Annotated in this window: 44 protein-coding genes and 2 pseudogenes; 18 read left to right on the top strand and 28 right to left on the bottom strand. The window is 65.3% G+C overall.

Annotation, left to right across the window (positions count from 1 at the left end; genetic code table 11):
- Both J1M43_RS00135 and J1M43_RS00140 read right to left on the bottom strand, forming a co-directional pair.
- Positions 1 to 221: pseudogene (locus J1M43_RS00135) on the bottom strand (heavy metal translocating P-type ATPase); the annotation flags it as partial.
- Positions 218 to 625, bottom strand: coding sequence for a metalloregulator ArsR/SmtB family transcription factor (locus J1M43_RS00140; protein WP_052166793.1), 408 nt, complete (start codon positions 623 to 625; stop codon positions 218 to 220). The pseudogene J1M43_RS00135 and the gene J1M43_RS00140, both read right to left, overlap by 4 nt.
- A gap of 47 nt (positions 626 to 672) precedes the next feature.
- Between J1M43_RS00140 and J1M43_RS00145 the strand changes: the two genes are divergently transcribed.
- Positions 673 to 873: a hypothetical protein gene (locus tag J1M43_RS00145; protein ID WP_033105418.1), complete on the top strand. Its 201-nt coding sequence runs from the start codon at positions 673 to 675 to the stop codon at positions 871 to 873.
- A gap of 244 nt (positions 874 to 1117) precedes the next feature.
- Here J1M43_RS00145 and J1M43_RS00150 read toward each other — a convergent pair whose 3' ends face one another.
- From J1M43_RS00150 to J1M43_RS17040, 3 genes are all read right to left on the bottom strand, one after another.
- A complete protein-coding gene (locus J1M43_RS00150; RefSeq protein WP_033105419.1) occupies positions 1118 to 1972 on the bottom strand; it encodes a F510_1955 family glycosylhydrolase in 855 nt (284 codons plus the stop codon).
- 147 nt (positions 1973 to 2119) lie between these two features.
- On the bottom strand, positions 2120 to 2722 hold the full coding sequence (locus tag J1M43_RS00155) for a DUF305 domain-containing protein (protein WP_206475287.1): 603 nt from the start codon (positions 2720 to 2722) through the stop codon (positions 2120 to 2122).
- Between the two features lie 98 nt (positions 2723 to 2820).
- Positions 2821 to 3531: a DUF6153 family protein gene (locus J1M43_RS17040; protein WP_307823183.1), complete on the bottom strand. Its 711-nt coding sequence runs from the start codon at positions 3529 to 3531 to the stop codon at positions 2821 to 2823.
- Between the two features lie 120 nt (positions 3532 to 3651).
- Between J1M43_RS17040 and J1M43_RS00165 the strand changes: the two genes are divergently transcribed.
- Both J1M43_RS00165 and J1M43_RS00170 read left to right on the top strand, forming a co-directional pair.
- Positions 3652 to 3864: a heavy-metal-associated domain-containing protein gene (locus J1M43_RS00165; protein ID WP_206475291.1), complete on the top strand. Its 213-nt coding sequence runs from the start codon at positions 3652 to 3654 to the stop codon at positions 3862 to 3864.
- A 20-nt stretch (positions 3865 to 3884) separates the two neighbouring features.
- Entirely contained in the window at positions 3885 to 6062 is a 2178-nt protein-coding gene (locus tag J1M43_RS00170; protein ID WP_033105423.1) for a heavy metal translocating P-type ATPase, read from the top strand.
- Here the strand turns inward: J1M43_RS00170 and J1M43_RS16910 are convergent.
- The 3 genes from J1M43_RS16910 to J1M43_RS00180 all read right to left on the bottom strand — a co-directional run bounded on the left by J1M43_RS16910 (position 6056) and on the right by J1M43_RS00180 (position 8683).
- Positions 6056 to 6184 (bottom strand): hypothetical protein, encoded by a 129-nt coding sequence (locus tag J1M43_RS16910; RefSeq protein ID WP_268746244.1) that lies wholly within the window; start codon positions 6182 to 6184, stop codon positions 6056 to 6058. The two genes, J1M43_RS00170 and J1M43_RS16910, sit on opposite strands and share 7 nt — an antisense overlap.
- A gap of 117 nt (positions 6185 to 6301) precedes the next feature.
- The gene (locus J1M43_RS00175) at positions 6302 to 8026 is read right to left on the bottom strand and encodes an AarF/ABC1/UbiB kinase family protein (protein WP_033105424.1); all 1725 of its coding nucleotides are present in this window, start codon (positions 8024 to 8026) and stop codon (positions 6302 to 6304) included.
- Between the two features lie 57 nt (positions 8027 to 8083).
- Positions 8084 to 8683 (bottom strand): PadR family transcriptional regulator, encoded by a 600-nt coding sequence (locus J1M43_RS00180; protein ID WP_206475293.1) that lies wholly within the window; start codon positions 8681 to 8683, stop codon positions 8084 to 8086.
- Positions 8684 to 8873: 190 nt separating this feature from the next.
- Here J1M43_RS00180 and J1M43_RS00185 point away from each other — a divergent pair, with 190 nt between their 5' ends.
- On the top strand, positions 8874 to 9380 hold the full coding sequence (locus J1M43_RS00185; RefSeq protein WP_206475294.1) for a single-stranded DNA-binding protein: 507 nt from the start codon (positions 8874 to 8876) through the stop codon (positions 9378 to 9380).
- Positions 9381 to 9404: 24 nt separating this feature from the next.
- On the opposite strand, the gene J1M43_RS00190 is transcribed toward J1M43_RS00185, so the two are convergent.
- Positions 9405 to 9746 carry a HepT-like ribonuclease domain-containing protein gene (locus J1M43_RS00190; protein WP_206475296.1) on the bottom strand — a complete coding sequence of 114 codons (342 nt, stop codon included), beginning with the start codon at positions 9744 to 9746 and terminating at the stop codon, positions 9405 to 9407.
- On the bottom strand, positions 9743 to 10198 hold the full coding sequence (locus J1M43_RS00195; protein ID WP_206475297.1) for a type II toxin-antitoxin system Phd/YefM family antitoxin: 456 nt from the start codon (positions 10196 to 10198) through the stop codon (positions 9743 to 9745). The genes J1M43_RS00190 and J1M43_RS00195 overlap by 4 nt, the downstream gene beginning before the upstream one ends.
- Before the next feature lie 65 nt (positions 10199 to 10263).
- On the opposite strand from J1M43_RS00195, the pseudogene J1M43_RS00200 reads away from it, so the two are divergent.
- Positions 10264 to 10559, top strand: a pseudogene (locus J1M43_RS00200) (DUF503 domain-containing protein).
- 150 nt (positions 10560 to 10709) lie between these two features.
- Here J1M43_RS00200 and J1M43_RS00205 read toward each other — a convergent pair.
- The 4 genes from J1M43_RS00205 to J1M43_RS00220 all read right to left on the bottom strand — a co-directional run bounded on the left by J1M43_RS00205 (position 10710) and on the right by J1M43_RS00220 (position 14631).
- Positions 10710 to 12152 (bottom strand): DHA2 family efflux MFS transporter permease subunit, encoded by a 1443-nt coding sequence (locus J1M43_RS00205; protein ID WP_241245156.1) that lies wholly within the window; start codon positions 12150 to 12152, stop codon positions 10710 to 10712.
- Positions 12153 to 12239: 87 nt separating this feature from the next.
- On the bottom strand, positions 12240 to 12806 hold the full coding sequence (locus tag J1M43_RS00210; RefSeq protein ID WP_033105431.1) for a TetR/AcrR family transcriptional regulator: 567 nt from the start codon (positions 12804 to 12806) through the stop codon (positions 12240 to 12242).
- A gap of 107 nt (positions 12807 to 12913) precedes the next feature.
- Complete coding sequence (locus tag J1M43_RS00215) at positions 12914 to 13099, bottom strand: DapH/DapD/GlmU-related protein (protein ID WP_372460252.1); 186 nt, start codon at positions 13097 to 13099, stop codon at positions 12914 to 12916.
- A 188-nt stretch (positions 13100 to 13287) separates the two neighbouring features.
- Positions 13288 to 14631 carry an HNH endonuclease signature motif containing protein gene (locus J1M43_RS00220; RefSeq protein WP_206475299.1) on the bottom strand — a complete coding sequence of 448 codons (1344 nt, stop codon included), beginning with the start codon at positions 14629 to 14631 and terminating at the stop codon, positions 13288 to 13290.
- 229 nt (positions 14632 to 14860) lie between these two features.
- On the opposite strand from J1M43_RS00220, the gene J1M43_RS00225 reads away from it, so the two are divergent.
- Positions 14861 to 16324, top strand: a complete 1464-nt coding sequence (locus tag J1M43_RS00225) for a hypothetical protein (RefSeq protein WP_206475300.1) — start codon at positions 14861 to 14863, stop codon at positions 16322 to 16324.
- A 56-nt stretch (positions 16325 to 16380) separates the two neighbouring features.
- Here the strand turns inward: J1M43_RS00225 and J1M43_RS00230 are convergent, their stop codons facing one another.
- Positions 16381 to 17586 (bottom strand): MFS transporter, encoded by a 1206-nt coding sequence (locus tag J1M43_RS00230; protein WP_206475301.1) that lies wholly within the window; start codon positions 17584 to 17586, stop codon positions 16381 to 16383.
- 30 nt (positions 17587 to 17616) lie between these two features.
- Complete coding sequence (locus J1M43_RS00235; protein ID WP_206475302.1) at positions 17617 to 17922, bottom strand: helix-turn-helix transcriptional regulator; 306 nt, start codon at positions 17920 to 17922, stop codon at positions 17617 to 17619.
- A 123-nt stretch (positions 17923 to 18045) separates the two neighbouring features.
- Here J1M43_RS00235 and J1M43_RS00240 point away from each other — a divergent pair, with 123 nt between their 5' ends.
- Positions 18046 to 19278 (top strand): MFS transporter, encoded by a 1233-nt coding sequence (locus J1M43_RS00240; RefSeq protein WP_206475303.1) that lies wholly within the window; start codon positions 18046 to 18048, stop codon positions 19276 to 19278.
- A gap of 19 nt (positions 19279 to 19297) precedes the next feature.
- Here J1M43_RS00240 and J1M43_RS17045 read toward each other — a convergent pair whose 3' ends face one another.
- From J1M43_RS17045 to J1M43_RS00290, 10 genes are all read right to left on the bottom strand, one after another.
- Positions 19298 to 20446, bottom strand: coding sequence for a Wadjet anti-phage system protein JetD domain-containing protein (locus J1M43_RS17045; protein WP_206475304.1), 1149 nt, complete (start codon positions 20444 to 20446; stop codon positions 19298 to 19300).
- Complete coding sequence (locus tag J1M43_RS00250) at positions 20443 to 23814, bottom strand: ATP-binding protein (RefSeq protein ID WP_206475305.1); 3372 nt, start codon at positions 23812 to 23814, stop codon at positions 20443 to 20445. The genes J1M43_RS17045 and J1M43_RS00250 overlap by 4 nt, the downstream gene beginning before the upstream one ends.
- The gene (locus J1M43_RS00255; RefSeq protein ID WP_206475307.1) at positions 23811 to 24401 is read right to left on the bottom strand and encodes a DUF4194 domain-containing protein; all 591 of its coding nucleotides are present in this window, start codon (positions 24399 to 24401) and stop codon (positions 23811 to 23813) included. The genes J1M43_RS00250 and J1M43_RS00255 overlap by 4 nt, the downstream gene beginning before the upstream one ends.
- 19 nt (positions 24402 to 24420) lie before the next feature.
- Positions 24421 to 25848 carry a DUF3375 domain-containing protein gene (locus J1M43_RS00260; RefSeq protein WP_206475309.1) on the bottom strand — a complete coding sequence of 476 codons (1428 nt, stop codon included), beginning with the start codon at positions 25846 to 25848 and terminating at the stop codon, positions 24421 to 24423.
- A gap of 190 nt (positions 25849 to 26038) precedes the next feature.
- Positions 26039 to 27295: an ATP-binding protein gene (locus J1M43_RS00265; RefSeq protein ID WP_206475310.1), complete on the bottom strand. Its 1257-nt coding sequence runs from the start codon at positions 27293 to 27295 to the stop codon at positions 26039 to 26041.
- A gap of 123 nt (positions 27296 to 27418) precedes the next feature.
- The gene (locus J1M43_RS00270; protein ID WP_206475312.1) at positions 27419 to 28474 is read right to left on the bottom strand and encodes a PfkB family carbohydrate kinase; all 1056 of its coding nucleotides are present in this window, start codon (positions 28472 to 28474) and stop codon (positions 27419 to 27421) included.
- Between the two features lie 258 nt (positions 28475 to 28732).
- Positions 28733 to 29602: a 3-methyl-2-oxobutanoate hydroxymethyltransferase gene (panB, locus tag J1M43_RS00275; RefSeq protein WP_206475314.1), complete on the bottom strand. Its 870-nt coding sequence runs from the start codon at positions 29600 to 29602 to the stop codon at positions 28733 to 28735.
- Positions 29599 to 30042 (bottom strand): aspartate 1-decarboxylase, encoded by a 444-nt coding sequence (panD, locus tag J1M43_RS00280; RefSeq protein WP_206475316.1) that lies wholly within the window; start codon positions 30040 to 30042, stop codon positions 29599 to 29601. Before panD ends, panB begins: the two co-directional genes overlap by 4 nt.
- Positions 30042 to 30884 (bottom strand): pantoate--beta-alanine ligase, encoded by an 843-nt coding sequence (gene panC, locus J1M43_RS00285; RefSeq protein WP_206475318.1) that lies wholly within the window; start codon positions 30882 to 30884, stop codon positions 30042 to 30044. Before panC ends, panD begins: the two co-directional genes overlap by 1 nt.
- The gene (locus tag J1M43_RS00290; RefSeq protein WP_206475319.1) at positions 30881 to 31630 is read right to left on the bottom strand and encodes a Rossmann-like and DUF2520 domain-containing protein; all 750 of its coding nucleotides are present in this window, start codon (positions 31628 to 31630) and stop codon (positions 30881 to 30883) included. The genes panC and J1M43_RS00290 overlap by 4 nt, the downstream gene beginning before the upstream one ends.
- 696 nt (positions 31631 to 32326) lie before the next feature.
- On the opposite strand from J1M43_RS00290, the gene J1M43_RS00295 reads away from it, so the two are divergent.
- From J1M43_RS00295 to J1M43_RS00320, 6 genes are all read left to right on the top strand, one after another.
- A complete protein-coding gene (locus J1M43_RS00295) occupies positions 32327 to 33154 on the top strand; it encodes a Fic family protein (RefSeq protein ID WP_241245158.1) in 828 nt (275 codons plus the stop codon).
- Positions 33155 to 33326: 172 nt separating this feature from the next.
- Positions 33327 to 34403, top strand: coding sequence for an extracellular solute-binding protein (locus tag J1M43_RS00300; protein ID WP_241245159.1), 1077 nt, complete (start codon positions 33327 to 33329; stop codon positions 34401 to 34403).
- A 37-nt stretch (positions 34404 to 34440) separates the two neighbouring features.
- Entirely contained in the window at positions 34441 to 35484 is a 1044-nt protein-coding gene (locus J1M43_RS00305; RefSeq protein WP_206475321.1) for an ABC transporter ATP-binding protein, read from the top strand.
- Between the two features lies 1 nt (position 35485).
- On the top strand, positions 35486 to 37360 hold the full coding sequence (locus J1M43_RS00310) for an iron ABC transporter permease (RefSeq protein ID WP_307823184.1): 1875 nt from the start codon (positions 35486 to 35488) through the stop codon (positions 37358 to 37360).
- Positions 37357 to 38394: a LacI family DNA-binding transcriptional regulator gene (locus J1M43_RS00315; protein WP_206475322.1), complete on the top strand. Its 1038-nt coding sequence runs from the start codon at positions 37357 to 37359 to the stop codon at positions 38392 to 38394. Before J1M43_RS00310 ends, J1M43_RS00315 begins: the two co-directional genes overlap by 4 nt.
- 72 nt (positions 38395 to 38466) lie before the next feature.
- Positions 38467 to 39321, top strand: coding sequence for a metallophosphoesterase (locus J1M43_RS00320; protein WP_307823185.1), 855 nt, complete (start codon positions 38467 to 38469; stop codon positions 39319 to 39321).
- Between the two features lie 83 nt (positions 39322 to 39404).
- On the opposite strand, the gene J1M43_RS00325 is transcribed toward J1M43_RS00320, so the two are convergent.
- Complete coding sequence (locus J1M43_RS00325) at positions 39405 to 40145, bottom strand: PIN domain-containing protein (protein WP_206475324.1); 741 nt, start codon at positions 40143 to 40145, stop codon at positions 39405 to 39407.
- Positions 40142 to 40669: a helix-turn-helix domain-containing protein gene (locus J1M43_RS00330; RefSeq protein WP_206475325.1), complete on the bottom strand. Its 528-nt coding sequence runs from the start codon at positions 40667 to 40669 to the stop codon at positions 40142 to 40144. The genes J1M43_RS00325 and J1M43_RS00330 overlap by 4 nt, the downstream gene beginning before the upstream one ends.
- A 295-nt stretch (positions 40670 to 40964) precedes the next feature.
- Here J1M43_RS00330 and J1M43_RS00335 point away from each other — a divergent pair, with 295 nt between their 5' ends.
- The 5 genes from J1M43_RS00335 to J1M43_RS00355 all read left to right on the top strand — a co-directional run bounded on the left by J1M43_RS00335 (position 40965) and on the right by J1M43_RS00355 (position 49047).
- On the top strand, positions 40965 to 41813 hold the full coding sequence (locus J1M43_RS00335) for a hypothetical protein (RefSeq protein WP_241245160.1): 849 nt from the start codon (positions 40965 to 40967) through the stop codon (positions 41811 to 41813).
- A 201-nt stretch (positions 41814 to 42014) separates the two neighbouring features.
- The gene (locus tag J1M43_RS00340; RefSeq protein ID WP_241245263.1) at positions 42015 to 43433 is read left to right on the top strand and encodes an ATP-binding protein; all 1419 of its coding nucleotides are present in this window, start codon (positions 42015 to 42017) and stop codon (positions 43431 to 43433) included.
- Positions 43417 to 46149, top strand: coding sequence for a Z1 domain-containing protein (locus J1M43_RS00345; protein WP_206475327.1), 2733 nt, complete (start codon positions 43417 to 43419; stop codon positions 46147 to 46149). Before J1M43_RS00340 ends, J1M43_RS00345 begins: the two co-directional genes overlap by 17 nt.
- A complete protein-coding gene (locus J1M43_RS00350) occupies positions 46146 to 47090 on the top strand; it encodes a PD-(D/E)XK motif protein (protein ID WP_206475328.1) in 945 nt (314 codons plus the stop codon). The genes J1M43_RS00345 and J1M43_RS00350 overlap by 4 nt, the downstream gene beginning before the upstream one ends.
- A 10-nt stretch (positions 47091 to 47100) precedes the next feature.
- Entirely contained in the window at positions 47101 to 49047 is a 1947-nt protein-coding gene (locus J1M43_RS00355; protein ID WP_206475330.1) for an AIPR family protein, read from the top strand.
- Positions 49048 to 49129: the final 82 nt, after the last annotated feature.

Raw genomic sequence — 49129 nt, forward strand, 5'->3', positions numbered from 1 at the left:
GTGTATAAGAGACAGCCCGCAACATATCCGAGAAGGTACAGTGTCCACCACACCGGCTCCGGGGCGCCGGCCATCTGCAGAGGCCACGCGATCAGGAACAGCAGCAGAGCGAGTGCCGCCCAGCGCACTTCGGGCAAACGTGTCCCGGTGACGAAGATCGATGGCGGCTTCGGCAGTGCCCGGCCCCCAGGGCGCAGTCCCGGGTCTGTGAGGATGCTCATACGTCGGCACTCTGAAGGCGCGCCTCCGCAGTCGCCGTTTCTACCGCGGCCGGCTCCGCGTGGTGGTGGCGTGGGGTGCCGCCCAGGGAGTGCTCGGCCTGGAAGATCGCATCCCGCACCAACTGCGACGCGTGCTCATTCTCCAGCCGGTAGAACACCCGGGTCCCGTTCTGGCGGGTTGAGACGATACGAGCCAGCCGGAGCTTGGCAAGATGCTGCGACACTGACGGCGGGGCCTTGTCCACGATCTCCGCCAGCTCGTTCACGGAGAGCTCACCGGCCTCGCGCAACGCCAGAATGAGGCGCACGCGGGTCGCATCGGCGAGCATCCCGAAGATCTCAACCGCCAGTTCGACGAAGTCGCTCTCAGGCATCCGACCGCAAACCCTATTATCTGCATTCATGCGTAGATAATAGCATTTTCGTTGGATCGAACGGGTACCGTCGAAGGATGACCATCAAGACGTACGTTGCGGTATTGCACGATGGACCCACATCCACCGATGAAGGGCAGCCTGTTCTGTGCCCGTTTCAGCCGGACGGCCTGCCCAAGCCCGTCATCGATCACGATGGTGTGATCTACCGCCTGAACGACACACAGAATGCACCAGGAATGTTCGATTACCAGAAGGCACCTGCGCAGCGACACTAGCGATCCTCGGCCCGCGTGAGCGCCCACGGTCAGCTGAGCGCCGTCACCGGCACACATTGTTGGGGCGCAGCCGAGCAGGTGCGTGTGGAGCTGGCTCCTGTCCATGAACGAGCACGTCTCGCCGATCGCCAAGAGATGATGAGCGGGATCAACCTGAGAGGTGGTAGCGGACGCGATGAAGAACGTCATGTCGCGGAACGGGTTTGCGAGGTCTGTCCATGCGCGATGCCCTTGATCGGTGTCGTCAGTCCGCCGGGCGGGCTGGGGCGAGGATGGTGGATTCATCGCGGGTGACTTCGACGATTCCGCGGTCGTCGACGAGAACGAAGCGCTCCGAATCGATGGCGCTGAAGGCCTGCGCGACGCCCTCCAGCGGTTCCATCCGCTGCCAGTCACCATCAGCGCCGTAGGACCAGAGAACACCGTCGGTACCGACGCCGGCGAGTGTGCCGTCCGGGCTCGCGTCGATTGTGTAGAGCACGGGTGCGCCTTCGACCGGGTCGAAAGTCCCGCCGTTGTCGGTGCTGATCAGCAGGCCCTCCTCGGTTGCCGCGTACAGCCCGTCGGTAGTGGCCGCGAGGTCGGCGGCGGTGAACGATGCTTTGGATGTCCATGTGCGTCCTTCGTCGGCGCTGGCGAGAAGTTCGACTTCGGTGGAAGCGAATCCGTAGAGCATGCCGTCAGGGGCTGCGGTGAGGACATGGAAGTCGGCGCTGCCATTGAATGCGACAGGTGACCATGTCGCACCGAAGTCGTCACTGCGAATGATGCCGAGGTTCGGTGCGCCAAGCTCCTCCGCGGTCGTCGTCCCGGGATGACCTGAGGCGAAGAGCGTGTCGCCAGAGAGCGTGAATCCCATCGCGTCGAAGTCGTGGTCGCCGATCGGTCCGGTCATCTCGCCGGTCTCCGTGAGGGTGAAGATGCCACCGTGCGTGGCGATGAACAGGTCCTCGCCACGGGGGTCGGCTGCGATGCCGTGGATATGTTCGATACTCGGCGGTACCGCGTTGGTGGTGTCGGTCTGGGGTGTGCATCCTGTCACCGTGAGGGTGAGAGCAGCAATGGAAATAGCGGTCAGGGCAAGAGCGCGGCGGTTCATGGGGCTCCGGTGAGAGGTGAGCGAATGCGAGTGGTACGCCAGCGAGAATGCGGCGTCGGGTGTGTGCGGCGGCACGCACAGCGGTCACGGCACATGCCGTGGTGTGAAAGTCGGGTGGGCCGGTTCGGGTCCGGCCCACCCGGGCGATCAGATCTGGGTGAGGAGATCCTTCATCGTGGCGATCTCCGCGGTCTGATCGTCGATGACCTGCTGCGCAAGTTCGAGCACGTCCGGGTTCTGGGCGTCTTTGAGCGCGGTCTCAGCCATGTCGACGGCACCCTCGTGGTGCATGATCATCTGCTCCAGGAACAAGCGGCTAGCTGTCGCGCCGTCCGCCTCTTCGAGTGCAGCCATGTCCTCCTCGGACATCATACCGTCCATCGAGCCGCCCATCGAGCCGTGATCCATGCCGCCTGAAGCGTCAGGGTCGTACTCGACGCCCCAGTCCTCCAGCCAGCCGAGCATCCGGTCGATCTCGGGGCCTTGGGCGTCCTTGATCTGCTGAGCCAGTTCCGCCACCTGCGGGTCGAGGTCGTCTTTGGCGAGCACGATGTCCGACATCTCGACGGCCTGCTCGTGGTGCGGGATCATCATCGTGACGAACATCTCATCCGCCTCGGTCGCCGTCGAGTCCGGCGCTTCCGAGGAGGTTGTGGCCCCATCTACGGGCGCGGAGGCGTCGGTGCAGCCGGTGAGGACGAGGGTCAGGCTGAGCACGCTCGTGCCCAGCGCAAGGGGAAGCTTCTTCATGATTGTTCCTTCGAATGAGTCGTATGAGGGGTCTGTCACGCAGCGTCCAGAATGAGGCTGCGAGACTGCATGTCGGCACGATGCCGGCATTCGACTGCTCAGGTGCGACTGATCGAGAGGAACGTCAGGGAGGGTGCCCTGCTCAACGTGTCCTCGACCTCGGGGCGGAGCCGGGACATCAAAACCATCAGTGGAGGGCTGAGCCGCTGCGCGAACAGCGGACGCAGCAACAGGAGAAGGCCGGCAAAAAGCGCGAGGATGCACGCGGAGAGCATGTTCGAGCGACCGCCCGTCGATCCGGTCATGCACGCGTCATCGCACACTGTGGGCTCCGCTGAGGTAGCGGAAGCAGCGACAGCGTCAGTATGACCAGCGATCGGCGTTGCCTGATCAACCGCGGACGACGAGTGCGCGCCCACGGCGGTGCCGTGACCGACTGCGTTGGAGCTGAAGGTGTGCATGCCGAGAAGGCCGACGATGATCATGAGAACGGCGCTCGCGAGCAATAATGCGGTCCGAAGCGACAGCTGCGGGTGCAATCCGCGGCGTTCAACGTGCATGCTCGACCTCCGATCCGAGCACAAGATAGCACTCTTCTCTTTGCGTCTTCTTCCGGAGCGGCCACGGCTGGTGCGCCCGTGGGTGCGCTGACGGGAGGTGGCCCTTCGCTGGATCGCCGACGATATTGCTGGAGCGGGTCCACGACGACCGATCTTGCATGCCGGGTCTACATGACCGATACCGGACTCGCCGGGCTGCCGACGGTGCGCCAAATCGACGACGCGCCCCCGCTCCGATGATGAGCACATCCGAGTCGTGTGACGTCATTTTCGTCTCCGTCGCAATACTTGACGGGAATACCCCCAGTGGGTATACCGTTGAGCCTAGCAGCACCCCGTTGGGGTATCCGTTTTGAGGAAGGTTGCATCATGAGCACGAGCGAGTATCAGGTCACCGGGATGAGCTGCGGGCACTGCGAGGTTGCCATTCGCGGCGAGGTCGGCCAGATCGCGGGCGTTACCGATATCGATGTCACCACCCAGGGCGGGAAGCTCATCGTGAGCAGCGATCAGCCGCTCGATGATGCCGCGGTTCTCGCTGCGGTCGACGAAGCCGGGTACGAGGCGGTCCGGATCCGGTGATTCCCGAGGAGGATAGGTTCATGAGCAACTCGCACAACGATGACGTTGAACACCCCACCGCGCATCACGAAACGCCGACCACCGGCCCCAGCGACGCCCCGCAGCAGCAGCAGCATGCGGACCACGCCACGACGGCGACGCACGAGCCCTCGAAAAACGGGAACGGCCACGACGAACATGCGCAGCACACCGGGCATATGGACGCCGGCGGTCACGGCGATCACGTGGGGCAGTTCCGCCGACTGTTCTGGATGATGCTGATCCTCGCGGTGCCCACCGTGGCACTGTCGGGGATGTTCGCGATGATCCTCGGATACACCCTCCCGGATATTGCTGCTCTCGCCTGGATCTCCCCGGTACTGGGGACCGTCATGTACGTATGGGGCGGCCGGCCCTTCCTCGTCGGCGCGGTCAGCGAGATCCGCGCCCGCAAGCCCGGCATGATGCTCCTCATCGGGCTGGCGATCACCGTCGCGTTCTTCGCCTCCTGGGGTGCGACCCTCGGACTGATCCACCACGAACTCGACTTCTGGTGGGAGCTGGCGCTGCTGATCGTCATCATGCTCCTCGGCCACTGGATCGAGATGCGCTCCCTCGCCCAGACCACCTCCGCGCTGGACTCGTTGGCTGCGCTGTTGCCCGATGAGGCCGAACGCATCGAAAACGGTCAGGTCGTCTCGGTCTCACCCGCCGACCTCGTCGTCGGCGACCTCGTCGTCATCCGGCCCGGTGGCAGCATCCCCGCCGACGGGCGGATCGTCGATGGCAGGGCATCCATGGACGAGGCCATGGTCACCGGCGAATCCGCCACCGTCACCCGCTCCGCCGGCGACCTGGTCACCGCGGGCACCGTCGCCACCGACTCCGGGCTTCGCGTCGAGATCACCGCGACCGGAGACGACACCACCCTCGCCGGCATCCAACGCCTGGTCGCCGAGGCGCAGAGTTCATCGTCCCGAGCGCAACGGCTCGCGGACACGGCAGCGGGATGGCTGTTCTGGTTCGCCCTCGGAGCAGCCGCAATCACAGCCCTCGCGTGGACCGTGCTCGGCTTCCCCGATGCCGCCGTCGTGCGCACGATCACCGTTCTCGTGATCGCGTGCCCCCACGCATTGGGTCTAGCCATCCCGCTCGTCGTTTCCATCGCCACCGAACGTGCCGCGCGGGGCGGTGTGCTCGTCAAGGATCGGCTCGCGCTGGAGAGCATGCGCACCGTTGACACCGTTCTGTTCGACAAGACCGGGACGCTCACCAGGGGCGAGCCCGTCGTGAGTGAGGTCTCGGTACCCGATGGCGGCGACCGTGACCAGGTGCTCGCCCTCGCGGCCGCCGCGGAGGCGGACAGCGAGCACCCCCTCGCCAAAGCCATCGTCCGCGCGGCCGCCGACAAGAACCTCACCGTACCCGCGAGCCGCGACTTCACCTCCTCCCCGGCCGTTGGCGTCACTGCGACCGTCAATGAGACGACGGTTCGGGTGGGCGGACCGCACCTGCTCACGGAGGAGAACGCGGGCGAGCTGGCTGTCGCAGACAGCTGGCGACAAGACGGCGCCATCATCCTGCACGTCGTGCAGGATGGGCAAGTGATCGGTGCTCTCAAGCTCGCCGATGAGGTGCGATCCGAGTCCCGTGAAGCCGTCGACGCGCTCCACGCGCTCGGCGTGCAGGTCGTCATGATCACCGGAGACGCGGAAGCCGTCGCGCACACCGTTGCTCAAGACCTCGGAATCGACCGGTTCTTCGCGGGAGTTCGTCCCGAGGACAAAGCCGCCAAGGTCCAGGAGCTGCAGAAGGAAGGTCGCAAGGTCGCGATGGTCGGCGACGGGGTGAACGACGCCCCCGCCCTCGCGCAGGCCGACGTCGGTCTCGCGATCGGCGCAGGCACGGACGTCGCGATCGCCTCGGCTGGCGTCATCCTCGCCAGCGACGACCCCCGCTCCGTCCTCTCCGTCATCGAACTCTCCCGTGCCGCGTACCGGAAGATGAAACAGAACCTGTGGTGGGCTGCGGGCTACAACCTCATCTCCGTTCCCCTCGCCGCTGGCGTCCTCGCACCTATCGGGTTCGTCCTGCCGATGTCCGTCGGAGCAATCCTCATGTCGCTGTCAACCATCGTCGTCGCACTCAACGCACAACTGCTGCGCCGACTCGACCTCCGACCCGACACCACCACCCGGACCATCCTCGACAATCACTGACGCCGCCTCAGCGGCGACTCGACGCTGAGGATCGCTCGGCGTGCGGAGTCGACGCTGAGGAAGGGTGCGTTCGCACGCGTCGCCCGCCGGAACGCCGTGACGAGGACTTCGGGAACGATCACGATCTGCACCTTCTGTCGTCCGGGGCGCCCGCGCGGCACCGGCCGGTGGTTCCGTAGAGCCTTGTTCCCGGGTGAGTGTTCACGACAAAGCGTGAGCGGCGGCCGGCGGCAGCGTGCTCACCGCCGCCCGACGCCTCCGAACAGCGCGTAGAGCAGCGGAGCTGCCGACCCCGCCATCAGCACGATCCCGAGCGGCGCGGCCGGCACGAGCAGCACCGCACCGCCGATGAGCAGGCCGCCGAAAAGCAGCGCGGCCACGGCGCGACGACCGATGCGCATCAGCGAGTCGAGACGGCGCTCCAGTCGGGAGGTGTCGAACGTCACGGTGCCGTCATCGATGCGCGTGATCACGTCGTCGATGCGCGCGGGCAGACGCCAGGTGGTCGCGGCCGTCGAGACCGCCTGACGTGCGAAGGCCTGGATGACGTTGCCGCTCTCGTCACGGATCAGACGAGCGGCATACGGCTCCGCAGCATCCCACACGTTGAACTCGGGATCGAGCCCGCTGCACATGCCGGATGTCAGCGAGACCGCCCTGAAGAGCAGCAGCATGTTCTCGGGCAGCTGCAACGGCAGGGAGCGCATGGTGTCGCCGAACTCGTTCGCGAAGCCGGTGAACTCGCTCGGATCGACCTTGCTGAGTTCGACGAATCCCATCCCTCCGAACCGATCGAAGAGCGCCGCGAGCGCGCGTTCGAGTTCGAGGGTGTCGGCCGACGGCAGCAGCACGCCGATCTCCTGCGCCGCCTTCACCAGCCCCTTGCTGTCGCGCCCGGCGACGGCGACGAGCAACGTGCGCAGCCCGTCGCGCAGACTGTCCGGCACCTCCGCCATCATCCCGAAGTCGACGAAGGTCAGCCGCCACGACCTGCCCTCACCAGAAGCGGCGGGCGCAGCATCCGTCTCCGGTGCAGCCAATGGCGTCACGAAGATGTTGCCGGGGTGCGGGTCGGCGTGCACGAAGCTGTGCGTGAACACCTGATCGAACATGACTTCGGCGAAGACATCCGCGACCCTGCTCGGGTCGATTCCGGCCCGCCGAAGCGCCGCGGTGTCGTTGATCTTGATCGCCGTGACATCCGACAGCGTCAGCACCCGACGCGTCACGCGCTCCCACACGATCTGCGGGGTGCCGACGCGAGGATCGGATGCGAAGTTCTCCGCGAAGCGCTCGGCATTCGCGGCCTCGTGCAGATAGTCGATCTCCTCGAGGCAGGTCGCCGCGAACTCCTCGACGAGCGCTGGCGCATCGACACGCGAGGAGACGAGGCGGATGCGGCTCGCCCACCCAGCCACGCGGCGAAGAGCCGTGAGGTCGGTCGCGACGATCTCGTCGATTCCGGGGCGCTGCACCTTCACGACGACATCGCGCAGCCCGGTGTCGGCGGCGTCGAGATCGGACAGTCGCGCACGATGCACCTGGCCGAGGGATGCCGCGGCAAGGGGCCGCTCATCGAACCAGGCGAAGGCGCGCTCGAGCGAGACCCCGAGCTCGGCCTCGGCGAGCGCTTTGATGTCGGGATACGGCACGGCGGGCACTTCGTCCTGCAGCCCTGCGAGCTCCTGGGTGATCTCAGGGGGCAGCACGTCGAGGCGCGACGACATGAACTGGCCGACCTTGATCATGAGTCCGCCGAGGTCGACGGCGAGCACGTGAAAACGGCGAGCGAAGCTCTGCATCCGCGGCGCGCGGGTGCGTTCGGCGACGCGTGAGAAGCCGAGCCTGGGCAACACCAGCTCGAACCACCAGATTTTGATGAACTCGCGGGCTGCGAACGAGACGATGCGGCGGTAGCGGGCGCGGTGGGTCGTACGATGCGCTGAGCCGGCAGCATCCGTCATCGCGTCATCCTCTCGCCCGGGTTCGGCAGGATGCCCGACCGGGCGGTGCGGGGCGAGTCAGTCCTGCGCAAGGATCGCGTACAGCCTACGACGCGCCTCGTCGAGCACGGTGACCGCTTCCTGCACCTGCTCCGGCGTACCGGTGCGGGCGACCTGAGCGGCGGCGCCGGCGAGATCCATCCCCGCCTTGGGCAGAGCAGTGAGGTGGCTGTGCTCGCGGGACGAGAACGCCTCCCACGGAGCCGGCTTGTCGGCGGCGATCTCGGCCTCTTCGCGACCCGCGCCGGTGAGCGAGTAGGTCTTGCGGCCGTTCTGCTCCTCTGCGGTGATGAGGCCTTCGTCGGCGAGCAGCTGCAGGGTCGGGTAGACGGAGCCTGCGCTCGGCTTCCACGAGCCGCCGGAGCGCTCGGCGATCTCGTTGATGATCTGGTAGCCGTGCATCGGCTCCTCGGCGAGCAGCGTGATCACTGCCGCGCGCACGTCGCCGCGCGCCATGCGGGAAGGGCCACCGCCGGTGCGCTGCTCGAAAGACTTGCGCAGCTGATCCATCGCATCGAAGATCGCGGATGCCGGACCGCCTGCGCCGCCGAACGGTGAGCCTGAGCCTGCGCCGGAGCCGCCTCCGCCGAAGGGGCCGGTGGGGAATGAGCTGTTCATGTTGTCCTCCAGGGTCGAACGGACGATGGTGCGTTAACGATATATCGTTCAGTGTCGTTCGGGAAGGGGTGGTCTCGGATCATGCGTGGCGCCGGCCCGATGTCGGATGCCGGCCATACTCTGATCACGTCTCACCGATGAGGCAGTCTCGACACTGAGATGAAGAACATACGGAACCGGAGTGAATGACATGAACGAGACCACCCTCACCATCGTGGGCAACCTGACCGCCGAGCCCGAGCTTCGCCAGACGAACTCCGGCGTTGCCGTCGCGAGCTTCACCGTTGCCAGCACGCCGCGCAACTTCGACCGCCAGGCGAACGAGTGGAAAGACGGCGATGCGCTGTTCATGCGATGCTCGGCCTGGCGCGACCTCGCGACGAACATCACCGCATCCCTGACGAAGGGCAGCCGTGTGATCGTCACCGGGCGCCTGCAGCAGCGCAGCTACCAGGACCGCGAGGGCAACAACCGCGTGAGCCTCGAACTGCAGGTCGACGAGGTCGGCCCTTCGCTGAAGTACGCGACGGCGCAGGTCGTGCGAGGCGATCGTTCGGGCGGTGGCGGGGTGCCCGTGACCGCGTCAGCCGGTGCTGCCGCGCCCGCGTCAGCCGGTGCTGCGGCGCCCGCGGCTGCTGCCGACTCGTGGTCGTCGCCGAACGCCGAATGGTCGACCGCTGACGAGACGCCGTTCTGAGTTTGTGAGTCGTACCCAGCGGACTCAGGCCTGATCGAGCTGCACACGCACCAATTCCGCAAGCCGGGGGAAACTGTCGACGACTGTGCTCCACAGCAGGTCGTGATCCAGCGCTCCATAGTGATGGACGACGAAGTCTCGGTGACGGGCAGCGGCCCGCCACGCAGAGTTCGAGAATCGGTCAGGATCGGCACGGGTGAGCCGTTTGGACAGATCCCCTACTCGGTTGGAGAGCGCCTCGAACGCGAGCGGAAGGGCGGGATCGTTGCGAAACGCATCCTCGCCTCGAGCCGCCAAGCCGGCGGCCGCCTGAAGGGTCGCGGCGAGTTCCCGAAGCCAACGCTCGATGCGCTCACCATCGTTCACAACGACACCGCCTCGCGGATCATCTGGTCGTCACGCTCCTCATCGAGCCCCCCGACGGAAACCGCGTCGACAGGTGCGCCTAGGACGGCTTCCATATCGAGTTCGAACTGTGCGATGTCGAAGAGTGTCGCGCCGGGCATGGGCACGACGAGCAGATCCACATCACTGCCCGTGACCTGTTCACCGCGAGCGACCGAGCCGAACACCTTCACTTCACTGATCCTGGACATTGCCGCCAGTCGCTCGATGAGCGGGCGCAGCATGCGCAGTCTTTCCAGCGAAACGCTCGAATCGGCCTCGAGGAGGTCTTGATATCGCTCGATCGGAAGCAGCACCGCCTCCGGTCGACGGTGAGAGCCGATCACCACTGGCTCTCTTGTCTCACCCGAACGGAACGAGGCGAGTACGCGCGAGAGTCCCGCTCGAGCTTCGGCAACAGGGACGACATCCATGATCCACCTTCAAATACGTACATAAAAGTGTACAACTGAACGACCGCTTGTGGCAGACTCTCGGCATGTGGATCGGCTGGATCGAGTCGATGTGCTGCTCGGTGACGTGCACTCTCTGAAGGAGAAGCGCAGCGTCATCCGGCCGCTGATCGCCGACCTGTCGCGCCGCACCGAGGCGGCGGCTGCCGAGGTCGGCGCCAACGACCTGCACCGACGCACGGCGATCGGCCTGTCGGTGGTCGGAGCGGAGATCGCGCATGTCCGGGACGTCTTGGATCGTGCAGAGCGGATGCTGGCGGAAGAGCATCCCGAAGTCACTCTGCTGGCGACTCGAAGAGGCCTGCATTCGAGCGAGGACTGAGGCCCGCACGCCTGCCTGAACCAGACAGCACGCGCGAGCCTCAGTCCGGGGCCGCTGGGCTCAGCGCCGCCGCCCGGTTCAGCGCTGCCGCCGGGCTCAGCGCCGCCGCCCGGTTCAACGGGGCCGCCCGGTTCAACGGGGCCGCCCGGCTCAGCGCCGCCGCCAGACCGCCACGACTCCGGCCCCGATGATCGACAGCGCAGCTGCACCGAGGAAGAGCCACGAGAATCCACCGGTGAGCGCATCCGCGGTCGACGCGCCGCCGGCTTCGAGTGCCGCCGTCCTGAGCCCGGCGATCGTGCCGAGCACGGCAAGCCCGACCGCGCCGCCGATCTGCTGACTGGTGTTGATGAGCCCGCCGGCGAGCCCCGCTTCACCGCCTTCGACTCCTTCGACGGCCAGCTGCGTCGTGGCGACGAACCCGCCACCGAGGCCGACACCGATGAGCAGCGTCGGTCCGAGCAGCTGCGTCAGGAAGACAGCATCCGATGGCGCGAACGCGAGCCACACCAGGCCGCCGGCCAGAACGAGCAGTGCGGTGGCGAGCACCGGCCTGGTGCCGAGGCGTCCGATCAGGGAAGGCGCCGCACCCGCGACGAGCACGAGCGCACCTGCGAGCGGCAGCTGGCTCAGGCCCGCGGTGAGCGCGTCGTAGCCGAGCACGGCCTGCATATACACCGACAGCGCGAAGAACAGCGCGACCATCGCCGCACCGGCCAGCAGCATCACGATGTTGCCGAGCGCGAGATCGCGGTTGCGGAACACACCCAGCGGCACGAGCGGTTCGGCGCTGCGACGCTCGACCACCACGAACGCCACCCCCAGCACGACGGCGACCGCGAAGAGCACCAGAGGCAGCGGGTGCAGGAATCCGAGCCGCTCCACTGCGCTGAGCGCACCGACGAGAGCGACGAGCGCCGCGGTCACGATGATCGCGCCGGCAGCATCCAGACGTCCGGACGCTCGCGCGCCGTCACGGGTGATGAGAACGGGAATCGCGACCAGCACGATGACGCCGATCGGCACGTTGACGAAGAACACCGCCTGCCAGCCGAGCGTCGCGGTGAGGATGCCGCCGAGCAGCACCCCGGCCGCCGAGCCGATACCTGCGACCGCACCCCAGACGCCGAGAGCCCTGGTGCGTTCCTTCGCATCAGGGAAGAGGTGCGTGAGCAGCGCCAGCGCAGCCGGGGCGAGAAGCGCGGCGGACGCTCCCTGCACCGCGCGCGCGGCGAGCAGCATCTCGCTCGAGAACGAGAGGCCGGCGAAGGCGGATGCTGCGACGAAACCCGCCGTGCCGATCAGGAAGACGCGGCGGTGACCGTATCGGTCGGCGAGACGGCCGCCGAGCAGCAGCAGCCCGCCGAAGGCGAGTACGTACGCGGTGATCACCCATGTGAGCGCAGCGGTGTCCATGCGGAGTTGCCGGCCGAGCACCGGGAGGGCGATGTTGACGATCGAGGCGTCGAGTACGACGAGAAACTGAGCGAGCGCGAGGATGCTGAGCGCCAACCAGCGGCGTGAACTGCGTGGTGCGGTGATGGCGGGTCGAGCGGCGGCGGCGGGTCGAGCGGTGGTCGAGAGCATGTTCATCGTGTCGTTCCTTTCGGTCGGTGGTGCATGAGTGATTCATCACTCACTCTTTAGGGCACAGAAGAACGGGAACAGCACCGGGCGCGATCACGCCGGGTGGCTCATCCCCTTGGTCAGGAGTTTCGCCCAATCCTCCGGGCGCCCCTCGAGCTGCGTCGTGACGATCAGATGGCAGAGTTGCCCGTAGGCGATGAAGCGCTGCACGTCGTCATCGGCGCCGCCGGAGCGACTCTTCGCGAAATTCGTCACGCGTGCGAGGCCGGCGCGGAGCGCCTCACCCACCACCGGGATGTCGGCGACGGATTGCGCATGCACCTGCAGCATCAGCAGCGTGCGGTCGCTGATCAGCTGCGCGTAGGCGTCTCCCATCGCGTCGAGGATGCCGTCGGGCGTCTGCTCCCCCGCAGCATCCGCCCCCTCTTCGAGAGCCGCGATGATCGCATCGAAGCACGCCTCGAGTGCGGCGATGAAGAGCGCCTCCTTGCCGGAGTAGAGCTTGAAGACGTACGCGGGGGAGATCTTCGCTTCGCGGGCGACATCGGCGACGGTCGTGGCGTAGTAGCCCCCGCGCGCGAACTCCGCCAGCGCCGCGGCGGCGACGACGGGCCGTCGCGCGTCGGCGGTCGAGAGGATCGAACTGCGTGTCGTCGGCATATGAGTGACTGTACACTCACTCTGATTGGAGGGCAAGCAGGAAACCTCGGGCGACGGCATCCGCCCGCAAGACGCGCGAGCGGCCGGCTTCGTATCCGACGCTGAGGTCAGTCGGGGACGGAGCGCACGACGCGAGCCGGCGATCCGACGACGATGGCCTGGGCCGGCACGTCTTTGGTGACGACGGATGCTGCAGCTACGACCGCGTCGTCTCCGATCGTGACGCCCGCGAGGATCGTGGCGTTGGCACCGATCCAGACGTTGCGTCCGATCGCCACCGGGGCGGGATGCATGTCAGCGCGGCGGCTCGCTGCGAGGTCGTGATTGAGCGTGGCTCGGCCAGAATATCTTCGATGTCCAAGGTGCGCCTCCTGCGTTGCGTTTCTCGTGACCAGTCTGGATCGTCCGGCCTGCGATAGCGAGCGGGGCCAGCCGCTCAGGCATCAGACCTTCGACGTGCGAGATGCTTCCGGTCCACGGCTCAGGCTGCGATGTCGAAGCGTGCGCGTCCGCCGAGCCTGGGGGTGCGAGCGGGATCGACGTGAACCGGTGGGATGAACCAGACCCGTGCATCCACACCTGTGCCGTCGATGCGGATGTCCCATCCGTTGTCGTGGATGCGATGGTGGCAGCTATCGCATAGGAGTATCCCGTTGGAGAGGTCGGTTCGACCGTGATGACGTTTCCACCATCGCATGTGGTGCGCCTTGACCATTTCGGGCGAGAGGTTGCACATGGCGCATCCGCCGTCACGCTCGGCGAGAGCGAGGCGTTGCGCCTTCGTGAAGAAGCGCTTCTTCCGACCCCAGTCGAGGATCTCGCTGTCGCCGCCGAGAACGCACGGGATCACGCCGCCGTCAGCGGCCATCCGTCGGGCCGCTGCTGCGCTGATCGGCTGGTCGATGCCGTCGATCGTGGCGGTTCCCGTGGCGGAATCCAGGTCGTCGACGTGCATCCGGACGACGACGGTGGCTCCCGCGAGGGGAAGCTTCTCGCTCTTGCAGCCGAGCACGTGCGCGCAGAACAGGGCGAGCGCGTCGGCCTGCAACATGGGCACCGTGCGACGGTCGGCATCCGGAGCATCTGGATCCGGTGCGGCCTTACGGGCTGCGAATGCGGCGCTCACGTATCCGCGAAGTGCTGCGACGATCGGGGCACCGGTCTCGACGTCGAAGTTGCCGTTGAGATGCAACCGTCCGCCGCGCTCGAAGAACGTCAGCGAACGCTTGCCGCACTGCTCGTCCTCTCGCGGTTCGACACCATCAGGGTCGAGCCACGCTTCGATCCGCACGCCGAGCCGGCGCACTTCGTCGAGCCCGAGACCGGGAGCAGCGTCGACCAGGAGCTTCTCGCCCTCGGCCGTGCGCCCGGGCCCGGCAGCGATGCGACACCGCTCCAGGACCGCGATGATCAACGCGGCCGCCTGCGCACTGAGAGTTCCTGCTTCCAAAGCCTCGCTCACCAGCGGATACTTCGCGGGCAACCGGGCACCGAGCAGATCAGTGCGCGCCGCCGTCGCCTCGCCCACGTTGATCAGTCGGATGGCGTCGCCGGTCGATACACCGGTGGACGCGGCGATCAGCTTCGCCGGCGAGCGGAACCCGTGCTGCTTCGCCAAGGAATCCGCACCCAACTCCGCGCGGGACTCACTCGCGATCCCAGCAGCGACACCTACATGCACAGCATCCAGCCGACGCTGCAGTACGCCGATCGCATTCGTAACCGCGATCAGCTGTTCTCTCGAAAGATCGTTCGAGTCGCCAGCATCCGCCCACACCTCGTCGAGGCGGGAGATCGCCTCGTGCAGACCGGTCAGCTTCGACATAACTCAACGATACCGCAGTGTTCCGTCTTTGTCGAACATTAATTCGAACTTATGTTGAGATCGTCTCGATCCGCGCGCTCGCCGACGCGCACCGCTCAACCATGTATTCGCATCTATATACGAATCTGTAACCGACTCATCCTCCACAGCACGATCTGGCCGGACGCTGTCCCCGATTGCTGTATCCGGGTGGGGCCCAGCATCCACTCCACCCTTATCGTCATCGCATGTGAGCTACTACGACGGCTATGTACACCCCTCAGCATCTGCAGTAACGGTCCTCATCAGCGCACCGGGCAAACCGACGCTGAATCGCATCATCGAAGTGCCCGGCGATGCGCCGGATGCATGGCTCGCGAATGCCTTCCTGCTCTCTATCGGCGAAGATTCACTGACCGATGACGATGCCGAGGATTTCCGTCTGCCGCAGGCGTACGAACCGCTGCTCTGGGGCTCGTACGGGAGATCCCCTTTCGACGACGAACCGAATCTCTCACGTTCCTTCACCCTCCCCGGCGTCCCCCATGATCTCGAAGTGCACCGTCTTCACACGCGAGCTCCCGCCGTGGGCGAACCGAAAGTCGCCATCATCGAGCACGACGATCCAGACCCCACTGCGGTGAGCGCTGCGCACGATCGCACGAGTCCGAGCACGAGCACGAGTCCGAGCACGAGCACGAGCACGAGCCCAGTTCCGGTCAACGTGAACTGGCAGACATCGACCGCCTCATTGAGCGTTCGCGAAGTGAACACTGAGCTCGCCGACCAGTACGGCGTCGTACAGCCGCGCTTCGACCGTTCACTGGTCGTCGATCTCGGGCATGGCGTATCGTCCGGCTGCCTGCTGGTAGGACTGCTGCGGGCACTCCCACCTGTTCGGCGCCTTGCGCTGCGCGCGCACCTTCGGGAGACCGGGTTGCTGGATCGGCCGGTATTCAGCGAGGCCGACGCCGCCGCGTTGTCCGCAGGACTGAGAGCTCTCATCGATCGCATCGGCTCAGATGGCTTGGAGCACTCGGAGAACGGCTGGTTGTCCGACGATGCTCTTCGCGATGTGGAACAGGCGCTCGGGTGGACGTCCGAGCTTCACGTTCGACTCGCATCCGCGCGCGGATCGGATGAGTCCGTTGGCGCTTCGCTTCTATCGACCGCGCGCGAGCTCCGACTTCTCCGGCGTCTCAAGGGACGTATCATCCTCACGAACATGGCGAAAGCGCTCCGCGCCCGTCCGACCGGATTCGTCCCTCATCTCGCGAACCACGCAACACGCGGCGCTGGTCAATCCGGCTATCTCCACTCCCAGGACAGCCACGAATCACAGCTGATCATCGCGCTGACGCTGCTGTCGATCGCCGACGGCTCGGCGCAATCGCGCGCGGACGTGGTGGACGTCGTCGCGCGCGGCGTCGCAGTACTCGAGCGCCATGCGGCCCCGTACGGGGGCTACGGGAACTACGGGAACTACGGGAACTACGGGAACTACGGGAACTACGGGAACTACGGGGACTACGGGGACTACGGCGCCGAACGCTATTGGCATGAGTATCCCGGAGATGACGCCTTGTCCTCCGAGAACAACATCGCAGCCATCGTCGACAGAACATTGGACCGGCTTGAGCTACCGGGCCGCCCCGAATCGTTCAGCGAGTTCACGCCGGCCGTGAGGAGGCTCGCCCATGCTGCATTGCTCTGACCGACTCGCGTTCGTGCTCGCGACCCGCGCACCACGTGCCGCATCCCCTCAGCCGGTCAAGCGGTCCGTCGCCGCTCCAGCACCCGGGCGCACACGATCGCCACAACCCCGGCGATCGGCACGACGATCAGCCCCGCGCGCAGCCCCGCATTGTCGGCGATGAATCCGACGAACGGAGGCGAGAGCAGGAAACCCAGTCGCAGCAGCCACGACACGATCGTGAGGCCGGCGCCGTGCCGCAGTCCCGGCAGCGCGTCGGCGGCCTGCATCGCGGCGGGGATGAGCGTGGCGCTGCCGAACCCGGCGACCGCGAAGCCCAGGATCGTGCCTGGAATCGTCGGGAAAGCCAGGGCCAGACCCATTCCGACGGCGATGAGGAGTCCGCCGGCCTGCGCGACGGCACGCTGCCCGAAGCGGTCGACCATGCGGTCGCCGATCATCCGGCCGATGAACTGCGCGCCGACCAGGGCGATATATCCGGTGGTGGCGATCGCTGCCGGGGCGGCGAGATCCGCGCCCAGGTAGAGGGTCGCCCACGACATTCCGGCATCCTCGACGATGGCGCCGGCGATCGAGAGCAGCACGAGCGCGGAGATGACGAACACGGTCTTCCCCGAGATGCCGCGACGCAGCGCACCGCTGATCTCCGATCCACCGGCGATCGCCTCCTCCTCCGTCACGTCGTCGCGCCCCGGCAGGCACATGCGCAGCGCGACGAGCGAGAGCACGCAGAACACGACGGCCGAGATGCCGAGATGGATGCCGAGGGGCAGAGCGAGCGCGATCGCCACGGCCGACATCGATCCGCCCAGCACCGCGCCGATCGACCAGATCGCGTGGAAGGAGTTGATGATCGAGCGTCCGTAGCCGCGTTGCACGCGAAGGCTGTGCGCGTTCTGGCCGACATCGGTGATCGCATCCGCCGCTCCGCCGAGGAAGAGGCCGAGCGCGAAGAACACGACCGACGGCGCGAGGCCCGCCGCGAGGATGCCGAGGCTGGTGAGGATCGTGCCGACCACCGCGACCTTCGCCGACCCGAAGCGGCGGATGAGCACGGCGGCTCCGAGCCCTGCGACCATCGCGCCGGCGGGGAACGCCGCGATCGCGAGCCCGTAGGCGGCGGCGTCGAGGCCGAGCTGCACCTTGATCTCGGGGTAGCGCGGCAGGATGTTGGCGAACAGCGCGCCGTTGGTGAGGAAGAGGATCGCAACGCCGACGCGTGCGCGCCGCACGGCCGGGGCGACGGTGGTCGTGCGAGGCATATGCACCAGCCTAGGTGGGGCGCGGATGCCTCAGCTCTGCAGCACCGAATCCAACAGCCCGGGGAACAGGGCATCGAGGTCGTCGCGCCGTAGCGTCAGCATCCGTCGGCGCCCGTTGGGCTCATTGCGGATGACGCCCGCCTCGCGCAGCACCTTCATGAAGTGCGACTTGGTCGACTTCGGCAGGTTCGGGTCGGTGGCGTGGCAGGCGGCCATGTCGAGCGGGCCGGCCGCGAGCTGGCGTGCGATCGCGAGGCGCTCGGGGTCACTGAGGGCGAAGAGCACGTCCGTCAGGTGGATGTCGGAGCGCTCCGGATGCTGCAGATCACCGGGCATGGTTCGATAATAGTTGAACAATTGCCGATGGGCGAGTACGCTCCGATAGTTCGACGATTCTCGAACCGAAAGACTCGAACCGAAAGATTCGAACCGAAAGATTCTCGAACTCGAGGAGCACGCATGACCACGACCGAACCGATCACCGTCCGGCAGACCGGTCCGACCGCCGCACCCATCCCTCGCTCCACCCGCGCACGGTTCGGGTTCGCGCTGGCGGTCGTGGCGCAGATCCTGATGATGACCGGTGCGAGCGCTCCGTCGCCGTTCTACCCGGTTCTCGCCGAGCAGATCGGCTTCGCCCCGATCGTGATCACCGCCGTGTTCGCGGTCTACGCCATCGCACTTCTTTTCACGCTGCTCACGGCCGGGGCGCTGTCTGATCACGTCGGCCGCCGCCCGGTCGCGATCGTCGGACTCGTGCTCCTGGGCGGCAGCATGCTGCTCTTCTCACACGCGGATTCCGTGGCCCTGCTCTTCATGGCGCGCATCACCCAGGGCATCGCGAGTGGACTGCTGCTCTCGGCCCTCTCGGCTGCGGTGCTCGACCTCGCACACCCCGCCCGCCCGTCGACCGCAGCGCTGTGGAATGCGCTCGCCCCCGGCATCGGCCTCGCCACCGGCGCGCTCCTGTCGGGAGCCGCCCTCGACATCATGGGCGAACCGCTGCTCGATGTCTTCGTGCCGCTCACCGCCGCGTATGTCATCCTCGCGGTGCTCTTCTTCTTCGCACCGGAGACCGCGCCGAAGAAGCCGGGAGTCTGGGCTTCGCTGCAGTTCCGCCTGTCGGTTCCGCAGGCGATCCGGGCGGACTTCTGGCGCGCGGCCCCCGCCATCGTCGCGGGCTGGGCGACCGGCGGACTGTTCCTCTCTCTCGGCGCGAACATCGTGCGGGGCGAGCTCGGCGGCGTCGCGCACATCTGGCAGGGACTCGGCGTCGCGATCCTCACCGGCGTCGGAGCGATCACGGCGTTCCTCCTGCGCAAGCGCTCGCCCCGCACGATCACGATCTTCGGCACCGCAGCCCTCGCCGTCGGCACGGCGATGTCGCTCGGCGCCCTCGCGCTCGGTTCGCTCCCGGCCTATCTCATCGCCGCCGGCGTGACCGGAATGGGCTTCGGCACCACGTTCTCAGGCGTGATCGCATCGCTCGCGCCGCGCATCCCCGCCACGGAGCGCGCCGACACGTTCGCGGTCATCTTCCTTCTCGCGTACCTCGCGTTCGGCGTGCCCGCCGTGATCGCCGGGATGCTGGTGGGCGTCGTCGGGCTCGGCGCGGTGTGCGTCGGCTACGGCGTGGTCGTCATCGCGCTCTCGCTGCTCGCGCTGGTGTTCAGGGTCCGCATGCCCGAGTGAGGATAGCGTGCAGAGCGACTTATCTCGGCAGGCGCTCCAGCGCCCACGCCCAGTCCACCCGCTCCTGTTCCAACCGCAACCGCTCGCCGTGCCGATCGGTGACCAGCGCCGCATAGACGTCGGTGTCTTCCGGTGCGAGGTGCGTGAGCGCAGCGCTCGTCGGCTTCTCCTCCCGACCCCATCGCTCACGATGTGCGTGCAGCGTGGTGAAGTCCATCAGCACGGACCTGACCTGCGGCAGCCGTGATCGCACGCGGTTCAGAATCGCGAAGCCATGCGTGTCGATGTCGCCCCAATATGCCACGGGAACATCCCTCAGCCAGCGCAGGGACGCAGGATTACCGGCGTCGTACCCCTTGCCCCACAGGACGACGCCGCTCTCAGGAATGGGTGCGGCGAGATACGTCGCTTCGTTCTCGATGATCAGGGCCTGACTCGCCGACGAGACGGCCGAATCGAGTTCGTCGAGCCGGAAGACACCCTCCGTGAATCCGCTGGGGAATCCGAACACTCGAGGATCGAAGCGCAACCTGACTGTGGCGGGTCGCCGTGCGAAGCCGAGCGATTGCGTGAAAGCATCCGCACCGGCCGGAACGCCGAGCATGCCGGCAAGCACGCCTCGCCTGCGCTCGATGAGCTTCGTGTCGACTCCCGGCGCAGTGACCTCCCGTAGAAACCGACCTGCACCGCGTTCCCGGCTGATCCACTCGAGCGCCGCCAGAATCTCGGACCAGTCATCGGCTGCGGCGAGCGCCGCGTGCGGATGCTGAAGCACCCAGCCCCGCGCTTGAGCCGGAGCTTGTCCGAACAACGAGACGAAACGCCGCACCTCCGCCCCCACGCCGAGAAGCGCCCACGCCTGCTGCGCGGTGGAGATGACCGCGCGCATCGGGATGCGCGATTTCCCCACGTGCCGGCCACCGACCTCGCCGAACACGAGCTCGAAGTGCGCCCCGTCGCGCGAGGCGCGGATCAGTTCGTTCGCCCACCGACGCGCCTCATCCACCCGGTCGCCCAGGTCAGACGACGATGGCCCGCGCAGCGGCAGCTCGATCGGCGCGAACTCCCCCTCGACCGCAACGCGCAGCAGCGTGCCGTCGGTCCAGCGCCTGCGCACCCGCGCTGCGACGTCGGAAGGCGTCGTCCACGATGATGCGGCGGCGCTCACGAGGCATCCTTGCGCCGCTTGTGATACTCCTCGATCGTGAGCGTATGCACGCGAGAGCGTGCGCCGGTCGGGTTGTCGACGAATCCGATCGCGCTGATGAACGGCTCGATGACGTGCACCTTCTGCAGCGGTGTGACGATCAGCAGCTGCAGACCAAGCCGGCCGAAGAGCTTGAGCGCATAACGAGTCGACTCATCCGAGCCCCGCCCGAAGGCCTCATCGATGACCGCGAAACGGAAGTCGCGTGCTTTCTGCACGCCCCATTCGAGTCCGAACTGATAGGCGAGCGAAGCGGCGAGAATCGTGTAGGCGAGCTTCTCCTTCTGCCCGCCGGACTTGCCGTCCGAGTCGGTGTAGTGCTCGAACTCCTCGCCGGTGTCGCGATCCTGCTCGGAGGCCGCGAAGAGGTACCAGTTGCGCACATCCGTCACGAACCTCGTCCATATGCGGTCCCGATCGCTGTGCGCTTCTCGGCCGCGGAACCTCTCGATGATCGCTCGCACCTGCTCGAACCGACGTTCGGCATCGCCGGATTCCGGATCCACGAGGTCGCTGGTCGCCGCGCGCAGGTCGGCACGGAAGTCTCTGATCTCCTGATTGACCGTGGGGTCGGCGATGATCCGGATGACACGTCCCGGGCGGTAGTCGATCGCGCCGAGCGCCTCATTGATCCGATCGACTCGCGCATGGATCTCATCCGCCTGCCGACGAAGCCAGTTGTGGAACCCTGCCAGCTCGGTGACGGCGTTCGTGTTGAGCTGGTGCCGGAACTCCGACTCGAACCGCGGCAGATCGTCGGCCCGGACTCGGCTGTGCAACTCCCTGAACGAGCCGAGGGCACCTACTTCCGCATCGTGCTCGGCACGCAGCTCCGGCCAGTTGCGCAGCATCTCGTGCATCTTCGCCTGCACGCTCGTGATGTGCCCGTTGATCTCACGCTGCACGGCGTCGCTGAGCCGGGCGATCTCGTCTGCCAGTCGCTTGCGCAGCGTCTCCAGGCCCTCGAGCGTACGACGCGATCGTTTGTCGGCGAGCAGCGTATCCAGCGCGCCGTAGCGCTCCCGCGCTGCGGCGATCTCGGATGCTGTCAGCGGCTCGAGTGCACGCTGCTCACGCTGAGTCCGCTCAGTGAGTCTGGCCGCCTCGCCGTCGAGATCACCGATGGCGCGAGCTCCTGCCTCGAGGTCTTCGTCGAGGCGCACCGCCTGCTCATCGACGCGCGTGAGCGCCTTCTCGATCTCCTCGAGCTTGTTCGATCCCGCGATCAGCCTCGACCGCTCGTCGTGCAGAGCGGTGATCTCCGCCTGGCTGGACTCGGTGTCCAGATCACTCCAGCGAGTGACGTCGGCAAGCGCGTCGAGGGCGCGCAGTCGCGACTGCAGCTCGTTCTCCTCGCGCTGCAGCGCGGCCAGCGAGGCGAGCACCTCGCCCCGCTCCGACTCGTACTCCGCCGCCTCGTCGCGCAGCGCGGCGAGCTTGCGCTCGCTCGTACGTCCGAGCACCCAGTTGCGTGGATCGTCGATGGCGAAGCGGTCGTCCTTCTCGTGCCGATCCCGGTCGCGTACGAGCCCTGCGCGCGTCACCGCACGGTCGGCACCTCGCAGTTCGGCGGCCGACTGCACGAGCTGGTGCTCGCCCCTGCGCTGCAGTTCACCCGTCACGAATGCCGCGAAGGGGCCTTCTTCGACTTCGAGGATGTCTCGCAGCCGAAGGGCCTCATCGGCGCGGGCCGGCACCGAGCGCACCTGCCGATCCGGCACTCGCAGGTATCGCAGCTTCGCACCGAGGTGCGTGTCGTTCACCCAGCGGGAGACGGCGTCGTAGTCGCTCTGGGCGACGAGCATCATCGTGGCGAATCCGCCGAGCACCCGCTCCGCAGCACCGCGCCAGCCCTCATGGACGTCTGCGACGTCGATCAGCTCGCCCGCGAACGGCACCTGCTGTTCGTCGAGACCGAGACCGGCACAGAGCCGATCCCGCACTGCGAGCAGCTTGCTGTCGAGGTTGCTGCGCCGCCCCTGCAAGATCGCGAGCTCATCGTTCGTGCGGGTCAGCGCGGCGTCGAGTTCGAACCGCCTGCGACCGAGCGGCTCCTGGCGCGCGCCCACGCCTTCGCGCGCGGCATCCGCTTCGCTTCTGGCGCGTTCGGCGTCGACGCGACGCACGGCGAACCCGCCGGCATCCGTCACCGGATCGAGCCCGGCATCCTCCAGACGGGACAGATATCGTGCACGCGCCTCTGAACGACGGTCCAACTCTTCGTCGAGACGCGGCAGCGCTCGGTCGATCTCGACGAGCCGGTCGCCGCCCGCGCCGGCACGCTCGGCGATGAGACGGTCGCGTTCAGGTACGAGCGCCTGCCGCGCGGCCCGCATCCGCTCCTGCTGCTCGCCTGCCTTCGTGCGTGCACCTTCGACGCGTGTGCTCTCGTCGGCAAGGGCGACGAGCATCGCCTCAGCGACGTAGGGGTCGACGGCCGCGCGAGACGCCGTGAGGTCGTCTCGACGATCGATGGCCGCGTCGTACCGGTCGCCGGCTTCGACGAGCGGATCGAGCACGGCCAGCTGCGCCGTCGCGCGCTGGACGGACTCATGCGCACGTGTGAGGTTCTCGAAGTGCTCGATGATCGCGCGCACCCGCTCTGCGGAGTCCTCTTCTTCGAGCATGTGGCTGCGCACGAAGTCGGTGAGGTTTCCCACCGACTTCATCGAGACGGTCTGATGGAACAGGTCCATCGCCTGCTCCGATCGGATGCCGAGAAGCCGGCGCATCCGCCTCGAATAGTCGGGGAAGCTGGTGTCGATGTCCGCGCCCTGCTGCCGTAGCCGCTTGCGCAGGGCGGTCAGCTCGGAACCGAAGTCGGAGAAGTCCGGATCGACCGCGAGGGCGTGGGATGCCGTCACGTAGAAGCGATCGGGCTGTCCGGCGCGATCCTTCTGGTGGAACACCTGCGCGAGGGTGACGGTCTCGTCGTACGCCTCGTTGCGGAACGAGCCCAGGATCACCGAGTACGACGTGTGATCGCGCAACCCCACCGGACGCGACGCACCGGTCTGCTCGTTGCGCTCTGACTTGTAGTGCCCCTCGACGTAGCTGCGCAGGTTGCGCTCCTTCGCCTCGGCGCCGGCGGCCTTGTTGTACGCGATGCGCTGCGCGGGCAGCAGCAGAGTGCTGATCGCGTCGACGATGGTCGACTTGCCCGATCCGATGTCGCCGGTCAGCAGCGCTGTGCGCCCATCCAGCTCCAGGTCCCACACCTGTCGGTCGAACGTTCCCCAGTTGAAGACCTCGACTCGGTGCAGACGGTAGCCCGGAAAGGCATCGTCTCCCGTGTCCACATCCAGTGCGGAGAAGAGCGCATCGCTCATTCGGCGTCCTCCCCGTCTATCGCGCGAGCGTATTCCGTCAGCCGCGCTTCGAAGTCGCCCAGTGTCTGCGCGTCGACATAGGCCTTCAGCACGCGCTTGACCTCCCACGCATCGGACTGCCCGCGCAGCTCCTGCAGAAAGCCCAGATCCTTGAGCTGCCGGACCGTGCTTGCGACACGATCCTGCGAACGCGCTTCGTTCGTGGAGTCCTTCGAGAACACGCTGAGCATGTCGCCGATCTGCTCCTGCGACAGCACGAGCCGGCCCTCGCCCCCTGTCGCCTCGAATTCGGCGAGTCGCCGGCGCAGCAGCACCGCGAGCAGACTCGCCTGGTAGGTGAGGGATCGACGGCGGATCAGCCGGGGCAACGGCTCTTCGCCCTCGGCATCGTCGTGTGCCCGCAGATACGCGAAGCCCTCGACTTCGTCGAACACGACATCGACGGCGATGTCGTTGAAATGGTCGCGCACCGCTGCACCATGGCGCTCCAATGCGGCCCACGTGCTCTCGTCGCGCTCGCGGTACACGACGCCGCGCATCAGTGCGATGACGGCTGACGCCGTGGCGTGCTCTTCGGGGCTTCTCATAGGCTGGCTTCCTCGGCTCTCATGAGCGCGTGATCGTGACGTGCGGAACAGTCATCAGGCGGCGTACCCCGTCCAGTCCCTCATAGACCACCGACATCGATTGCTCGGCATCGATGCTCAGTTCGAGATCGTCTTGCGCATCGAGACCGAGGTACGCGATCACCTCCGCCGCTCCCTCAGTGATCGGGTAGAGCGAGAGGATGTCGCTGAGCTCGGCCGCGCTGTGCGGAGGCACGACCGCACGGATGTTTTCGGCCAGGCGCTCGACGTCGACATGGCGCTGGCTGAGAAGCACGTCGAGGTCGAGCGGTCCCTCATCGACCGGTCCCAGCAGACTGTTCACGGCGGTGTCCGGTCTCACCTGGTACAGCGGACGCTCGAAGGCCATCACGATCGGGATGCCGGGCTCATCGATCTCGAGACCGGCATCGGGCGGATCCTGCCGAACCGCGATCGCCGCGGCTTCGATGGCGCGGGCGAGGTCGAGCACCCGTCGGTTCTCGAACCACACGCGGTCATCGAGAAAACGCCGCAGCTGCTCCGACAGCATCCGCACCGTCACCTGCGTGCGCTCCGCGGCCTCGGCCCAGTCGTGGTGCAGTAGACGCATCCGCCGGTCCGTCTCGACCGCCGGCATCTCGCTCACCGCACCGAGCAGTGTGGAGAGCTCATCCTGACGCTGCTCGGAGAGCAGGAAATCGTAGAACGCCTGAAAGCTGCGCCCCTGCTCGGACGACGCGATGTCGGCGCGGTCGCCGACGAGCTCTCCGAGGAGCTCGCCCTTGGCTCCGTTCCAGGCGGCGATCTTCTCCCTCGCCGAGCGGTCCAGCCGGCGCAGGTTCTCCTCGACCTCACGGAAGTCGCTCATCAGCTCGCGCGACATCGAGGAGAACTGCTGGAAGCGATCTCGAACCCCGATCTCGTCGAGCGCCTGCGACTCTCCCCGTTCGATTCGTGCGATCTCTTGATCGAGCTCGTCACGGCGTCGCGCGAGCTCGGCGACGCGCACCTGAGGATCCGCGTCGGAGCCGTGCACGATGTCACGCAACAGGGCGATGAGCGTGTGAAGCCTCGACTCCGTGCCCACGAAGGTGCGCTCGCGCAGCTCGCCCACCCACCGATAGGCCTTCTCCAGCGTGGAAGTCGCCTCGTAGTGGATCTCCTCGGCGCGCGAAGGGTAGAAACGGCGCAACCAGCCGTCGTCGGCTGCAGCCCACTCCTCCAGGTACTCGATCGGCTCCCGCGGGTAGCGATCCGGCGCGGACTGATGGATCGCGTACAGGTGATCGTCGAGCAGACTGACCAGCTCGCTCTGCGCCACTGCGCCGCGGTTGGCATCGATGAGGTGAGTTCCGAGGAAGGAAAGGATCAGAGGCGCGTTCGTCTTGCGAAGCAGCCGCCATGCTCCATGCCGTTCGGCGAGCTGTTCGATCTCGTCGTGGTCCACCCCAGAAGCGTATCCGCGAGTGTGGACGGTTCCGAACTCAACCCCGACGACCGACAATGCCGGACTCTCGTCTGAGGTGCCATGAGGCGCATGCCGAAGTCGGCGGGCGGGAATCCGGCGACCGCTCCGACGATGACCAGGCGGCCGTTCGGTGCGAGGCGATCGATGGGCTAAGGGAGCGCGCGTGAACCTAAGCTGCCAACGCTCCAATCGGGATTACGTGGATGCCATCCGCCCGGGTGTACCCGTACTGGCCGCCAGTGATGATGATCATGGCGGAGGGAGGCTCGGTACGAGCAGTATCCAGGTTGGCGGCAAATCGCTTCAAGGACGCGGCAGCATCTTCCTCGCGAGAGGCCGCGAGCTTGACTTCGACAGCAATCCAGCTCCCGTCGCGCCGTTCGATTATCGCGTCGACTTCGCGGCCTGCGCTGTCCCGGTAATGGTGGACGATCGCGTCGTGCACATCTGCGTACACGCGGAGGTCCCGAACGACCAGTGACTCGAACACCTGACCAAAGTAATCAAGGTCGCGCAGAAGCCGATCTGCATTGGCGCCGACAGCGGCGACAGCGAGCGAAGGATCTACGAAGTGCCGCTTCGCTGCCTTGCGCACACGATCCCGCGAGCGCAGATGAGGTCCCCATGAGGGCTGCTCTTCAAGAACGAAGACGCGCGCGAGCGCATCCAGGTAGCCCTGCGCCGTGGCATTGGTCATCTGCTCCCCCCCTGCTGATGCGTCGCGTGCGAGTGCAGCGACCGCGACCTCCGTGGCGACGTTTCGCCCCAGCGCCCTGATGATGCGCATCACGCCAGCGGGATCTCGGCGCGGCTCCGAATCCAGTCGCGGCAGATCGATGCGTGTCACGTCATCGAGGTAGGCGCGAGTGCGATCCAGTGCTTGCGCGAGCGGCAAACTCTGCAGTCCGGGCCATCCACCACGTGCGGCAACCTCGATGAGATCCGAAACGCTGAGCGCAGAAGCCCCTGAGACCCTGTTCGCAGGGTCGTCGAATACTCCGCCCACACTGATCTCAGCAGAGGAGTGTCCTGACTCGCTCAATGCCATCGGGCGCATCCGCAGCCTGAGCATTCGACCTGCTCCCGAATGCCGTGTCACATCGTCGGCGGGCACGGAGGACCCGGCCAGGATGAAGGACCCGTCGTCTTGCGTGTCGACGGCGGATCGCACTTGATTCCATACAGCAGGGGCAAGCTGCCACTCATCAATGAACCGTGGACGCGCTCCGTCGAGGAGACGGGCGGGGTCCAGTTCTGCGAGTTGCAGCGCTGCAGGATCAGTGTCCAATTGGATGCTGCTATTCGCAAACTCTCGTCCTGTTGCCGACTTCCCGCAGGCGCGCGCGCCTTCGAGTACGACCGCGCCCGGGTGTGCGAGCGCACGCGAAAGCTGGGCGTCAATGACTCTCGGCCGGTACGTAGGCATATGGCGACTCTAGACCCCAAAGATAAGAAAGTCGACGTCTCAAAGATAAGAAAGCCGAACATCTAAAGATAAGAATGTGGAGCTTCTAGAGAGCAAAAAGTTGGAGCACCCCATCGATGAGCGTCACCTCCCGCGCAGGAACTCCTCGACCTCGTCTGCGGTCGGAGCCGTCGTCGGCCCACGGCGGGTGACCTTGATCGCAGCTGCGGCGTTGGCACGGCGGCAGGCATCCACCCATGTCGCGCCGTCGGCGATGCCGGCCAGCAGGGCGCCGGTGTGGGTGTCGCCGGCACCGTTCGTGTCGACGGGCGTCTGCGGAAAGCCCGGCACGTAGGTGCTCTCGCCGTGCGCGTGCACCGCACATCCTGCGGCGCCGTCTCGCACGATGGTGACGGCTCCGGCGCGCAGCAGCGGACTCAGCGCGCGGGCCTGGCCCACGATCTCGCGAGCGGATGCTTCGGCCTTGGATGCTCCGGCCTTGGATGCTCCGGCCTTGGATGCTCCGGCCTTGGATGCTTCGACCGACACCGACCGTGCGGCCAATAGATCGGTCGCCTCCTCTGCGTTGCCGGTCCAGACGTCGGTGCGGGCGAGCATCGTGTCGCGCACGTCGGCGGGCAGTTCGGCGAAAGCCGCTCCAGGGTCGAGGACGACGACGGCATCCTCAGGAAGTGTCCTCAACCAGGCCAGCAACGGTTCCCGAGTCTGCGCGACGGCGAGCGAGTATCCGGTGACGCAGACGAGATCGCCCGGCTGCACGTCGGCGCTCGCGAGCGACTCGACCGTGATCTCGCGCTCCGCCCCCAGCGTCGTGACGAAGGTGCGCTCCGCTGAGGGTTCGATCAGCACGACGCACACCCCGGTGTCCTGCGTGGTCACCGGAGGAGCGGATGCTGCGATGCCGTCAGCATCCAACGCTTCACGGATCAGATCACCATATGGACCAGTGCCGATCGCTCCGGCATGCAGGCACTCGGCACCCAACCGCGCCGCCGCGAGCAGCACGGTGACCGAGCCGCCCGCATACTCGGCAACAGAGTCGGCCATCAGGTTCTGTCCGCGAGCGGGGAGGTCTGCCACTTCGATGACCAGGTCGACCAGCGCCTGTCCGGTGTGGATCACCCGTGGCCGGTGCGCATCCTGCGCGAGTCGATCATCGGTCTCGGCACGGCTGCGCATGCGGACAGCCTATCGAGAGGGATCCTCGGCCCGACCAGTCGTAAACGCGAGACGGGCACATCGCGCTAAACGATCATTTGCACATAGCAAATGTTCTGCAACAGGTCTCAGGCGCTTCTTACGACCGACGATTCGTCGCGCCACGGGTGCTTCAGACACTCACTGCGGGAGAATCGGCCTGGTTTCGGCGCGAGCGCCCGTCCCTACCTTGCGGGAGCCACTTCGCCGTTCGACCAGGTCTCTGCGTGTGCTCGCACCTCACCGCCCGGCGATCATCTCCCGTAGCGCCGCGGCCTCGTCAGCCGGCATCGAGTACGAGTGCTCCGCCGCCGGATACGCCCCCGAATGCACCTCTTCTGCATACGCCGCGACCCCGGCGACAGCATCCGCCCGCAGGTCCGCGTAGCGCTTGACGAACTTCGCAGCTCCCCCGTCGTACAGCCCGAGCAGGTCGTGGAAGACGAGCACCTGCCCGTCGGCATCCGCCCCGGCGCCGATCCCGATCACCGGAATCCGCATGAGCGGCGAGAGTGCGGCAGTCACCTCCGACGGCACGGCTTCGATGACGAGCAGCGAGCACCCGGCATCCTGCAGGGCCAGCGCGTCATCGATCACGGCACGCGCGGCGTCGGCGGTGCGGCCCTGCGCGCGGTATCCGCCTAGAGCTGTGGCGGTCTGCGGGGTGAGACCGACATGCCCCACCACCGGAATGCCGGCGGCGACGAGAGCGCGCGCCCGGTCGACCGAGGTGCCGCCGCGCTCGATCTTCACGAGGTCGCAGCCGGCCTCCTTGATGAAGCGCTGCGCCGTGGCGATCGCGAGCGAATCGGATGCCTCGTACGATCCGAACGGCAGATCACCGACGAGCAGTGGAATCGTCAGGCCCCGCCGCACCGCGCGAGTGAGCATGAGCATCTCGTCAACGGTGACCGGCACGGTGCTGTCGTAGCCGAGCACCGTCATCGCGCCGGAGTCGCCGACGAGCACGATGTCGACGCCGGCGGCCTCGACGATCTGCGCGCCGGGGTGATCGTAGGCGGTGACCATGACGATGGGATCTGCGGCACCCTTCTTCTCGGCGAGGCCCGCCAGGGTGACCCGCTTGCGCGTCGCCGCGTGCACGCTCACTTCGACTCCCTCCGGTCGCTCAGTGCATCGCACGCGCCTGTTCCTGCCGAAGAAGAGGCCTCGGTCAGCAGCCGATCCACGACGTCGTCGACCTGGATGATCCGGTTCGCCCGGTCGACGTGCACGACGACCGGCTCGTAGTCGAGCAGGTCTTCGCGCGAGTAATCGGCGTAGGAGATGACGATGATGGTGTCGCCGGAGTGCACGAGGCGCGCGGCGGCGCCGTTGACCTGGATGACGCCGGATCCGCGCTCTCCGGCGATCGTGTAGGTCTCGAAGCGTGCCCCGTTGTTCACGTCGACCACGTGCACCTGCTCGTGCGCGAGGATGTCGGCGGCCTCGAGCAGATCGGGATCGATCGTGATCGAGCCGACGTAGTTGAGGTCGCTGCCGGTGATGGTGGCGCGGTGGATCTTCGACTTCAGCATGGTGCGACGCATCAGGCGCTCCGTTTCAGGATGTGGTTGTCGATCAGTCGGGCAGCGCCCACGTGGGCGGCGACGGCGAGGAGCGTGTCGCCTTCGACGCGCGTGACGGCCTGCATTGTGAGAGCATCGCGGAGCTCGAGATACTCGGGCGTGATGCCGGCCTCCTCGAGCACCCGGCGGGCGGCGATGAGGATGCTGTCGCCGTCGCTCTCGCCCGACTCATGCAGCGCGGCCGCTGCGTCGAGTGCACGGTTGAGTGCCGTGGCCTGCACGCGGGCGTCGGCGTCGAGGTAGACGTTGCGCGAGCTCATGGCGAGTCCGTCTGCTTCGCGCACGATCGGGCACGCTTCGATGCGCACGTCGAGGTCGAGGTCGCGCACGAGGCTGCGGACGACGGCGATCTGCTGCGCATCCTTCTGCCCGAAGTAGGCCACATCGGGGCGGACGATGCCGAACAGCTTGGCGACGACGGTGGCGACGCCGTCGAAATGGTGGGCGCCACGGTTCGCGCCGTCGAGCATCTCGGTGACGCCGGAGACGTGGATGCTGGTGGCGAAGCCGTCGGGATAGATCTCGGTCGCTTCGGGGGCGAAGAGGATGTCGACGCCCTCCAGCTCCGCGCGCGCGGCGTCTGCGTGCTCATCGCGGGGATAACTGCCGAGGTCCTCGTTCGCGCCGAACTGGGTGGGGTTGACGAAGAGCGACACGACGACGAGGTCGTTCTGCTCCCGCGCGCGGCGCATCAGCGAGACATGGCCGTCGTGGAAGGCGCCCATGGTGGGGACGAGCCCTACTGTTCCCCTCGCCTCTCTGACTGCTGCGCGTATCTCGGGGATCGTCCGGAGGATCCTCATACCGCCGCCTTCTGACGGGCGATCGCGTGGGTGGCATCGGCGAGCGCGTCGAAGAGCGGCACAAGTTCGGGGTCGGTTTCGTCGATCGCGCCCCTCTGACGGGCGACGGTCGCCTCGTCGCCGCGGGCGATCGGTCCGGTGAGGGATGCTGTCGAGCCGTTGCGCTGCCAGTTGTCGACCGTGCGGCGGAGGAGCGGAGCGAGCAGGTCGCGCGCTTCGTCGCCTCGGATGCCGGCGGATGCTGCGAGCTGCTCTGCCGCGTCGAGCACGGTGAGCACGAAGTTCGAGGCAAAGGATGCTGCTGCGTGGTAGCCGGCGCGGTGGGCGACGTCGACCCCGAAGGGACGGGCGCCAAGGGTTCGCGCGAGTTGTTCAGCGGTGTTCTTGTCTGCCGGAGTGCGGCCGGAGATGGCTGCACCGATGTCGTGGAACACGTCGGGAGACTCGGCGCCGGTGAAGGTCTGGAGCGGGTGGATGCTGAAGTCGACGTCGTCGAGCGGGGTGGCGCCCGAGACGTGGGCGACGCGGGTCGCCGATCTACGGGCGGCCGCTGCCGCTTCGGGGATCGCGGAGTCGGGGACGCAGAGGAGGGCGATGTCGGTCTCGGGAATCACTTCTTCGCGACCGTGCGGTCCGCTCACCGCGAGGCCGGCCTGCCGCAGAGCTCGCGCGAGCACGCCACCGAGGCGGCCGCGGCCGATGACGGCGATGGTCGTTTCGGGCGCGAGCGCGGGAGTTGAGTTCATGAGGATTTCGGAACGGCGATGGAGCGGGCTCAGATGCCACGAGTATCCGCCCATCGGCGTGTCGCGCCAAATCGGAGATCAAATCGACCAGATAGTGCGCGCTTAAACTGGTCGTATTGTTTTCTACTCTGAAGTTTATATTGGCAGATTGCATCTAGCTGATCACCATGAGATCGCTCCAATGGGTCGCTGAATCTGTCGAAGCGGCTACCCACGGTCGACTTCGACAACCCTTATCACCGAGGATCGAACCCGTGCTTACTCTTTCTAAACCTTAGTAAGGAATGCAATACTCAGGTTATGAGCGACTCTGCAGGCAGCTCGCCCTCGCACGCCTCGTGGCCGGCGCAGACCGTCGAGACACTTCCGTGGCGTCCGCAGGTTCGGGGCGGCACTCGAGCCGATCGCACGCTGTCAAGCGTCGATGCGACGATCCCCCCAATGATCTCGCCTCTCGACTACATCCCACCATTGGCGACCATCGTCGCGTCAGAGGAAGCTCTTCTCGCCGTCGCGCAGGCAGATACTGACGCCGAAGGACATTCAGCTGCGCTCAGTCGCTTCATGATCAGGACAGAATCGGTGGCGTCGTCGAAGATCGAGCGAATCTCCGCGAGCGCCGTCGATTACGCGAAGGCGCTCGCCGGCAACCGCTCGAACTCATCCGCGACGAGCATGGTTGCCGCGAGTACTGCGTTGCACGGCCTGGTGACCGCAACGGCGGAACGCGAACGGTTTGTCCTCGAGGACCTGCTGGTCGCCCACCGCGCTCTGATGCAGGACGATCCTCACGAAGCCGCCTACGCCGGCCGCATGAGAGACATGCAGAACTGGATCGGCGGCAGCGACCATTCGCCGCACGACGCGCTTCACGTTCCGCCTGCGCCAGAGCGGGTATCTGCGTTGATGGAGGATCTCATCGACTACCTCAATCGCAACGACATACCGGTGATGGTGCAGGCTGCGATCGCACACGCTCAGTTCGAGTCGATCCACGCTTTCACGGATGGCAATGGTCGCATCGGCCGCGCGCTGGTATCCGCTGTTCTCCGCCGCCGTGGCGTAACCCGGAACGCCGTCGTTCCACTCGCGAGCGGCCTGCTGGCGAGGCGCGACGACTACTTCGCCACCCTCGGCGACTATCGACGGGGACGCCCGGCGCCGCTGATCGAGTTGTTCGCACGCTCAGCCCGCGCTGCGGCCGCGTGTTCCCGCGAATCCATTGCGCGCATCAAGGCGCTCCCGGGCGAATGGAACGCAGAGCTGCACCCACGCGCTGGGTCTGCGGTCGCAGCTCTCATACCTGCCTTCTACGACCACCCCGTAATGGCAGCCGCCGAGATCGAGCAGCGTTCTGGATCATCTGAGCAACAGACCTACAGGGCCATAACCCGGTTGACCGAGGCGGGGTTCATCCATGAGATCACGGGTCGCAAACGCAACCGCGTATGGGTCGCCACAGAATTGCTCGCCGAACTCGACGACCTCGACCGGCGCATTCAGGCCGAGATGAAGCGCAGCTGAACCGGGTCACACCCGAACGTTCATATTGCCGTGGTCCGCGGTTCACGCTGCAGCCTTAGGTTAGGTGCGGCCGCGCGACCGCGGCTATGAAATGAACTGATCTTTGTACATTCAATACAATTCAGAGGTAGTGTCAGTCACGACACCACCTCGAAGGCGAGAAAGGACGAACATGGTCGACATGCGGAACAAGCGCTGGTCCCTCATCGGAATCACGGCGGTTGCAGCGATCGCGCTGAGCGGCTGCGCGGCGAGTGAAGAAACCCCCGAAGGCGACGCGAGCGAAGGCGGCTCAACCGAGACGCTCATCGTCTACACGAACTCAAACAGCGACGGTCGCGGCGAGTGGATCACCGAGCAGGCCGCGCAAGCAGGCATCGAGATCGAGATCGTCGGCCTCGGCGGCGCCGACCTCACCAACCGCATCATCGCGGAGAAGAACAACCCTGTCGGCGATGTCGTCTTCGGACTCAACAACATGTTCTTCGAGCAGCTCAAGGCCGAAGAGGCGATCACTGCTTACGAGCCCAGCTGGAGCGGCGAGGTTCCGGAGGAGGCCGGAGACCCGGCCGACGGCGTCTACTGGCCACTGGTCGAGCAGGCGATCGTCACGGTCTACGACGAGAACACCACCGACAACGCTCCCGAGACCCTCGAAGACCTCTACACGGATGCAGCGTACGCAGGCCGCTACGAGGTCAACCCCGCACTCGGCCAGGCCACCCCCCAGCTCGTGCTCGCCGGCATCCTGACCGAGAACCTCGACGAATCCGGTGACCTGGGCGTCAGCGAGGACGGCTGGAGCCTGGTGGAGTCCTACTACGCGAACGGTTCGCCTGCTGTGGAGGGCACCGACCCCTATGCGCGCATCACGCGCGACGAGATCGACTACGCCGTCCTGCCCTCCAGCGGCATCGCCGCCCGCGACGCGGAGTACGGCACCTCGACGGGCATCATCGTCCCGGAAGAGGGCGTTCCCTACGTGACCGAGCAGATCGCACCGATCAACGGCTCCGGCAACGAAGAGGTCGCGCAGGAGTTCATCGACTGGTTCGGCAGCGCCGAGGTGCAGGGCGCATTCGCGGCGGAGTTCAACTCCATGCCCGTGAACGAGGGTGCTGTCGCCGATGCCAACCCCGAGGTCATCGAACTGATGGAGTCGCTTCCCCGCCAGGACATCGACTTCAGCTTCCTGAGCGAGAACCTCGGCCCGTGGGTCGAGAAGGTCACGCTCGAGTACATCGGCTGATCTAGTAGGACACTCGGAAGGCATCCGGAAAGACACCATGATCCGATTCGAAGATGTCGATGTCGCGTTCGGCGAACACCGCGCGGTCTCGCACCTCGATCTGGAGATCCGGGAGGGTGAGTTCTTCACCCTCCTGGGTCCGTCCGGATGCGGGAAGACCACAGCCCTGCGCTCTCTCGCCGGATTCGTCCAGCCGACCGGCGGGCGCATCGTCATCGCCGGCCGCGACGTCACGCGGGTGCCCAGCGAGAAGCGCGAGGTGGGCATGGTGTTCCAGAACTACGCCCTCTTCCCCAGCATGAACGTGCGCGAGAACATCGCGTTCGGGCTCACGGTGAACAAGCGCGGGCAGACGGATGCGAAGAAGGTGTCGAAGGCCGAGCAGACCCGCCGCGTCAACGAGATCGCCGATCGCACCGGACTGGCGCTGAGCCAGCTCGACAAGAACGTGTCTGAGCTCTCGGGCGGGCAGCAGCAGCGCGTCGCCATCGCCCGCGCACTCGTGCTCACCCCGCGCATCCTGCTGCTCGACGAGCCGCTGTCGAACCTCGACGCGAAACTCCGCGTGCAACTGCGCGAGCAGCTGAAAGAACTGCAGCACGAGGTCGGCGTGACGACGGTCTACGTCACGCACGATCAGGAAGAGGCGCTGACCCTCAGCGATCGGATCGCCGTGCTGGATGCCGGACAACTCCAGCAGGTCGGCACCCCTGAGGAAATCTACGACCGCAGCGGCACTCCGTTCGTCTGCCGGTTCATCGGCGAGAACAACCGCCTCACGCCCGCCGCGCTGATCAGTCTGGGCGCATCCGCTCTGGACCCGACCGCCGAGAGTTACGTGCGTCCCGAGAAGCTGCACCTGGCGGCGCCGGATGCGGCGACGGATGCTCCGGCATCCCTCGATGGATCCGTCGTCGGCCGCACCTATCACGGCAGCCACAGCGTCTACACAGTGGCCGTCGAAGACACCACGCTCCGGGTGAGCGTTCCTGCCGGCGCGAGCGCGCGCCAGTGGGATGCCGGCGATGCCGTGCGCGTCGACGTCGACCCGCGCTGGATCCTGCAATACCCGGCGGCGTGACATGACAGATCCGACGAGTCCCGTCCCTTCGCCGTCTGCGGGGCTTCCCGGTGAGGCCGGGGCGCTGACCGGCGTGGCATCCGCTCTCCGCGGCGGCAAGACCGGCAGGAACGGGAGGGGCCGCAACGGCAGACCCGGCAGCATCCGTACGATGCTCCGTTCGCCCCTCGCCTGGGTGACCGTCATCGCCGTGATCTGGTTCGCCGCCGCGTTCCTCGTGCTGCCGAACGCCGCGCTGCTGGGAACGACGTTCTTCCCGGATGGGCAGTTCAGCATCCGTGCCATCGAGAAACTGCTCGGCAGCGAGCGCGCGCTGAAGACGCTCGGCAACAGCTTCCTCCTCGCGATCACGCTGTCCGTCACCGTCAACGTCGTCGGTGTGTTCATCGTGCTCGTCACGCAGTACTTCAAGATCCGCGGGGCGAAGCTGCTGTGGCTCGGGTACGCGACGACGCTCATCTACGGCGGCATCGTGCTCGCCGCCGGCTACAACTTCATCTACGGTCGGTTCGGGTTCATCACGAACCTGATGGTCAACTGGTGGCCGGAGATGAACCGCGACTGGTTCTCCGGCTTCTTCGCCGTCGCGTTCGTGATGACCTTCGCGACGACGACGAACCACATGCTGTTCCTGTCGTCGTCGCTCGGCAAGGTCGACTACGCGTCGATCGAGGCAGCCAAGCTCATGGGCGCCTCATCGTGGACGATCCTCCGCCGCATCGTGCTGCCGGTGATGAAGCCCATGCTGTTCGCCGTCACGGTGCTGACGTTCCTCATCGGGCTCGGCGCGCTGACCGCACCGCTCGTGCTCGGTGGCCCCGACTTCCAGACCGTCGCGCCGCTCATCATCGACCTCTCACGCAGCCCGGTGACGCGTGACATCGCCGCACTGCTCGCCATCGTGCTGGGGCTCGCGACCATCATCCTGCTGGCGATCATGAACCGCGCCGAGAAGTCGGGCGTGTACTTCTCGGTCGCGAAAGTGGCGACGCCGATCCAGAAGCAACAGATCAGCAATCCGTTCGCGAACCTCGTCGTGCACGTCATCGCGTACGCGCTGTGGGTGATCTACCTGATCCCGGTGGTGCTGATCGCGCTCTTCTCATTCGTCGATGCGCGCAGCATCCTCGCCGGCGCCATCACGCTCGACAGCTTCACGCTCGACAACTACATCACCGTGTTCAGCAGTGCGGAGGCGATCCGCCCCTTCATCGTCAGCGTCGTGTACAGCGCGCTCGCCTCGGTGATCGTCGTCGCCGGTCTGCTGTTCGTCGCGCGGGTGCTGCAGAAGCATCGGAACGTGCTCACGACGGCGATCGAGTACGTGCTGCACATCCCGTGGATCCTGCCGATCGTGCTCATCGCGCTCGCGCTGGTGATGACGTTCGACAAGCCGCAGGCGATCGTCGGCAACATCGTGCTGACCGGCACGCCGATCCTGCTGCTGATCGCGTACATCTGCGTGAAGATCCCGTTCACGCTGCGGCTGCTGAAGGCGGCGTTCGCGTCCGTACCGGATTCGCTGGAAGACGCCTCCCGCATCCTCGGTGCCGGGTCGCTGACGGCGTTCCGTCGAGTGCTGCTCCCGCTCGTGCTGCCCACCGCGGCCGCGATCACGGCGCTGAACTTCAACAGCCTGCTCGACGACTACGACGCGGCGATCTTCCTCTACCACCCGCTGTATCAGCCGCTCGGTGTGGCGATCCAGGAGAGCACGCGTGGCGAGAACAATCTCGACGCGATGCCGATCACATTCGTGTACACGGTGCTGTTGATGATCATCATGGGTGCCACGATGTATCTCGTGTATGGACGAGGATCGCGTGCGGGCTCTTCGAAGGCGACCTCGCCGCGTCGCCGTCGGGGGCGTGCATGAGCGGTGAGGATGCCGGTACCCCGGCGCTGCGCGTCACGATCAGCGATGTCGCGTCGGCGGCGGGAGTGTCGCGCGCGACCGCGACGCGTGCACTGAAGGGTGAGGGGCGATTCGCGTCTGACACCCGGGATCGCATTCTCGAGGCGGCCGAACGGCTCGGATACGTGCGCAACACGATGGCCGCGGAACTCGCTGCCGGGCGCACCGGCACGGTGGGCCTGATGCTGCGCGATGCGAGCAACCCCGCCTACGGTTTGCTGTTCTCTTGTCTGCAGGACGAGGCGCATCGGCGAGGACTCGACCTCGTGACCGTGACGATCAGTGCGGACGAGCAGGGCGCCAAGCAGGTGAACGCGCTGCATCGTCTTCTCGGGATGCGGGTGGCCGGGCTCATCGTGGCGACGGGTGGCATCACCGCCGCACAGCTCGCGCCGTTCGCGGATCAGGTGCCGATCGTTCGTGCCGGACGCGTGGAGGAGTCCGGTCGGATCCACTCCGCGCATTACGACGACCCGACGCACGGACGGATGCTGGCGGAGCATGTGCTATCCCTCGGTCACCGCAACGTCGTGGTGTTGACGGCCGCGCCGGAGGTGTCGTATCCCGAGCATCTGCGCGCGATGGCGATGCGCGAGACGCTCCTGGCCGCTGGAGCGCCGGTGACGGTGATCGCCGGTGGCCCTCGACCGGATGACGGCGTCGCCGAGGCGCTGGGCGCCGTGCGCGACGGCGCGACAGCGGTGATGTGCGCTTCGGACTACCGTCAGCTCGCGGTGATGCGGGCGGCGCGCGATGCAGGTCTGGATGTGCCGGGGGATGCGAGCATCACCGGCTGCGACGGCATCCTGCCCGGGGCCGATCTGCTGGGGCTGACGACCATCCGCATTCCCGTCGAGCAGGTCGCCGAAGCTGCCGTGGCGACCATGCAGACGCTGCTGAGCTCGGGGCCGGGGCCCGAGCCGGGGTCGGGTCCGATCCGGCAGGCGTTCGCCGGAGAGCTCGTCCCCGGAACCACGGCCGCGGCCTCCCGCTGACTTTCTGACCCTGTTCGTCGACCCGGAAGAGACATGATCCTCACCGAACACCCCCGTCCGTCGCATACCTTCGTGCACATCTCTGACACGCATCTGCCCGGAGAGCGGTCGCCGCTGTATGGCAGCGGCACGGATGCCGATTCGAACCTGTCGCTCATGCTCGACCGGCTGGTCGCTTCGGGGTTGAAGCCGGACGCACTGCTGATGACCGGGGACCTGACCGACCACGGGGATGCGTCGGCGTACCGGCGGTTGCGCGCCCTTGTGGAGCCCGCGGCCGCAGCGTTGCAGTGCGAAATCGTGTGGGCGGCGGGCAACCACGACGACCGCGCGACGATGCGGACGGCGCTGCTGGACGGTTCGGATGCCGTGGCCGATGACGCGCCGATCACCGAGGTGCGGTGGTTCGGCGACATGCGTGTGATCGTGCTCGACTCGTCTGTGCCCGGTGCGCACTGGGGCGAGCTGGACGACGCGCAGCTGTCATGGCTGGCTGCGGAGCTGTCCGTTGCGGCGCCGGCCGGGACGCTGCTGCTCACCCACCACCCACCGTTGCCGACGGTGCTGGATCTGGCGGTGACGGTGGAGCTGCGCGATCAGTCTCGGCTCGCTTCTGTTCTTCGCGGAACCGATGTGCGCGCGATTCTCTCGGGGCACGTGCATCACCCGTCGTTCGGCACGTTCGCCGGCATCCCGGTCGCGGTCGCGTCGTCGAGTGCGTACGGGCAGGATCTGGCGCAGCCGGTCGGTGCGACGCGAGGGCAGGATGCTGCGCAGGGGTACAACCTCGTTCACGTGTACGCCGAGACGATCGTGCACTCGGCGGTGTCGCTGCAGCACGGGAGGGACGTCGGTGAACCGGTCGCGGCGGGCGAGGCTGGCCGGCGGATCGCGGGGCGCGGGATCGGGTGGCGCGATGCCTACTGAGACGCACGGTGGGGCGGTGTGACGCACACATTCACCTAACGTGTCGGCGGGGTCGTGGAGTTCGGGGACGTGGGGTAAGTCGTTCAGACCTCGAGAAGTGTCCGCACCTCGGCGACCGAACGCCCGAAGACGAGGCGCGCGACGCGTGCGGCGAGTTCCGTTCTGACCTGCACGGCGGTCGCTCCGTGCGACATCCATCGAAGCATGGTGTCGGCGCGCCGCACCGCCCACGCCTTGCCCTGGTGCGTGAACTCGCACGCGATGTCAGCGTGCAGCGTAACTGCGGCACCGTAGTGCTGGATGGCGTCGATGCACTCGGAGGTCAGCAGCCGGGCGTCGATCTCGCGCTCGCGTCGGACGAGTTCGGCTCGGTACTTCTCCCGCGCGATCGGAGCGTACTCGCGTTCGATTTCTCGCCGGTTGGCGCGGGCACCCTGGGCGAGACGGTCGAAGAGCCAATCTGGGTCGAACGGCTCAACTGAGTCCGCAGGGAAGTCTTTCAAGTTGAACGTGACAAGCACCTCCGCACCACCACGAACCGCTGCAGCGACGACGTGTCGGTCCTTCTCATCATTCGTCATCGTTGAAACGAGATCGTCGTATCCCGTCACCATCGCGTCAGCAAAGTAGCGCTCCATCGTGGAGATGCGCTTTTCGACAAGGTGCGGATCCTCGCCGTTCGCGACCATGTTCCTCGACAGTTCAGCCATCACATCCTTCGACCACAGCGGCCGGAACAGACCGCGATCAGCGAGTTCGAGAATGAAGTCGTTGATCAGCGCCCCGTACAGGACATTCGTGTCGAAGAACGCAGGAAAGCTCACTCAGCGTCCAGCTCCTTCAACCGCTTCACGCTGTTCGGGTCTCCGATCCGGATCTTCGCGGCGGGGCTGGTCTGCTGCAGTTCCCGGAGTGCGACGCGACGTTCGGCGCGAAATCTTGCCTGGTACGAAACCAGATCTTCGAGCCGGACCCGCCGATGGCGACCAGGCTGCTCGAAGGGGATGTCACCGGCTTCCAAGAGGCGGACAAGCGTCGGGCGGCTGATCCCCAGGAAATCTGCTGCCTGCTGCGTCGTCATCGTCGCGCCTTGTGGAACGATCGTGATTCCTTCGCCCGCTGCGAGCGCATTCGTCACCTGGTCGAGGATACGGAAGATCTCATCCGGGATCGGGCGGTTGTTCCCGTGAGGGTCGACAAGTGCGGCCTTAGACGAGTTCTGTGCCAGATACCCTTCGAGCTCGCGCAACAACTCCGCAAAATCGAGAAGCTCACCGCGGCCCTCTGCCTCAGGGAGATAGGTCTGTGCCTTGCGTGCGCCGCGGGGCACATCAGTCGAGGTGCTCATACGCCCATGCTACTCCCGAATCGAAAAAATCGAAAGCAACTTCTTCACCCGTTGCGGCGGCCAGGAACGCCCCAATGCCACTTCGGCATCGACCTTTCGCCCGGCGGTCTCAGACCAATGTCTGACCCCTTCTCTATGGTCTGAAATAGCCGGTCCGCACGGACCAAGAGTTCTACCCGAACTCCCGACTCGCGCCCTGATCAGGGCACTATTCGGTGTGCGTGCGAATCGGCGTCCTACGGCATTCGTCGTGGGGCAGGCCGGTGCTTCACGCACACTCCACAAGGAGAATCACATGTCCGTACCCAACCCCGCAGCCCCTGCTCCGCAGCAGCTGCCGCCTCCGTTGCCTCCTTCCGATGCAGCAGCGCCCGCATCCGGCAAGAAGAACGTCGTCGCGCTGGTCGCGATGATCGTCGCCATCGTGGGATTCATCTTCGCGTGCATCCCCGGCGCGCTCATCGTCGGCTGGATCCTGCTGCCGATCGCGTTCGTGCTCAGCATCGTCTCGCTGTTCCTCAAGGGCGATCGCAAGTGGATGGGCGTCGTCGGCCTGATCGTGTCGATCGTCGGTACGATCGTCGGCTTCGTCGTCTTCTTCGCGGTGATCGCGAACGCGGCGAGCGAAGCTTTCAGCGATGAGTTCGGCGACACCGACACCACCGTCACCCAGCCCGTGGACGAAGAACCCGCAGCGGCAGATGAGGAAGAGCCGGCGGATGCCGCAGAACAGGGTACCCGTGAGAACCCGTACCCGCTCGCCTCGCAGATCAGCTCCGGCGACTGGACAGTCGTCGTGAACAGTCACACGCCCGACGGCGCTGCCGCTGTGGCCGACGGCAACATGTTCAACGACCCGGCACCGGCCGGATCGCACTACGAGATCGTGAACTACACGGTCACTTACACGGGTGACGAATCAGGCCTCGCAGTCGAGGTCAGCATCGACGTCGTCACCAGCGCCGGTAACGTCGTGAACAGCTATGACTCCCTGGTGTCGCTTGCCGACAGCATCGGAATGGACGAGCTCTACAACGGCGCATCCGCGACCGGCTCACAGGCGTTCCTCATTCCTGATGGCGAGACCGCACTGATCCGCGTGCGCCCGGGGATCCTGGCCGACGAGGTGTTCGTCCAGCCGTAGGGCCCCCCATGGCGGGCGCATGATTGCGCTCGCCATGTACCCGCGTCGCGAAGCGATGAAGCTCCGTCGACTCGATGCGCTGGCTTCAGACGGCGTGTACGCGTGCCCACGTCTATGGGGCTAGATTGAGGTCGAGGACAAGGAAGGCCACGGCGAGTGCGTCAAGAGACTCTGATCCCGGGAGTAGAGCTTCTGGAATCCATGCGATCGGTCGGTTACTCGTTCAATGCGGCCATCGCGGACATCGTAGACAACAGTATCGCTGCCGACGCGACGCGGATCGATATTTCCGCGGATGCCGTAGATGGAGAGTGGGTCTGCATCTACGATGACGGCACCGGGATGCGTCCCCCGCAGGCGCGCAATGCGCTCAAACTCGCCGGCACGCGAAACGTCGAGCGCGGGGCCCGCGATCTCGGACGATTCGGACTCGGGCTGAAGACCGCCTCGCTCTCTCAGGGGCGACGACTGACGGTCATCACCAAGCGCGACGGAGTCACGACCGGGTTGCAGTGGGACCTCGACTTCGTCCTGGAGACCGGTAGCTGGGCGATTCGCGTGCTCGACGCCGAAGACATTGCGGTTCTCCCTCGAAGTGAACTCATCGAGGGGGGCGAACACGGCACCCTCGTGATATGGGAATCGCTTGACTACCTTCTCGCGGGGGCGCACGACAAATCGAGCTGGATGAGCAACCGGCTTAGTGAGCTGCGGGACCACTTGGGTCTCGTGTTTCAGAGGTTCCTCGAAGGCCGCGGTGCACTCCGTCTCAGCGTCAACGGCATATTGGTCGCGCCGATCGACCCTTTCCTCGAAGGGAATCCGCGAACTCAGGTCGCACCGATCGAGAAGGTCTCCATCGACGGCCACGCGGTCGCCGTCGAAGCATTCACGCTGCCGCATTCGAGCTATCTCAACGCAAAGGAGCGAAAGCGCGAGGACCTAGGGACGCGAATGAGAGAGCACCAAGGGTTCTACGTGTACCGTAATCGGCGCCTTATCAGCGCAGGCGGCTGGTTCGGGTTGTCGAAGCAGGATGAGCTAAGCAAGCAGACTCGCGTACGCGTCGAGATACCACCGGAGCTCGATCACCACTGGCAACTTGACATCAAGAAGTCTCGGGTTGAGCCGCCGCAGGCCTTCCGCAGCCGGCTTCGGCAGATTATCGACCAGGTGAAGGCCAAGAGCACCCGGATTCATTCCTTCCGCGGTAGGCAAACAACTACCTCTGACTTCGCTTTCCTCTGGACACTCGTCGAGGACCGCCACGGGTTCCGCTATCAGGTGAACACTGATCACCCTTCAGTGCAGGCGATACGCGACAGCCTTCCCGCCGATCAAGTCAGTAGCCTCGAGAGTCTGCTCGCCGATCTCGCAGGAGGCATTCCCGCCACTGACATCTACGCACGCATGGCTGAGAACCAGCAGCGCGTAGTGCCTCCACTCGGCGATGATCAGATCCGTCTACGCCTACGAGCACTGCGCGACAACGGTGCGGCAACAACAGACGGCGACACGATGTCCGCTGCCCTGGTCAAGATCGAACCATTCAATGCTGTACCCAATCTACGAGACCTCGTCGACGAGGTGTGGAAGGAATCCGATGACGCTCAGCCCTGATGCCGCCAGACTTCGCGAGACCCTCGCCGTTCAGATCCGCCACGACCCCGGTCATACGATCGAGCTGAGCAGGCTGCGGGAACTCGCAGAGGTATTCACTCCCCTGATGTCGCTAGAACTGGCGGCCGGCGAGGTAGACACGGTCATCGATATCCTCATGGACCAGTACAACGTAGTGATGGCCGACGGATACGGCGTGATTGATAAGAGCAACTTCACTCCGTGGCTCGCCGAACGAAAACACGACGCGAATCTGCAACGATCGCACGCGTACAACGAGCTCCTCCTGCAACGCGGTTGGTCCGGCAACGTCATCGATGCCCTCGACCGGCAAACCGACCGCATAATGGACCTCACCGGCGATCCGGCTAAGACGGGAGAGTGGCAACGACGGGGGATCGCAATCGGCGAAGTCCAGTCGGGGAAGACTGCCACCTATATCAGCTTGCTGGCAAAGGCGATCGACTACGGATACAAGGTCCTTGTGGTCATCGGCGGACACACGGAGGACTTGCGTCGTCAAACGCAACGAAGGCTCGACTCCGATCTCACAGGGATCGATTCGTCGTATCTGGCCGATAATATCTCGAGCAATGACGTCGCACACGTCGGGATCGGCAAGATCGACAAGAAGCTCCCCCTGGCGATCAACGTGCTGACCACTACCCAATCGGACTTCAGCGCACGAAGCAAACGTGCAGGTCAGGTTGCCCTCGGAGCGGGAACGCCAACACTGTTCGTCGTCAAGAAGAACAAGACTGTGCTCAATAACCTCGCGCAGTATCTCGCCGTGGCAATGCCAAAGGGCGGGAATCAGCCGCCGTTGCTGCTTATCGACGATGAAGCTGATTGGGCGTCGATCAACACTAAGGACGAATCCAACGTCACGGCTGTGAACGCGGCGATCAGGAAATTGCTCGGCCAGTCAGCGAGAAACAGCTATGTAGGCATCACAGCGACCCCGTTTGCGAATATCTTCATTAACGATGAGATCGAGGAGGATCTCTTCCCCCGGGACTTCATCCAGGTGCTCGAGAGCCCGTCGAACTACCAGGGCGTCAATTCGTACTTCGTCCTCGACGAGAACCCTGCCCTCGTCGAGGACGTCGAAGACACGCTCGCCATCCTGCCGTATTCCCACAAAGCCGGCTCGCGAATCAAGGAGTTGCCGGGCTCGATCCAGAAGGCGATCGCAGCCTTCTACGTCGGGACGGCAATACGCCGAATACGCGACGGGGATGCGAAGCCTGCTTCGATGCTCATCAATGTCAGCAGATTCAAGATGGTGCAGGCCCAGGTCTTCGACCTCGCGCAGGCCTGGATCAAAGAGCTGTCGGACACGATTTTCAGTGAGTTCGGCACGTCTGAAACCTCACAGCTCAGCACACGATCACAACTTCTGCGGGATGCATACGATGACCTCTATCCGAACGTGGACGTCACATGGATGAGCGTTCGGACCGAGTTAATCGGGGTGGCCGACGAGCTTCGTGCCCAGCTCATCAACGGTGACACCAAGGCCGAGCGCGATCGATGGCTGAGCCATACCCCGCGTCGAGTCAAGGAGGCAGATGCACTTATTCCGACGGTTTACGTCGGCGGGGACGTGCTTGCGCGTGGACTAACGCTCGACGGCCTGCAGATCAGCTACTACGCGCGCAGGGCTGCCGCGGCGGACACCCTGCTCCAGATGGGCCGTTGGTTCGGATACCGGCCCGGATACGAAGACCTCGTGCGCCTATGGATCGATCCGGGAACTGCCGAGCTGTTCCGATGGACGGCAGAGCTCTCGCAAGAACTGCGCGACTCCCTTGCCGAGATGGAGGCCAAGGAGCTGACCCCGCAACAGTTCGGCTTGAAGATGCGTCGGCACCCGGAAGGATTCCTGATCGCGAGTGCCCGCAAGATGCAGCACGCCAAGCCATTCGAGGGTTCCATCTCACTCAACAGCAAGAAGTGGGAATCGCACAATCTGCCCAGCGCTCCGGCCGAACTTGCCAGCAATCTCGAAGCCGCGATCGACCTCTGTGCGGGCCTCGGAGAGACTCCGAACGCTAGAGGCGCGGAACCGCTTATATGGCGCGATGTCCACAGCGATATCGTGGTCGACTTCCTAACGCGCTTCAAAGCGCACCCGTCCGACCCGACTTTCGGGGCCGCACCGGGTCGGTTGAGCCCTCTCGTCGATGGCTTCTCTGACATAAAGGGCCACGAACGATGGGATGTCGCGTTCATGCAGGGAACGGGAGACCCCATCGACGTACCGGGACTTCCGCCGCTCAAGGCCAGCATCCGGAACAATCTCTACACAGAGCGCGACGAATTGCACTTCACGAACAGGCGAGTCGCGGCAGGAAACGATCTGTTCAAGACACTTCCGAGTGAGTCCCAGTCGCGCCTGCGTGACGAGCTGAGCGGCGGCCACACGGCAGAGCACGTGGTGCGCGGGGCAATGCAGCGCCCGCTACTGATGGTCTACACCGTAACTGGGAAGCCCGACGACTCCAAGCTGCTCGAGACAGGACGAAAGCCGTACGTTCCGAGCGACACCACACCCGTGACCGCTGTCATCGTCGTGCCGCCGAAGCTGACGGCCGAGGAAGAGATGGACGAGATCGCCAATGAACGCGGCATCAAATGGGTCATCAACGGCGTCTTTGCGCGACATGAGCTCGGCTGGCAGGAGGAAGACGATCTGGCGGGTGAAGAGGAATGACCTTCTCTGAGAAATTTGCCCTGGCCTTAGCCGGGATCAACCTCAAGGCGATCCCCCTGCATCACGACGTCTTGAGCGCATACGCTGTCAACGCAGGCGGCAAGCCAGCTCTTCTCGTGAAGGTTCCTCAAGATTTCGATCGCAGTATCAATGGGACTCGCGGCATCGACGTTCACGTCGATGCGCCCAATGTCGTGGATCGATTCATCTCGTTCCGATCGGAATCGACCGGAATGACGACGATGTTCGACGCCGTGGTCGACTCGCTACTGGGGTCCAGCAACTCGACTGCGAACGCCGGAGAGGCGATCGAACGTCTACTAGCGAACTTCGAACAGCTTCAGGCAATGTTCGCTTCTCGAGGTGGAATGCTCACCGAGGACTTGATCCGCGGTCTGTTCGCGGAGCTGCTCATGCTACTCGAGCTGCGTGCAGCCGGTTTCAGTGCGGATATCGCGGTGAATGCGTGGCAAGGTCCGTATCGGAGCGCGAAGGACTTCATTCTGCCAGGCGGGAAGTGTGTCGAAGTGAAGTCGCTTCGGCGCACGAACCACCACGTTAACATCGCCAACACAGACCAGCTGGATCCTCGTGATGAGGACCTACGGCTTGCCGTCGTTCGCCTCGAAAAAAGCGCCCACGGCGACGGGCGCGGCATTCTCGATCTGGTCCATGATGTGAAAGCGTGGGCAGCAGCGACGCCTTCGGCGCACATATCCTTCACTCAAGCACTCGATGCGCTCGACTTTGACGTCGAGGATCCGCGCTACGAGCAGTGGCGATTTCAGGCTAAGGACTGGGCTTGGTACAAGGTGCTGGAAGACTTTCCCCGAGTTCGACAGGTAGACGTTCCGCCCGCAGTGTCGAATGTGAGCTACAGACTCGATATCGATCAGATCAAGAGCTTTGAGTCGAAACCATTCTGGACCGAGCAGGACTGAGGGAGCAAAGTTGCCGGACTTCGTTGAAGAGTTCACGAACGCGATCACGATCCGGGCTGAAGGTAACGCGGCCTTCAGGCTGGAAGCCTTCGGTGAAGAAGTGAAGGAGCGACTTGAAACTGCCGAAGTGGTGCAAGACCTGACGATCATGCCGTTGCAGTGCGTCGGCCGCAATAGGGCTGCCCTCCGACTTCTTGGATACGCGGAGGACACCGCTGACAGCTCACTGGTCGTCCTGTGCTCAACATTTTACGATGATGCAGGAAAGACACTGACGACGACTGATGCGCGTGCGTCGTTTAAGGCCGGGACTGGGTTCATCGAGCAGTCGGTCGACGGTTATCTGGTAGACAACCTCGAAATAAGCTCCGCGGAGGCCGAGCATGCAAGGTTCTTCCGTGACATCCTGGGGCGCGATCCGCGCAACTCGCTCGAGAAGATCGTGAAACTAAAGTTCATCCTCGTCACGGATGGCGTGATGAGCGGCCGCATTCGCTCATTTGAAAGTGACTACGTCGCCGGCTTACCTGCGTCCTATGCAATCTGGGATCTGGGGCGCTTCGAGGATCTTGCACTATCGGCAACCGGACAGGACGATTACGACGTCGACATAACCCGATGGATGCCGGACGGTCTCCCCTGCCTACCAGCTGCATCCACGGACGCGTCGATGAAGTCGTATCTAGCGGTCATCCCTGGCCGGCTTCTTGCCGAGGTGTTCGACGAGCATGGAAGTCAGTTGCTCGAGTCGAACGTTCGGACGTTCCTCAGCGCGCGAGGAAAAGTCAATCGTGGCATACAGCGGACTCTCGCCAACGAGCCCGAGAAGTTCTTGGCATACAACAACGGCCTGACCACGACGGCTACCGGCGTCGAAATCAACCACACGCCGGCGGGACCGAAGATCGTGTCCCTCCATAACTGGCAGATCGTGAACGGCGGTCAGACGACGGCCTCACTAGCGCACTTCATTCGCACCGCACGCGGCGCCGACATCGACACGGTCTATGTTCCCATGAAGCTCGTGACGGTTGAGGCGGACGACTCCGCTGACATCGTCTCAGCGATCTCCCGCTACGCCAACAGCCAGAATTCTGTGAACGAGGCCGACCTGTTCTCGAACAGCCCATTCCACGTGCGGCTCGAGCAAATCAGTCGACGTCTTCTCGCACCCGCACGCGAAGGCGAGAATCACCAGTCGAAGTGGTTCTACGAGCGAGCTCGTGGACAATGGGAGAACCAGCGCAACGCTGGGCCGGCTTCGCACGTTCAACGCTTCGATCGTGAGTATCCGAAGAAGCAACGGATCACGAAAACAGACTGGGCCAAATACGCGTTTAGCTGGAGCAAACGGCCTCACGAGGTGAGCCGCGGCGCACAGAGCAACTTTATGGCTTTCGCCAAGCTTGCATCGGAGATGTGGGAGAACGACGAGAGTCAGTTCGGCGACGCATACTTCCGCACTGGCGTCGCCAAGGCGATCATGTATTCCGATACGCGGGCCGCCGTCATGGCATCCGATTGGTACAACACCGGATATCTGGCGAACATCGTCACGTATGCAGTGGCTCGATTTGCGCTCGAGCTGGAGCTGCGTTTTCCGGGACGGAGGTACGACTTCGAACAGGTCTGGAAACGGCAGGGTCTCTCTTCTTCCAGCCGAGATTCTCTCGCCGGCGTGGCCGAAGCGATGCACACGCTGTTGACAGACCCGACCCGCCCACAAGCGAACGTCACCCAGTGGGCGAAACAGGAAGAAGCTTGGAAACGCGCGCAACGGGTTCCTGTGCGTCTGGCAGACGGGGTCGAGAATGACCTGATCGATGCGTCCGAGATTCGATCGCGACAGGTGTCTGCAAAGCGAGAACGGCAGATCGATTCCGGACTCGAAGTAGTCACCCGTGTGATGAAGTGTTTAGCCGAGCTGTTCGGTAGCGGGTGTGGGTCGAACCGGTAGTGCGGGCGCGGGGATCTGGTAGCGCCCGCGCCCGCACTGCGGTCACTCGGCCGGGACGAGCCCGGTGACGTGGCGGCGCATG

Source organism: Microbacterium sp. KRD172, from assembly GCF_017168295.1.
GTDB lineage: Bacteria > Actinomycetota > Actinomycetes > Actinomycetales > Microbacteriaceae > Microbacterium > Microbacterium profundi.

What these genes read in the sequence shown, in the direction of transcription:
- J1M43_RS00250 (WP_206475305.1), bottom strand. Translation starts at nt 23,814, where the DNA reads ATGAGCGATGCGCTCTTCTCCGCACTGGATGTGGACACGGGAGACGAT.
- J1M43_RS00230 (WP_206475301.1), bottom strand. Translation starts at nt 17,586, where the DNA reads ATGCCTCGCACGACCACCGTCGCCCCGGCCGTGCGGCGCGCACGCGTC.
- J1M43_RS00310 (WP_307823184.1), top strand. Translation starts at nt 35,486, where the DNA reads ATGACAGATCCGACGAGTCCCGTCCCTTCGCCGTCTGCGGGGCTTCCC.
- J1M43_RS00240 (WP_206475303.1), top strand. Translation starts at nt 18,046, where the DNA reads ATGACCACGACCGAACCGATCACCGTCCGGCAGACCGGTCCGACCGCC.
- J1M43_RS00215 (WP_372460252.1), bottom strand. Translation starts at nt 13,099, where the DNA reads ATGCATCCCGCCCCGGTGGCGATCGGACGCAACGTCTGGATCGGTGCC.
- J1M43_RS00195 (WP_206475297.1), bottom strand. Translation starts at nt 10,198, where the DNA reads ATGGATGTCGTCCCTGTTGCCGAAGCTCGAGCGGGACTCTCGCGCGTA.
- J1M43_RS00265 (WP_206475310.1), bottom strand. Translation starts at nt 27,295, where the DNA reads ATGCCTACGTACCGGCCGAGAGTCATTGACGCCCAGCTTTCGCGTGCG.
- J1M43_RS00220 (WP_206475299.1), bottom strand. Translation starts at nt 14,631, where the DNA reads ATGTCGAAGCTGACCGGTCTGCACGAGGCGATCTCCCGCCTCGACGAG.
- J1M43_RS00330 (WP_206475325.1), bottom strand. Translation starts at nt 40,669, where the DNA reads ATGAGCACCTCGACTGATGTGCCCCGCGGCGCACGCAAGGCACAGACC.
- J1M43_RS00175 (WP_033105424.1), bottom strand. Translation starts at nt 8,026, where the DNA reads ATGACGGATGCTGCCGGCTCAGCGCATCGTACGACCCACCGCGCCCGC.
- J1M43_RS00290 (WP_206475319.1), bottom strand. Translation starts at nt 31,630, where the DNA reads ATGAACTCAACTCCCGCGCTCGCGCCCGAAACGACCATCGCCGTCATC.
- J1M43_RS00335 (WP_241245160.1), top strand. Translation starts at nt 40,965, where the DNA reads ATGTCCGTACCCAACCCCGCAGCCCCTGCTCCGCAGCAGCTGCCGCCT.
- J1M43_RS00255 (WP_206475307.1), bottom strand. Translation starts at nt 24,401, where the DNA reads ATGAGAAGCCCCGAAGAGCACGCCACGGCGTCAGCCGTCATCGCACTG.
- J1M43_RS00140 (WP_052166793.1), bottom strand. Translation starts at nt 625, where the DNA reads ATGAATGCAGATAATAGGGTTTGCGGTCGGATGCCTGAGAGCGACTTC.
- J1M43_RS00155 (WP_206475287.1), bottom strand. Translation starts at nt 2,722, where the DNA reads ATGAAGAAGCTTCCCCTTGCGCTGGGCACGAGCGTGCTCAGCCTGACC.
- J1M43_RS00300 (WP_241245159.1), top strand. Translation starts at nt 33,327, where the DNA reads ATGGTCGACATGCGGAACAAGCGCTGGTCCCTCATCGGAATCACGGCG.
- J1M43_RS00145 (WP_033105418.1), top strand. Translation starts at nt 673, where the DNA reads ATGACCATCAAGACGTACGTTGCGGTATTGCACGATGGACCCACATCC.
- J1M43_RS00205 (WP_241245156.1), bottom strand. Translation starts at nt 12,152, where the DNA reads ATGAACATGCTCTCGACCACCGCTCGACCCGCCGCCGCCGCTCGACCC.
- J1M43_RS00270 (WP_206475312.1), bottom strand. Translation starts at nt 28,474, where the DNA reads ATGCGCAGCCGTGCCGAGACCGATGATCGACTCGCGCAGGATGCGCAC.
- J1M43_RS00170 (WP_033105423.1), top strand. Translation starts at nt 3,885, where the DNA reads ATGAGCAACTCGCACAACGATGACGTTGAACACCCCACCGCGCATCAC.
- panC (WP_206475318.1), bottom strand. Translation starts at nt 30,884, where the DNA reads ATGAGGATCCTCCGGACGATCCCCGAGATACGCGCAGCAGTCAGAGAG.
- J1M43_RS00180 (WP_206475293.1), bottom strand. Translation starts at nt 8,683, where the DNA reads ATGAACAGCTCATTCCCCACCGGCCCCTTCGGCGGAGGCGGCTCCGGC.
- J1M43_RS00165 (WP_206475291.1), top strand. Translation starts at nt 3,652, where the DNA reads ATGAGCACGAGCGAGTATCAGGTCACCGGGATGAGCTGCGGGCACTGC.
- J1M43_RS00150 (WP_033105419.1), bottom strand. Translation starts at nt 1,972, where the DNA reads ATGAACCGCCGCGCTCTTGCCCTGACCGCTATTTCCATTGCTGCTCTC.
- J1M43_RS00315 (WP_206475322.1), top strand. Translation starts at nt 37,357, where the DNA reads ATGAGCGGTGAGGATGCCGGTACCCCGGCGCTGCGCGTCACGATCAGC.
- J1M43_RS00305 (WP_206475321.1), top strand. Translation starts at nt 34,441, where the DNA reads ATGATCCGATTCGAAGATGTCGATGTCGCGTTCGGCGAACACCGCGCG.
- J1M43_RS00340 (WP_241245263.1), top strand. Translation starts at nt 42,015, where the DNA reads ATGCGATCGGTCGGTTACTCGTTCAATGCGGCCATCGCGGACATCGTA.
- J1M43_RS00350 (WP_206475328.1), top strand. Translation starts at nt 46,146, where the DNA reads ATGACCTTCTCTGAGAAATTTGCCCTGGCCTTAGCCGGGATCAACCTC.
- panD (WP_206475316.1), bottom strand. Translation starts at nt 30,042, where the DNA reads ATGCGTCGCACCATGCTGAAGTCGAAGATCCACCGCGCCACCATCACC.
- J1M43_RS17040 (WP_307823183.1), bottom strand. Translation starts at nt 3,531, where the DNA reads ATGTGCTCATCATCGGAGCGGGGGCGCGTCGTCGATTTGGCGCACCGT.
- J1M43_RS00210 (WP_033105431.1), bottom strand. Translation starts at nt 12,806, where the DNA reads ATGCCGACGACACGCAGTTCGATCCTCTCGACCGCCGACGCGCGACGG.
- J1M43_RS00185 (WP_206475294.1), top strand. Translation starts at nt 8,874, where the DNA reads ATGAACGAGACCACCCTCACCATCGTGGGCAACCTGACCGCCGAGCCC.
- J1M43_RS00345 (WP_206475327.1), top strand. Translation starts at nt 43,417, where the DNA reads ATGACGCTCAGCCCTGATGCCGCCAGACTTCGCGAGACCCTCGCCGTT.
- J1M43_RS00235 (WP_206475302.1), bottom strand. Translation starts at nt 17,922, where the DNA reads ATGCCCGGTGATCTGCAGCATCCGGAGCGCTCCGACATCCACCTGACG.